The organism is Streptomyces noursei ATCC 11455, assembly GCF_001704275.1.
GTDB classification, from domain to species: Bacteria; Actinomycetota; Actinomycetes; order Streptomycetales; family Streptomycetaceae; genus Streptomyces; species Streptomyces noursei.
Genome location: NZ_CP011533.1, coordinates 57275 through 114945, shown reverse-complemented (window position 1 = coordinate 114945; position 57671 = coordinate 57275). Strand labels below are relative to the sequence as shown.

The window sequence follows — 57671 nt, the reverse complement described above, 5'->3', positions numbered from 1 at the left end:
ATCAACAAGTCCCGCACCCCACCAGGCCCAGGCACACACTCCGACACAGCTAGCATGATTCTCTCCAGGGTAGAACAGAGCTTCCATGCATCAGATATCCGCGACGACGAGGAAGTACGAGCTGAAGCCCATCGGGCCGATGACCGACATCTCGGTCTCGAACCGCTGCAGGACGTGCGCGGGGATCGGGTCTCCGTAGCGTGCTGTCAGCCCTTTGAAGACCACCTTGCGCAGCCAGGACTCCTGTGTCTCACCCTCTGGGACATTTGGGTACTGCGGCATCTCGTCGACGTAGTCGAAGACGTCGCCGTACGGCTCGACCCGCTCGGCGATCAACAGCGTGTTGTCACACGCCTGCGGCAGCTCGGCGAAGAGGGCGCGCATCTGCGCGGGCGACTTGAGGTAGTAGCCGGAGCCGTTGAAGCGGAAGCGGCCCGGGGCGTCCTTGTTCTTGCCGACGCCGATGCACAGCAGGTTGTCGTGGGCGTCGGCCTGGTCCTCGGTGACGTAGTGCGCGTCGTTGGTGGCCAGCAGCGGGATGTCCAACTCCCGGGCCAGGCGCAGCAGTCCGTCGCGGACGTCCCGCTCGATGGCCAGGCCGTGGTCCATCAGTTCCAGGAAGTAGTTCTCCCGGCCGAAGATGTCCTGGTAGGCCGCGGCGGCGGACCTGGCCTCGGCGTACTGCTCCAGCCGCAGCCGGGTCTGGATCTCCCCGGAGGGGCAGCCGGTCGTGGCGATGATGCCCTCCGGCCGCTCGGCGATCAGCTCACGGTCCATCCGCGGCTTGCCCGCCGGGAACTGCCCTTGATAACTGGCCTGCGTGCCGAGCCAGAACAGGTTCCGCAGGCCCCGCGCGGTCCGCGCCCACATGGTCATGTGCGTGAAACGTCCGCCGCCGGAGACGTCCTTGGAGCCCTCGCCGTCGTCGCCCACGGCGCGGCGTCCGCCCGGGCCCCAGAACTCCCGTTTGCGGGCGAACCGGGAGGAGGGCGCCACGTACGCCTCGATCCCGATGATCGGCCTGATGCCGTCGAAGTCCTTCGCGACCTGTGCGAACTCATAGGCCCCGAACATGTTCCCGTGGTCGCTCATGGCGATCGCGGGCATCCCCTGTCGCGCCACTTCACCGAACATCGGCCGCAGCTTCTGGGCGCCGTCCAGCATCGAGTACTCGGTGTGGTTGTGCAGGTGGACGAAAGAAGCGTGGGCACGTGCAGACACCAGGAGAGACCTCCGGGGCGTGAAGGAGGGCTCACCATATCCCCGGAGTCACTCGGGGAAATCCGTTCCCGCGCGACCCGGCCGTGATCGACATGGAGGGGTGCCGCTGGCCTTGCGGTTTGGCATGAAGATTTTGCCAACACGCAGGATCTGGAGGTGTCGCCGATTCGCGTGAGTCGGAACTGAGTTCAACGGGGTTGGTGGCTGCTGGTGGGGGAGTACGGCCCGGGCCGGATGCCGGGAGGGGGATCGCGGCATCCGGCCCGGGCCGGATGGGCACCGTCGTGCCCGGGGGAGCGGAGCCCGGCCCCCACGACCGGCTCGGCTCGTACGACGCGCTGCTCGGGAAGCACGGCGTCGGGAACACTGGAGCCGATGGTGTGCTGTCATGGCAAGTGATGGCCTTCGCGGAGGCAAGCATCGCGTCGCCAGGCGAAATGCCATCGGTAGATGGCATCGTCAGGTGAAACACCCACCTGCGCGGTCGGCATTTGGCGTGGCCTTACCAGTGCTAACAGTCGACTGTATGGACGAGGGTGACCTCTTGAACTCCTGGCCGGACAAGGCGGATAAGGAGTTTGCGATTCAGGTCAGGGAACGTGTACCCGGGAGCCTTCTGATAGGCGGGGCCACTGATGGGATCGGCGCGGATGGTGGCGTGGAGCTGCTGGAGTTCTGGGCTCTCTTCCCAGTGGAGAGCCACTGCCTCAATGAGCTCGGCGAGCAGCATCTCGTGCCATGCTTCCCAATCTGGCCACCGTTCGCGGGTGACCTCTTCCAGGAGCACGAGCTCCATCAAGTTGGCCCGTGACAGGCGCCGCTTGCCCACCCGAAGGAGGTTGGCGAACGGCTCGTTGTACTCCAGGAGGGCGAAGTTCGTGTCGACCAGACAGGTCGGTCGACTGAGGTGCCCTCTTGCCCACTCGGAGGCGTCGATGGCGTTGGCGTCTGTCAGACAGGAAGGATGAGGTTCCGCCTGGAGGGAGCGCCGGTAGAGGGCGACCCGGGCCCGCCATGTCATCCTCAAGAGGTCCGCGACCTGCTGAAGTTCCGCCGTTGCGAAGGGCGGGCGTCCCGACATGCGCCGCGCGTACCATGCAGGCGATTTGCCCATTTTAGCCGCAAAGTGCTTCTCGTTGACACGCTTTCCGGACTTTCTCCCCGCAGTCTCGCTCTGGCGCTTGTTCTCTCTCCAGCCGAACTCTTTCGGATCCGCCAGCACCCGATGCGCCGTCAGAAGCTCTCTGAGCAGGTAAGACAGCTGTGGCTGGCCGGGCTCTCCGGCCGAGTCGTCGCGTTCGGTAACCGTAGGCATGGCAATTAATCTATCGTTTCCCGACCCCGTAATTAGGTGCGGGAAAATTCCTTGCCTGGTCAACGCATTCTCGGCACGTCAGAATCGGCAGCCCGGATGCGGAGCGTGTGGGGGCGCCCCATCCGCAGTCCGTGACGTGAGGGGGATTTCACGTGCTCAATGTTGTGCCCGACAAGCAGTCACCCAAGGGCAACATCGCTGTGCTGCGCACCGTTGCGGTACTGCGAGCCCTTCAGGGGCTCCAGAAACCCCACAGCCGCGAGGCATACCTCCGCGAGATCGCTGCTGCGACCGGCCTACCGAGCGCGACCGCCTACCGGTATCTCCAGGCGCTGCGCCAGGCAGGGGTCGTCTCACAGCCGAAGAACTATGCCTCCCGCGACGCCTCCCGCGGCCGCTACCGGCTGCAATGGCACATGGCGACAGAAGAACCACCGCGCGGCAGTCCCTCGCAAGGCACACGCGGCCTGCTGGTTCAACTGGCCACCCAGACAGGTCAGATCGCGATGCTCTACGCGCCTTACTCCTTCGCCGAGCAACCGATGCGTGAGTGCACCGCCCAGGTGTGGGGACCGCACGAGCCAGTCAGGCAAGAAGACGTGGAGTTCGCGCCACTTGGAGCCGACGCCGCGGGTATGGCAATCGCCGCGGCCATGGGCATCACCTCGCCTCGCAAAGAGCAGGCCGCAGAACTGAGGCGGATCCGCCAGGTCGGCTTCGCCGTCGGCCCCGCCCTTCTCGAAGGCGGTCACCACGACATCATCGCTGCTCCCATCTGGCGCGGCTCCTCCGTAGCAGGCGCCGTCGCCCTGATGCCCCTGCGCGTCCAGATGCGCTCCCAGAAACGACGGACGGACCTGATCAGCGCCGTCCTGGACATCGGCAGCACCATGAGCAATCACCTCACGCGCCAGCCCCTGCTGCGCTCGGCTGCCTGAGAACCCACTGCCCCACGCCAGCACGGAGCTCCACCTATGCCCGTTCCCGAAGTCCAACAGCCCGCCCTCATCACAGGAGGTATAACCACCATCAATCTGGCCACGACCGACCCACCCCTGACGCACGGTCAGCACATCGTCGTTGTTCTCGACAGTAGGACCAGCCGGCGAAGTGACGTTTCTCCGACGCCCGACACCAAAGTCCCAACGGGCCGGCTCGGTAGTTGCTGGCAAAGACAGGCCGCGAGTAGCGGTAGCACGCCCTCGCCTACGCACATCGTTGACGTGGCCACGACATGGTTCGATGTTGGTGCATGCCCCGCCAGATCAGGGAGGCGTCCCATGCCACCTGACGAGTAGCAACAGGACGCGTGGAAAGCCGACACCGAGTGCCCCGCCCTCACAGCACAGTCCCCCCGGAGCGTTGGCTAACCAGCAGCCCGCACGACTTAGAGGTCCTAACAAAGGCGTCGGACATGTCTGTAGGTGATGAGACATGTGGCGAGCCCGAGGAAGGCTTCATGGATGTCGTCCCGTCGCTCCCACCGGATGCGCAGGCGACGGAAGCCGTGCAGCCAGGCGATCGTTCGTTCGACGACATACCGGAAGATGCCCAGGCCGGAGCCGTGTGGCTCGCCTCGTCTCGCGATCACGGGACGGATTCCGCGCTGCCACAGCAGGCGCCGGTACTTGTCGTGGTCGTAGCCGCGGTCGGCGAACAGCGCGTCGGGCCGGTGCCGGGGCCGGCCGACAACCCCGGCGACGGCGGGGATCTTGTCGAGCAGGGGCAGGAGCTGGGTGACGTCGTTGCGGTTGCCGCCAGTCAGCGACACCGCGAGCGGGATGCCCTGGGCATCGGTGACGACGTGGTGCTTACTGCCCGGCCGTGCGCGATCGACCGGGCTGGGACCGCTTTTGGGCCCCTGCGGGCCGCCCGCACATGGGAGGAGTCGATCACCGCCCGCGACCAGTCCAGCTTCTTCGCCGACCGCAGCTTCTTCAACAGCAGCACATGCAGCTGATCCCACACCCCGGCCTCGTTCCACGCGGCCAGCCGCCGCCAGCAGGTCATACCCGAACCGAAGCCCAGCTCCTGCGGCAGGAACTCCCACTGGATGCCGGTGTGCAGCACGAAAAGGATCCCGCACAACGCCTGCCGGTCCGGCACCCTCGGCCGCCCCTCGACCAGCTTCGGCCCCGGCTTGGGCAGCAACGGCTCGATCAGGGCCCACAGTTCATCCGACACGATCCACGGCCGCGACTGACGTTTCCCCACGACCAGACCAACGACCGGATAGACCAACAGTCACATGATCAACCACTTCTGTTAGGACCTCTTACGCCACCGCTGCTACCAACTCCCCGCGCCGGCCGCAGAACGGACCTCGCGCGAGCCCGACAGACCGGCGCTTCGACCGCAACCGCCGCGCAGGGGTTGCTTAACACCCACCGAGGAGGCGCAGATGCGTTCTACCGTGACACCCCTCAGTCCCCTCGACCACGATGCAGGTCCAGCAGACCTCTTCACAGTGCTCGCCACGATGGTGGACCTGGGAAGAGGACCACATCCGCTGCAGCGGATAGTGGAGGAGTCCGGAGTACCCAGAAGGGCCGCCCGCGCGGCCCTCGACCAACTGGCCGAGGCCCGCCTTTGCAAGCCCACCGCTGGCATGCCAGGTCACTTCGAAGCATGTGTGCAGCCAGTGGAACCCAGTTCCAGGCGGCGCATGCAGGCCCTGCCCGGCGTGCACTCGGACTACCGCGACGACCTCCGCACGCTCCAACAACGCACCGGACACGTCGCTGTGCTCCACGGCTACCTGGCGCTGCCCGCGCTGAGGATCTGCACGGACCTCTGCATCGGAGACAGAAGCGACTTCGAGCAGCAGATCAAGGCAGATCCTGCCGCCGCAGAGAACCTGAGCAGGGCGCCCCTCACTGTCGACGCGGCAGGCAAGGTCATCGGCGCCCACCTGGAGTCCTCTCCACAGAGCATCGAACTGCAACGCATCCGCTCCCACGGTTACGCCCTCACCCCGGCACCGCTCGCAGGCTGGCACCTCCTGTCCGTCCCCGTGTACGTCCCCCACGGCGACCGGCCCACCATTCTCTCAAGCGGCCATGCGGTAGCCGGAGCGGTCAGCCTGCTCGTCTCGGGCCCGATCGACCCCCACGGCGGGGTTCCCGCGCCCTGGCTCGACGAGCTGTGGCACGCCGCGGAGCAGCTCGCCCACTCGACAGCCGGCCTCCGTCCGTCGCACCGCGCACACGTCTTGCACACGGTCTAGGAATGAGCACCGGCCGGCGGCACCGGGCATCGACCCTCCATAAATACCCTGAACGGGCCGAGCAGACGCACATGGCCGTGCAGATGGCTCAGCCCCCCGCACTTCGCACACGGGAGGCGGCCATGAGTTAGCCAACGGCGGCAGCCGAGCGACCAACTCGCCTGCCCCCGCATGCCGTTCGGGTACCAACCGAGCAGCTGCGGCCACGCGCTACCCCGCAGATCGGGTTGCCCCCCGGTCTGCAGGCCCGGACACCAGCCCGGGACAACAGGTTCCATTCGAACCAACCCCCGCCAAAGCGGGGTGTCGCACGCCCTCATCCCAGGACGCACGCCCTATGATGCAGCATGTCTGTCTGCGTTGCCAGAGCCATCTGACAGCAACGCACACCCAGACCAGCACTACACGTATCGAGGCCCTGGTCACCGAGCCCGCCGAGCAAGAGATAGAGAGCACGTGCTCTCGGCGCCTACGCCGCGAAGCGGACTTCCTGCAGGCCGTCGACTGGGCACTGAGCGGTGGCCTCCATCCGCAAGCCACCGACACCACACGCCGCATAGCCCGCGACATGGCATCACGCATGCACAAGAGCAAGCACGGCCATGTCGCGTACGGGCTGGCCGGCATGCAGCAGCGCCTCGGGTTGACCCGCAGCACCATCACCAAACACGTCCGCATCCTCCGAGAACTGGGCCTGCTGGCCTGGGTTGAGCACGGATCCAGCACCAACGTCCTGCGCACACGCCTAGGCAACCGGTTCACCACCGGCACCGGATACCGCGGCACTGCCACGATCTACGCCCCATGCGCCCCACCTGCCTTCGACCGCGACCGTGGCCAACTCCGCGGCGGCCGGCACGGCTACCACGCACGCATCCAAGCCGTTACCAAGACCGGCCATCACCAGGCGGCGGCAGCCGCACGCCGCCAGCGCGGGACCTCACGGACCCCTTCTTGCGACGTACCCCCCGTAGTACCTGCACCTACAGATAGCGGGGGGAAAAACTACAGCGAGCCGTGCCGTCGCGCTTCCAGACCTCACCAGCGAGCAGCTGGCGCAACAAGCGTCACTCCTCATGAAGCTGCGGCCGGCATCACCTACGCACAGCAGGTGCGCTGCTTGGTGGGGTGGACACAAGGCGGCTGCCTGCGCCAGCTCGCCTATGCCCTCCGCCCATTGATCACCGCGGGGCTCACATCCCAGGAAGCCGCTCGTGAACTCTCCCGTTGGCAACCCCATGGCCGTCCCACCAACGTGGTGGGGTACATCCGAGCCGAACTCCACCGCCGTGGCGTCAGAGGCGTACTCCACCTGCCTGATGCCTACCTCCAGCCCCTTCACGACACCCAGGCCGACGAAGAGGGGCAGCGTCACGCCCAAATGGTCCGCGACCGTTGGGCACGCTGCGCCCCGGCCTACTTCCGCTACCTCCAGACCCTGGCTGGACCCTTGAGGGCAACCCTGAAGCGGATCCGCGCCGAACTCCGGCAGCCGTCCAAACCAACGACCACCTGGAAGCCACTGCTGCGTGAGCGCGAGAAGGACTTCTTCGCCACGCTGCCACCCTCCGGCACCCCCGCGGACATCTACGCCGCCAGAGCCCGCGGACAGCAGCCCATCCACCAGCCAGAAGAACCCACGGCAGCCGCGCTCACTGAATGGGAGCGCCGCGCCGACGAGGCAGCAGCAAAGGCAGCGTTTCAGCGCCTTCGAGCTGAACTTGCCGCAAATGCAGAAGCATCGAGCCGGCGACACCAATCCGATGGTTGACGACCTCGCACAAGGTGCTGTCCGGGGTTACCGAACAACCCCGCGGACGCCGGAGTCCTACGACCGCGGCACGCCCGCGGAGCGGCGTCAAGGGACTGAGAGCAATCGGGGCGTTGGCGTTCGGCGGCACCGTAGCCCTCACGGAGGCTCCCTCCCGCCCTTGGCTCAGGCGCTGTCCTGCTGGTCGGACGAACCAGCCGGCACCATTAGCCAGGACCTCGGGGGATGTCCTGGCTAATGGTGCACAGTCAACCTTGGGACGCGACCTGGAGACTCGGAGCATTCGCACAGTCGTGCCAGTCGGAATGCTCCGGACGGTTGCATCCTCGACCGGCGTCCTCGGCCCTACTCACCCAGCGCGGTCGCCACCCGCTGGCGAACGACGTGCCATCAGTTCCATGTCCCCAGGCACCACGGCATGATCACACCAGGTCCCAGCGTCATCAGCGCACCCTGCTGGCCGGGCTTCGGAGGGTTGTCGTACATCGACCATGTCGCGTCGAGCACGCCCACACCACCTTTATTGCCCGTCAGCAGGCTCTCCCGGGAGGGCCGCGTCACGCCCTTGGGGTCTGGATCCAGCTCCAGGCCCATCGCCATGTAGTCGAGGATCTTGTTGCTCCCGGGGTGCAGAAGGGTCCACTCCGGGGTGCCACGGCCATACTTGTGAAGTTGCTTGCGCAGTTCCGGCATGACCTCCCGCGCCACCAGGAGGGCTTTCTTGTCCGAGGCGAAGCGGTACCCCTCGCTGCCAAGCCGCATGAAATAGCGGTCCTCGCTGTTCTCCAGCCGGTATTGCCCGGCATGCTCGATGATGAGCCCCGGACGTTGGGCGGAGGTCATGATACAGGCGCCGGCAGAGTCGGCGAACAGGCCGCCGTAGACCTTCTCCATGGGGTCCTTGGTCGGCTCCTTGCGGATGTTCGTGGTGAGCCTCTCGGTGACAAGCACCATCACTGTCTCGTGAGGGAAGCCTTGGAGTCGGTCGAAGGCGTAGGCCAGGCCGAGCCCGCCGCCGGCACATGCCGCAGTGCTCACGTTCATGAGCGTCACATCCGGTCGCAGCCCTAAGGCCCTACACAGGGCAACCCCGATGCCAGGAAGGCGGTGTGACATGGTGTGGCTGACGTAGACGGTATCGACCTCGTGCGGCTCCAGACCCTCAGCCTCCAGGGCCTGCTGCCCTGCTTTGACGCCCATCATGAACGCGTCCTCATAGGCCGCATCGTTGCGTTCCTCGACCTGCGCGGTGCCAGCGATGGTCGGATCGTGCAGTTCTCGGGCGAAGGAGAGCGATTCAACGCCGAGGTTCTGCAACATGATCGAAACCGTCCGAGCGGTCTCCGTCAACCGCCCGTCAGAGGCAAGAGGGTAGTGGGATACGAGCTCCTTACATATCTCGGCGAAGGGCACAGTGACCTTCCCGCGGACGATCTGCGGGCGTCCAACATGAGCTGTGACCATGCGATGTCCTCCTGTGAGCATGTTCGGCACCATGCACAGAGCATGGTTGCGAGCGCAGCGTACGGACCCAACTGCGCCGTGACTACCAGGGAATTGGGAATTGATCAAAGTTCGCATACGGGAAGCTGACCGGTGGGGGGGAGGGTCAGGCCCGTCTCGGGCCGACCAAGGACGCCCGTAACAGTTCGACGGACGGCACCTGTGGCCGGCCCGCGATGACTCCACGCGGCATCGCGCATCGGACATCGCCGTGTCGTGGGGCAGCGGCACGGGCGACCCACACGCCGGCTCAGGTGATTTCCTCCAGCACCTCTCCCGCCGATGTCAGCAAGACCTGGTGTGATGGGCGGGTCTTCGTGAACTTCAAACGCATGATGGTCGCCGTCGAGCCGACCACCTCGACAGGGAAGAGCCGCACGAAACCCGCTCCCTGCTTGGAGTGAAAGAAAGGCCGGAATGCGCCATCAGAATGGATTTGCGTGCCAGCGTAGCTCGAATAGGCGTGCACTGCCCGCGGGTCGGCCCTCATCTCCTTGAGCAGTCCATTCAATTCGAGGTTTCTTCCTCCCGACATGGAAATCACTCGCTCCAGGCGGGTCACGAAGTAGGGGGCCCACTGCGATTCCCAATTCATGAGAACGGGATTCTTCACCTCAGGACCACCTCGCGCTCGATCGTCGAGCATCATCCAGCGAAGCATGTTTGTCGGAGGTTCGCCTTCGAAGTTCTCTGCCCACAGCGGGTTACAGGCCAGGACATTGTAGGCTCCATCGGCAAGGTAAGCCATGCACTCCGTGTCCTGGAGTACCAAGTCCCTGTAGTGACTGTCCACGCGCATTCCTGCAAGGGGGTCTACATTACCGGGAGGGGCGTGACCGCGTGCCAGCCACCATATTTCGTGGAGCTCTTCCCCGTCATCGATTCCATAAATGTCGATTAATTCGACCAAGAACGCAATTGAGGGTCGATCCTTACCTTTCTCTACCCGCTGCAAGTATGAATCATGGCAATTTTTTAAATAGGCGGCTTTGGATTGAGTTAGACCTGCCCTCTTCCGTGCAGCTTTCAGTAATTCGTTGAGCCTTTCGGCGCGGTTTGGTGAGCCCCAGTCGTAATATCTCATGCGCCTTCATTGTCTTTCGTGAGCGAGAGTCGCGGTCATTGCTGGGCGGGCGGCGTCATTGGTATGGATGCCGCACACAAAGAAAGTCGCGAAGAATTCGTCCCGGCATTCGACCGTTCTTTAGCCGCATTGCGCTGATTGACTGGCCATACCGAGGCCCGCCAGGGGAAGCCCCGGAGCCTGGCACCCGCAGGCGCCTCGCCTTCCCAGGGCCAGCTCGATTCGCTTGCCGGCATGCCGGGGCCACTGCTCGGCGAGAACGGTCATCCGCATCCTCCGCAGACGCTGACGTAGTCGGGGCGCCGAAGCGACGAGCCTCGAACGCATGTCCCCCAAGTTTTCCCAGGAAAGAGGGCATAAACTACCGACCGGTCAAAAAATCTCGCGGCACCCGTGAGTATGTGGATCAATCACGCCTGTGCGCAGACCTGCGGTGGCCCGCGGCCGGCGAGCCGGGACTGGTGAGCCGAGCCACGCTCGGGTGTCAGCAGTGCTGGAGGAATCCCAAACCAACGACGGCGCGGCCGCGGGGTCCTGCACTCCCAAGAGGCCGGGCCAGCACCTCGGGTGAGGGCTGAAAGTTCCCTTTAGTCTTGTTCTCTATAAATAATGGCAAATAAAACGAGTGCCCGGAATTGATTCGAAAAGCCCGTGAAGGCGCCATGGCGATCTGCTGAAACGGCATGTCGATGCGCGCACCATCTATGTCGGCGTACTACCCTCCTCGCCTGCGTTATCGCTGCTCAGGGACGGATCACGTCAATTCGGCGCGGTCGCAGCGAGGGGTTTCGGGAGAGTCGACCGATCGGGGGCGAAGTGAAGGACCGAGGCGAGAGTTTCCCCTTGGGGAATGTGGCGCCGGGGGAACCGCTAACGGCTGGCGAGATCGTTCGCTCAAGGCGTTTGGCGCTGGGGTACAGCCAAGAAGAAGCCGCCCTGCGCTTCGGGGCCTCTCCGAGGTGGTGGAGCGGCATCGAGAACGGAGCCCACATCACGGCAGGCGCCGCGGTTGCACTCCAGCACTTCCTTAAAATGCCCCGGGAGGACGCCGACCAGTTCTTCGGGCTGGTGAACGGCAGTGTGCGGTTCTTTAAAGGTATCCGGGACGTGGGACTAGACAGCGTGACGCGAAGCTGGGTATCGGCGCATGTAGCCCCTCTCCGGGAGCCAACGGTCTTGCTGGACGGGGGGTGGAACCTCCTCCACTGCAATGCGGCCTGGGCAGCACTGTTTGGCGACTTCCCGCCACACCCGACAGATCACCCGCTCGACAACCCTGTGCGCTTCATGCTCTTCCACCCGCGTGCACAGGAAGTCTTTCTGAATTGGGAACAAGGGTGGGTCTTTACCATCCTGTGTCAGTTCGCTCACCACTATCATCTCAATCACGACAATCCGGAGCTCCGGCACATGCGCCAGAGAATCAGCGAGAGTGATGTTCTAGAGAGACTCTTTACCGTGGACGTGCGAAAGGAGCTCACCACTCATGGGCTCGACCGGATATACGCATCAGATGGAGAAGTGCGGGAAATCTACGTACCGGGGAAGGGAGAAATGCAGTGCCGCTTGACGACCTGCATTCCATGGCACGGACGTTGGGTTGGATACCAGGCATGCAAGCTCAGTAGTGTCATCAAGGGGCAACCTCTAGTGGATTTGCCACCCAGTATCTACGAGAGTGATGCCACCGTGCCCAATGGCCTGAAGATCGCGTCGGAAGCTGTCGATAGTGCCTCCGGCAATCACCCGCCGCAAGCGCGCGCTGGATACCAAAAGGATCGAGACCGTGCAATAGCTGTTCGGCTAACACAAGGTCTTCGATATCCAGACGTGGCCGTCACTGTAGGTCAGATTCTGCGCTACTACCGCGAGCTACCCCCGAAAATCCCGCAAAACAGGATCCGCCACGTAACGCCGCTCAAGATTTCTGATCGAAAGTACCGGGACCTGGAGTCTGACACTGCGCTTCCCCAGCTCGACATGTTGCCCACGATTAAAGAGGCTTTGAAGATCCCTACATCTGTAACCCGTCTCTTGCATCGGATGATCAGCGGTGGGCATCCACCCACGATCGGAGTCCGTGGAGGCGCAGAGTTCGAGAGCCAGGCCCGGGTCTGGGCGCGAGAATTTATAGATGACGCCGTCCAGCCGATCCCGTCTTCCCTCGAAGACGGACAGTGGAACGTTATTGCGCATAACGCGGCCTATGCAGCCCTCTTTAGTCATGCTGCAGACAACGAGAACCACCCCACGAAAAGTTCGTTCCGCTACGTCATGTTCCATGAAGATGCACGGCACACTCTTGCGAATTGGCACGAGGAATGGCTTGTGCCATCGCTCATCGAGTTCGGCGCAAAGCTCATATCTCACGGGGATGACTGGCACCCCGAACTTGCACAGATGTACGAAGAGGTGCGCCAAGACCCTCTCCTGTGGGACACATTCAATGGGCGAGTGAGGGCAGAGCTGCGTAACGGTGGAATGGATTCCGGATTTCTAATCGACGGTGGGATTCGAGGCTTCAACCTACCCACGGCCGAATATGACCCAAGTAAGCCAGCGGAAAACCGGAAGCGCTACCCGGTTCTCATCACCTCTTCCTCGCCACTGCATATGTTCGTGAACTACGGCGGACAGGCGTTCAGCGCGCAAGTGCTCGAAGAATCAGGGCCCTTCGGAGAATTGGCGCCAGTACGGCAACTTCCCATAGTTCCAGGTTTCACGGCCCGCCCCGGAGGTCTGCTTGCAACCGCAGGATGACCAGTCAAACGGGCACCCTCATCCATAGAACATCGCATTCCCTTGCCCAAGAGCCGGGCAGTCCTGACACAGGGCTGCACACGTGAGAGCCGAGCAGAGGTTGAGGACCGCTGAGCTCCACGTCGCTGACCGATCATCATCGGATGCCGCGGCCGCCGTGGGCCATCGACCAACCGATCAGCGTGCTGGCCGATGCGGGTGCCCCTGCCCCCGGGGGCAAATCGAAGACTGCTGCCCGCCAACTCGGCGCTCGCGGCCTGCCCGCCTGCGGTGGCTCGGGTGTGCTGCTCGATGCGCGGGCGTTGCTGCCGTTCGTCCTCGTACCGTCTCGGGCCACCTCGATTGAGCAGGTGGGATGGTCGCGCCGGCTCAGGACGGGACGAGCTCTGCTGGCCCGTGGTCGAGCGAGTGCGCGCCGTCGAGGAGCGGGCCGAGGTCTGCACCGGCCCGGCCATCACACTCCACGAGACTCGTCGGGCTGAACCGCCAAGCTGGAAGCGGTGGGCGCGGTCCGCCCTCTCAGAGCCACATGGCCATAGCTGTCTCGTAGAAGGCCGGATCTTCGGCGACTTGGGTAATTGAGGTGGTCGCGGTCGGACTGTGCCGGGGGATGGCTATGCGCTGTATCGACTGTACCGAGCCCGCGGCCCCTCGGGGCCGCTGCAAGAGCTAATCGCCGGACGACACCAGCATCAACCTCCTGTTCTCATACTCAATCACAAGCATTTCGACTGGCGAAATTTCATGCAGCGGAGCGCATTCGGCGTCAAATTTCTCCAGGCGAAGAACCATCCTCATTTCCCGGCTGCAGCGTTGTGCAACCTCCGCATCGCTGGTCGACTCAGTGGCGTCACGGTCCGCGTAGCCCTCGGCAGCGTGGATATGTCAATTCTGAAGCTCGCAGGGTACGGAACGCTCGGGAACCTGTTTCACATTCTCGTCCGGACGGCGCAGTCGCTTCTTTGAAGTGAGGAAAGCGGCCAGTTCTGGGATCGACAGGGGGCCGATTGCGCAAGTTCCCTCTACCGCGAGTGCGATCAGCTCTTTGCGTCATCGTGCTACACAGCCGCTGACGCGGACACGGAGGTCCCATGAATTCCCGATGGCTCCGCAACGCAGCCACAGCCGCGGTCACTGCTGGCCTCATGACCGCCGGCACTGTGGTCGTGGCCACCCCCGCCACCGCCGCGAACGGGTCGATATGCGGCGGCTTCATAGAAGCCGTCAAGGACCATGGAAACATTCAGGGCGCCACGATGGGGAGGGTGACCACTAGCGCGCTGAACTTGCGTACGCGTCCATACGACTGGGCCAGCTCCAAAGGAATTCTGTACAAAAAGCCGAGCTTTTGGGCGTACTGCTCCACGGGCCATTGGCGTTGGGTCAAGATCGAGGTGCTCAACGGCCCATTGAAGGGCCAATATGGGTGGGTTGATCGCTGGTACACCTCGCTGTACTGAGCCATTCTGCACCACACCGTCTCTGTTCCGCACGCACTCGAAGGCCGGGGACGGCCGAGGAATTCCTCATGGTTCCCCGGCCAACTCCGCCCAGCTCGAATGCAGCCGTAGTACAAGCACCGCCACCGAGGTGAACGGTGGCGCGAGGTGGCTGGAGGCAGAGGACCGCGACCGAGCACGAGAGGTCGTCGGACGAACTGCCGGCACCTACATGCCTTGTGCCGCCAGCGCCACTGACACGAGACGGAAACACCGCGCCACCCCCCCATCCCGTGGACCACGGCACTTGAGCCGCCCTGTCCTCCACAACAACCCCACACTGGAGAGATCCATGAGTACGACAGCATCGCGTGCCGCCACGACCGGTCGCCGATCCCGCCTCCGGCGGCCGATCCTGACGGCAACGGCGGTCGCGCTGGGGACCGGCCTGATGTTCGCACCGTCGGCGCACGCCCTCGACAAGTGGGGACCGGGGTACACCGTCCCCAACGGGCAAGGAGGAGTCAGTCACTTCGGGGCCCTGGGCAAGCCGGGCAGCCTGTACCCGCACGCCGTCGCGCACGCCTACTGCGCCGATCCGTTCCTGGCCGGCCCGCGCAAGGGTGTTCACTACGGCCCGTTCACCCCGTTCAAGACCTGGACGTCCAAGGCGACAGGGGCCCAGGTCAGCCAGTCCGACCTCATGCGCGCCGCCTTCATTCTCAGCGACACCCACACGCCCTACGACGATCAGGCGGCAGCGGCGGACACTGCCATCACCACCTACCTCAACCGCGGCACAACCTACGCTTTCCCCGGCGGCCAGCGGGCCACCGAGCGCCTGAACTACCCCAACGTGCCGGCGTCCGTGAAGACTCTGGCCACCAGGTACATGAACCTGGCCGAGAGGTACGCCGGGCCCTACCGGGTCAACATCCACACCCTCAGCGGCACCGTCACGCCCGGCAAGCAGGTGCCGATCAGTGTGGACGTCACCTCCGCAACCGGTCACCGTCTGCCCCACGTAACGCTGAACTTGAAGGCCAGCGGCGCCTCGACCGCAGCTACCCGCGTCACCACCGACGACGCAGGAACTGCCCGAACCACCCTGATAGCCAGCAAGGCCGGCGCGATCGACCTGACTGCCCGCGCCGGAGTGCTGCCCAGCACCACGCTGTACGCGCAGCTCCCCGACACCCCCGACGCCCAGCGCCTGGTCGTCACCGGTGGCCGCTCCTCGGCCACGGCGACCGCGCATCTGAAGGCCACCGCCACCGGGGGCACACTGCAGGTCGTCAAGATCGCGGCCGACTCCCACACGGTGATGGGCGACGTCAACTTCGCGCTCAAGGACAGCCGCGGCGCCACCGTCGCGCAGGGCATGACCGACTCCCACGGCATCTGGAAGGCAGATGGGATCCCGGCCGGCCGCTACACCCTTCACGAGGTCAAGGCGGCCCCCGGCTACCAGCTCGCCCCGGACCGCGCGGTGACCATCGGTGACCTGGTGCCCGGCCAAGTCACCATCACCGACACCAAGATCGCGGAGCAGCCCGCGCCGCGGCCGCGCCCGATCGTGATCCACGAGCTGCCGCAGACCGGCGCCTGACCTAACAGGTACTCCCCAAGTCCGCAGCGGCGGGCGAGCACGCCCCCAGCACGCCCGCCCGCCGCTGCACTGCCTGCCGACCCTGGCCCACACACGCTGGACGGACAGCATGCCCGAACAACCCCACGTTCCGCCGGACGCATCCCCTGCCGGCGACACACCGTCACCCCGTAGCCGCAGGCGCCGCAACACAGCGATCACCGTGGCCATCACCGCGGCCGCCGCAGTGGCCCTGGGCGCGGCGCTCGCAGTGCCACACGCCAACGGCCAGTCGACGGCCGCCCCGTCAACTGCCACGCAGCACTCTGCCGCGTCCCGGCCCTCGACCTCTGCTACCAGCACCCCGGCCTCCGCCTCGTCGACTGACCGAACCAACACATCAGCCGACGAGGCGCACCGCATCCTGCGCAACTGGGGCGCGGCAAATCCCGCCGGTGCCGGTCGACATGCCGTCGGCACCGAGCCGGCCGCCGGGGTTGCAGGCCACATCCAGGAGATTCTGCGCATCCCCGCACTCGGGAATGCATGGGCGCAGCCGATCTACGAAGGAACCGGATCAGCGCAACTCCACTCAGGTGTAGGGCACTTTGAAGGGACGGAGGAGCCCGGCCAGATCGGCAATTTTGCCGTAGCCGGACACCGCAGCGGGGTGAGCGCCCCGCCCTTCAGAGACGTTGACCGCATCACGGTGGGCTCGCATATCAACGTCACGACCGCCCACCGCGTCACCTACATCTACACAGTCACGAAGGTCGTCACCGTTCCGCCCAGCGCGGTCGGCTACCTCGGGCAGGTGCCTGGCCACCCTGACGCCACACCCACCCAGCCGGAGATGACGATCGTCACCTGCTGGCCGGCCCTGGGACATTCAAAACGCACCATCATCGTCGCCGCCCTCACCGCCAAGGGCGGCGGTCTATGATCCCCAACTCCTCGATCACAGCTGGCCAACCGGCCCTCGACGGGCACTGCTCGACGCCGTGCACGTCCGAAAGCAGCCCCCGAGCAGAGCGCGCGAACTCCCCGGCCTCCTCATGAGCCCACCGCGCCCTGCCCGCACCACCCTCCCCGCGATCACCCGCCATCGGCAACAAGGCGCCGCGCTCCACCAGATGAAGCGCCTCGGCGACCTTCTTCGCTCAGCGAAACAGCAGCCCAGCCTCCTTGGAGACACCGTTGTGATGTTGCCGCGAGCCCTGGTCCACTCTCCGACAGCACCAGCTGGCAGCAGACCCGCCCACGCATAGCCATAGGGCACTGCCCCGTGGCGTTGATGCGGACTGCACTGGTCTGGCCGAGATCGACTGCCCTCCCCCAAGGTGACCTCGGCTACAAGGGTGCCGCCGCCGCGTGTGGGAGGCGACGGCACCCCCTTCCCGCAGTTCCCACAACCAGCCAGGTCCGGGTGTGGCCGGCACGTCGACCTCGCCCTGACGACAGGCCAGCACCGCGGAGGAGACGAGATGCGCCGAGTCATCGCCGCTCTGCGAACCACCGACGCACTGGCCACCGCCATCGCCACCTACGGCATACCGCTGCTGGTGCTGACCACCACCGGTTCATCGACCCTGACCGGACTGGCCTTCGTCGTTGAATGGGGCCCACGTCTGACCGCCTACGCGATAGGCGGCTCCGCCCTCGATGCCTTCCGCACCATCACCCTGCTGCGCCTGACCTCCGTCACGCGCGCCGCCCTATTGACGGCCGCCGCGGCGACGCTGAGCGCCCTCGCCCCCGCCGGACCGGCAGCCACCGCCGTGGTGCTGGCAACCGGAGCGACCAGCGGGATCCTGGGCCAGATCTCCTTCATGGGCACCGAGACCCTCGGCGCCCATCTCACCCGCCAAGCCGCCCACGACGGGCACCGCATCCAAGCCTGCCAGGTCGCCATCGACCAGGCCGCTCTGCTGGCCGCACCCCTCCTGGGCAGCCTGCTGCTCCTTGCCAGTCCCCAAGCCCTCCTGGTCGCGGTAGCCCTTCTGTCTGCCCTCGCAGCCCTCACCACGACCCTTGTTCAGGACACCACCGCCGACGCGCCACCCCCGAAGCGCACAAGCGTGGTCGCAGGACTGGTCACCGGATACCGGACGGTGCGCGCCATCCCCGCGCTGACATGGCTCGTCATCGGGTTGATGGCCAGCAACTTCGCCGTCGGCGCCTTCCAGGCCAGCTCACCGATCACCTTGCTCGACACCTTCGGCCGCTCCTCCCTCCAGACCGGAGCTGTATGGAGCGCCGCCGGAGTGGCCTCGCTGGTGACCTTGAGCCTGTGCGGCCGCGCAGTCGACCGGTGGGGGCTCTGGCCTGTCGGCGCGGCCGCCGCCGCAGCGGCCTGCCTGGCGTGTCTGACCGCCGCAGTAGCCGGAACGTTCGCCCTCTATGCGGTAAGCGTCGCGGTGCTCATGGGCGCCGAAGGCGCCACCACCGTGGTGCTGCGGACACTACGCGCCCGGCTGATCCCACAAGACCTCTTCGGGGTGACGTTCGCCGCCACCGCTGTCCTGGTTGTCGTGCCGATGCCCGTAGCCGGCCTGATGGTCGCCGCGGTGCCTGCCCCCAGTTTGCCCGCGCTGCTGCTGGCCGCCGCCGCCCTCCAAGCCTTCGCCATGACCGCGGCGCTGATCGGCCTGTGGCGCCACCGCGACTCCTACACGCCACCAGCCCCCGCCTCGGCTTCTACCACCGGCAGACAGCGGCGGCTGTTCCCCCGGTGCCACACCCAGCACTCCACACCTTCAACAAATACCCGCCACCTGGAAGGAACTCCCTGATGCGCGCCATCACCTCTTCTTCGCGTCCGGTGCTCGTCGTCCTGGGCGCCGGCGATGCCGACATGCGCGCCTTCACCCTGGAGCAGATCGCCGCTACCCACCCCGTGCTGCTCATGGACACAGACCCGCCGGCCTGGGCCTGGCCCCACACCGCCGCCATGTGGGACATCGACCTGCGCGACCACGACGCCGTGGCGGCCGCGATCACGCAGCTGCACACGGACCGCGGAGTAGCCGGCGTGACGACCTACATGGAGCACCACGTCGAGCTCGCCGCGCGCTTGGCCGAGGACCTCGGCCTGCCCGGCGCGAACACGGCCGCGATGCACGCCTGCCGCGACAAAGCCCTCGCCCGCACCGTGTTCGCCGAACACGCCGTGCCCTCCGCGGCGTTCGCCGAGGTGCAGAACGAACAGGAGGCCGTCCGGCAGGCCAAGAAGGTGGGATACCCGGTCGTCGTCAAGCCCCGGGGAATGGCCGGGAGCATCGGAGTACTGCGAGCCGACACCCCTGACGAAGTCCGCCGCGCATTCGAGACCGCCTCTGAAGCGACCGTACTGGGACTGCACGACTACGCCGTGCGAGGCACCCTCGTGGAGGAGTACTTGCCCGGCCCGGAGATCAGTGTCGAATGCATCGTCCTAGGCGAGACCGACATACGAATCATCGCCGTCACCCGCAAGAGCCTAGGACCCGAACCACGGTTCGTGGAGGTCGGCCACCTGGTCGACGCCCATGACCCGCTCCGCAACGACCACACCATCGCCGAGGTGACCACGGCGGCCATCCGTTCCCTGGGCATACAACTGGGCGCAGTTCATGTGGAGTTGCGCCTGACCAAAGCCGGCCCCCGCGTGGTGGAGGTCAACGGCCGCCAAGCCGGCGACCTTATCCCGCTCCTGGTCCAGCTCGCCACCGGCATCAGCCTGCCCCGCGCGTCAGCAGAACTGGCACTGGGCCGCACCCCCGACCTCACCCCCACGCGCCAGGACGCCGCCGCCATCCGCTTCCTCTACTCCTCCACCGTCGGCCAGATCGAGCACCAGCGTCTCGACGACTCCCACACGCCCGAAGACGAGAACCCAGGCACCACCGACCAAAGCACGCTCCGGCAGACCAACATCTCCAGCTGGCTGGAGCGCATCGTGTGGACACGACAGGTCGGCGCCATCGTCGAAGACGGCCTGACCATAGAGGACCGCCTGGCCCACTGGGTCGTCACCGGCCCCAACATCGCCGCATGCGAGAACCGCCTGGCGGAGATGGACAAGCGCGTCACCTGCACCATCACCCCCCTCGCACCCTTCGCCAGCACGTGCGTGCGCTGACCGCCCGCCCGGAGCACAACACCATGAACGCGTCCAGCAACATCACCCCCGCACACCGCGCCCCGACCCCAAGCGCCATTGTCATCGTGGCGCCCACCAGCGCGGAACTCCCCACCTGCGCACGCCAGCACAACACCGCCATCGCCGTCCATCTCCCACCGCACGGGCTTCCGCTCACCCATGCCACCGAGCTCCCCCATGGCTGCCCCTACGCCGCGATCGTCCAGCACGTGAGCCTGCGGCGCACCTTCAAGGAACTCAACGCCCACCACGTCACCGCCGTCCTGGCCGGCAGCGCCCACGGCATCAATCTCGCCGAGCAGATCGCCGCAGCCCTTGGCCTGCCAACAAACGGCTCTAGCACCGCACACGCCCGCCAAGACCGGCACGAACAGGCCCAAGCCCTCCGACAGGCCGCCCTGCCGGCGCCGTGCGGCATGCGCACCACCAGCCTGACCACGGCCACCCGCTGGATGCGGTTCCTCCGCGCGACCGAGTACGTCCTGACACCGGCCAACACCTCCGTCGCGGGAGCCCGCATCTGCCGTAGCCCCGCCGACGTCCGCGTGGTCTGGCCGAGCCTGCAACGCACCGCTCGAAACCGCGGGGGAGGCAGCGACCTGGTCCTCCAAGAGCGCCTCGCCGGCCCACAATACGTGCTCCACACCCACACGCACCGCGACCTCGAAGGCGCCCCCACCCACACCGTCACCAGCCTGTGGGCCTCCACCCGCACCGCCAGCCTGCTGCCCGACCGCGACGACCAACTCGACCCCACCAACGCACTGGCGCGCTCCCTGACCCGCTACCTTCAACCCGTCCTGGACCGCCTCGGCGTCCGTACAGGACCCGCCCGGACCCGCATCGTCCTCACGCCCGACCGCGGCCCCATCCTGCTCTCCCTCCAAACCACCGCGGAGCCCCCGCCCACCGAGCACCGCGCCGGCCACCACACAACCCGCATCACTCTGATCGCCCCCGAGGACGCCGTCATCGACGGCCCCACCCTGCGAACACTGACCTGCCTGCCCACGGTCAGCGGCTTCACCCCCACCCTCACCCCCGGCGCACCCGTGACCCGCACCATCGACGCCGACACATCCCCCGGGGCCCTCACCCTGACCTCCGCCCACCCTCAGGCGATCACAGATGACCACCACACCATCCGCCGCGCCGAAGCCCGCGGCCTGTACCACCTCGCCCGGAGGCCCCGGTGAAACTCCTCGACGCCTGCCGCACCCGCCACAACCAACCCCCCCATCACATCCCCCTGCGCGTCCTGGAAGGCCAGCCCGCCCAGGACTTCCTCACCCATCGCTGGCCAGCGATGTACACACATGATCCCGACGCCACGCCGTATCAATCACCTCGATTCCTGCGCGCCTGGGCCTCCCTGCTGCCAGCCAATTCGGTTCCGCTCATCCTCGTCGCTGAGGGCCCCGCCCCCGCTGCCCTGGCCCTGACGCTGTCGCGCACCAGCGAGCGAGGGCAGCCCACCCGCATCCAACCGCTCGGCTCACCGCACGCGGAACAGGTGCGCCCCGTCGGGCCCGGTGCACACCACCCGGCCGTCGCCCACGCCCTGGCCCGCTACCTCGGAGCCGCCGCGAGCAGCGAGACCCACGTCGTCGTCCCCGACCTGCCCACCCACACCCACCTGGGCCACATCCTGCAGGCGCAGCCCGCCTGGCAGCACCGCACCGTCGACTACGCGACCGTCCCGCTCCCCGTCCAGTACGCCAACATGAGCCCCTCCACGCGGCGTGAGCACGCACGCCGGGAACGCACCTGGGCGCAACTGGCTGCCGACGGCAGGGTGCTCTACTCCCGGACTCGGACCCAGACTGAACTCGCCGCGGCCACCGCCATCGCCGAGCAACTGCACCAGCGCCGCTGGGCCGGACACCCCGTCCTCCACGATGCGGACCCCGGGGCTCTGCTTGAGGTGGTCCGCCGGATCGGCCCGCAGGAGGCACTCGTCGCCAGCCTCCGTCTGGATAACACTCCCGTGGCAGCCGCGGTCTGCCTTTATCGCGGCGACACCTGCTACTCGGTGCTACCCGCCATGGCACCCGACCATCCCGAGCTGGCATTCGGCCACGCGTTGACGCGCCTTCTCACCAATGATCTTGCCCGCAGCGGCTACCGCCGACTCGACCTCGGCCGCACCCTGCCCGACCCAGGGCAGCACCGCTACAAGACCGCATATTTGTGCGAGTGGACCACGACGCTGACAGCCGAGGCCGGAACATGGTGACCTCCGCTGCGCTCCACCCACGATGCCTGGCGTCGGCGGCGCTGAAACCTGCATCCCCGTGGGGCGCCCCGGCCCGGCCGACACCCGCATCGAGACAGATGCCCTCAACAACCACCCTCGTCGGCTCCGACTTATGCACCGCACGCAATTCCCCGGCAGGCCGACCACGGCCTGAACCCCGCACCCACCCGGCGGACGGCACGTCCGCACACATCTCAAGCGAGGCCCCCGTGCACTACACCACCACTGGTCCTCAGATGGACCACACCACCGCCGACGCCCTGACACAAGCTCTCTTCGAGCCCGATGACTTCGAGACCGTCCACGAACCCTGGCGCGGCCTGATCGGCAACCCCGGCTTCCGCCACGACGACGCCCTGCCCGACCACGAGCGCATCGCCCAGTCCTACCGCCGACTCCACGCCATCAGCGATCTCCTCGCCCACCCCTTCGCTCTGGCCGAGGACCCCATCCGCCTGGCCGGCCTGCACGAATGGATAGCCATCGCCGATCCGGCCACCGCCTCACTCGCCTCAATCCATCACAACCTGTATCTCGGCAGCATGGCCGAAGCCAACCAACACTTCACTGTCGACCTCACCCACACCGGCGTCTTCCTCGTCACGGAGATCGGCGCTGGCTGCAATGCAGCCGAACTGCGAACCACTGCCACCTGGGACCCAGCAACACGCACCTTCGACCTCCACACACCGGATGCCGGCGCAAGGAAGTTCATGCCCAATACCGGGCCCATCGGCGGTGCGAAGGACGGTGTTGTCGCCGCTCGCCTGCAGGTCAACGGAAACGACCACGGCGTCTTCCTCTTCCACGTATCCATCACCGACCCCACCGGGCACCCACACCCCGGCATCGACGTGGACACCCTGCCGAGCCGATCCGGCAACAACCCACTGGACCACAGCATCACCACTTTCCACCACGTCAGACTGTCGCGCTTTGCGCTGCTGGAAGGCGACCACGGAAACCTGTCCGCGAACGGCTCCTTCATCAGCGCGGTGGAAAAGCCCCGTGCCCGTTTCCTCCGCAGCATCCGCCGCGTCACTGCCGGCAAATTGGCAATGTCCGCAGGGTGCCTGGGCGTAGCCCGCGCCGCGATGGACATCGCCACACGCTACGCCCACAACCGCTACATTCCCGGCAGGTCCGAGCCCGTTCCCATCGTCAGCCACCGAACCCACGCCGAGCGGCTGACCACGCGCGTCAGCACTCTCTACGCGCTGACGTGTCTCCACCGGCACACCCTCCATGCCTGGGCCGCTCACGACCAGACCAACCAGGAAGACCTCGAACGCGACATCGCCCTGGCCAAGGCCACGATCACCTGGGCATGTCTCGACATCGTCACCGAGGCCAGGGAACGATGCGGCGCCCACGGGATCCTCCTCGTCAACGCCTTGGGAGGGATGGCCGACGCAATCTCCGGGGCCATCACTGCCGAGGGCGACAACCTTGCGATCACAGTCAAAGCCGCCGGCGAGCTCCTTTCCGCAGACGCACTGCTCGACGCCACCGCCGACCATCAGGGCCTCATCGTCACATCCCTCGATGAACAGACCCCCCTGGAAGATCTGTGCCACCTGCTCGCCTGCGCCCGGGACCTGTTGGCCATCACCGCCTGCTCACGCTTCATGACCTCCGACACCAAAGGATTGGGCCGCTGGAACGGCAGCAGCCGTCCCGCCGTTGACGCCGCCACCCTTCACACCGCCGTCCAAACCGGCAACGCCTTCCGCCAAGCCATCGACGGCTGCCGCCATCCGCAAGCCAAAAAACTGCTCCGCGACATGTGCCGCCTGGTCCTGCTACGGCAGCTGGCACCCCACATCACCACACTCGTCAGTCGCGGAAACCTCACCGAAGACGCCGCCCTCACGCTCCCCGAACACATCGACAACACCGTCGACCGCCTGACCCCCCACCTCCTCACCCTCACCGACGCCTTCGCGCTCCCAACCGAATACCTAGATGAATGAGTCCGATGTTTGTGCTGGCCGCGACCATGGCGAAGGGCGCCCGTTGGCTCGTGTGTGACGACAAACCTGGACGCCCTTCTGGCGGCACTGTACGTGTTCATCGACGACCATGTGGCCCCGCGTCGCCGGATCGGGCGACCCCCGAAACTGACAGACGCCGAACTGCTGTGCCTGGCCGTCGCCCAGGTCCTGCTGGGCTTTCCCTCAGCCAGGCACTGGATCCGCTTCGTACACGCCCGCCTGGGACACCTCTTTCGCTATCTACCCCAACAGTCCGCCTACAACAAGCGCCTCAACGCAGCCGGCCCGCTGATCAGCCGCGTGATCGAGACCTTGGCCAGGCAGGTTCCCACGTGGAACGACAACCTGCGGTTGATCGATTCCACACCTGTGCCCTGCGCGGCCTCCCGCGAGACAGTCAAACGCTCCGACCTGGCCGGGCACGCCGGATACGGCTACTGCCCAAGCCATTCCCGCTTCTTCTGGGGATTCCGGCTCTACCTGCTGACCACCGCCGAGGGCATGCCGGTGTCCTGGTGCCTGGCCAACCCCAAACTCGGTGAACGTCAGGTGATGACCGCGCTGCTGGAACGCGACCACCACCTCATCCGCTCCGGTCAAGTGATCCTCGCGGACAAGGGCTTCGCCGGGCGGGAGTTCGAGGCGTTCCTCGAAGAGTGCCTGGGCGTCCATCTGGTGCGGCCGGACATGAAGAACGAGCCTGTCCGACATGGACGCCTGGCCCACGTCCGCCAGTGGATCGAGGCGGTATTCGACACCCTCAAAGGCCAGCTCAGCCTGGAACAACACGGAGGCCGAACACTCGCCGGTGTCTTCGCCCGCACCGGTCAACGACTCCTCGCCCTGGCCACGGTGATCTGGCACAACTGGACCACCAACGCCCCAGCCAAACGATCACTGATCGCGTATGACCACTGAAGACATCGGACTCATTCATCTAGCCACCATCCCCATCGCCAACGCCAACTACCAAGACCACTACGGCGCCACGCCCGGCACCACCACCCGCGACGAAGCCGACCAGCCGCACCATCACCAAAGCGTCCAGAACTGGCCCCGATGACAAACCCCATCACCCCTCTGCCATGCACCGTCGTCGCAGCCGCGTTAGTGCCGATGCACCGGCCAAGACCAGCACACCCCGCGCGCAGCCCCGATACCGGCAACCGCGACACCACCACGACGTGCCTTCGGTGGCGCCCCCGCACCACAGGACTGCGGAGTGCTCGCAAGCGGCATCGGCACCGCCGCACATGACCGGCATACGCCCGCACATGCGAGTCCTGCGCACACCCAACGGGACCGGTCGCATGCGCCCTTCGAGAACCGCGCCCCGCAGCCCGAGCCCGAGGCCGTCTACGCCACCGGCTGCTCTCACGCCGCGCTTCTCGCACGCCGACCCGCCACCAGACCCCATCCGCCAGGGAGCAAGGCCGAGCACGACTCCCTTCACCGAACCTTCAGCCAGCCAACCCACCAGCAAACGCAACTCACCGGCGCGACCGGAGAGGACCGGAAGCTGGCTGAACAACCCCTTCCAGCCCCCGATATCCCCAACCCGCACCGAACCCGGCCCGATCCGAGCCCACGAGACAACGTCCTTCAGGAGACATGCCGATGACCACACCACCGGCACACCCCAATCCCAACGACCCTATGCACAATGCCCCGACCAGGATGCAGCCGCACGCACCAACTGAGCCTGCCCCTGCCTGGTGGTCCGTCGCCCCGCACTGTCGCGTCTGCGGAGCACAGCCCGCCGCCCACGTATCCGTGCGCGCACACCAAGGCGTGATCATGCTCATGCGATTTCACACCCAAAATGGCCTGTACTGCAGAACCTGCGGCACAGCCGTCATACGGGTGCTGACGACCCTGACCCTTTACCAGGGCTGGTGGTCGCCCCTTTCCCTGGTCGCCTTCACCCCCGCGACCCTGATCGCGAACGTCTTCGCTCACCGTAAGATTGCCGCCCTGCCGCCCCCTGGGCCCACGGCACCCGGAGCCACTCCCATGCAACAGGGAAAGCCCATCCACAGACGCCCGCTGGCGTACATCGCTGTCGTGCCTCTGGCATGGGCTGCCTGGTTCATCCCCAACATCATTGCCCACCTTTGAACGGAGCACACTCAGGCGGCGGGCTGGCCTCGATCGCTGGAGCGACGTCGCTGCTTCATGGCTCGACGGTAGCGTGCGGACTGGGCAGTAGGGGCACTGGTCTCGGTTGACTCCATGATGCCGCAGCTTGAAAACGTCTCAATGACCTGGCCATTTCAGGTATGACGGGCAATGATGAGTGCCACAACATCGTACGAGAAGAGGGGAGATGGTGACTGATGGCTCTGCCCACGCTAAGCCCGGCTCAGCGGTCCGAGGCGTTGAAGAAGGCCGCGGCTGTCCGCAAGGAGCGCGGCGAGATCCTGGCCCAGCTCAAGGACCACAAAGTGACATTGGAGGAGGTGTTGAAGCGCGAAGACACGGTGGTTGGGAAGACCTACGTAAAGCGATTGCTGGAAGCGCTGCCAGGAATCGGCAAGGTGCGCGCCAGTCAACTGCTGGACGAACTCGGGATCTCCGAGACCCGACGAGTGCAGGGCCTCGGCGCCCGTCAGAAGGAACGACTTCTCAGTCTCTACCCGCCCCGCGCGTGACCGGTGGCCGCCCGTGCGCCCCTCTGAGGGCCGAGAGCCTGTGCCGCCCTCATCACGCTCGTCCGAGGGGCCATCCCGGCGCCTGGCTATGTTCGCTGCGAGCATGTACCCAGGCGTGGCCGTGTGAGGGAAGCTCGTGCACGCTTCCGAGACGGGGAACGCCGACCAGCCCCACTGACGGTTGTCGTCCAAGTCGGGCAACAGTCCTCGTTATTCCGTGCACGCTGGCGAGCTTCGCCGAGTTTGGCCAGCAACGCCAGGTTGAAGCCCTCGGGCAAAGTCCTTCTTCCGACAGTGTGCCGAGCTTTCCCAGGCGGTAGTCTGCCCCGTCTCACGTCGGCACTTGCATGCCTGACGGCAGGCGGGCTTGCACCCGGCCGTCACGGATGGTTCCACCTCAGGGCGCGCAGGGTTGATGATCAGTTCACTTGGTCAAGGACTGGCCAATCCATTGCACGGTTGTCGCGAGTCTGCGCACGGTGGCCTGGGAACGAAATGAATGCCGGGCAAAGCTCTCGGCACCACTTTGACTTGCGAGCGCCACGCTCGTAAGTTGGTGTCACCTCAGGCCAGTCGCGAAGGAGCTGTCATGGTCGACAAACCTCACGCCAGGGCGTTCGACCTGCCGGGTTGGCCCTGTCCGCCGCGTGTTCGGGACATCCCGCACCATGAGAACAGCTGGGGATGGATCGCCGTCGGATCGCACCTTGCGAAAAATTCTCCCGTCGCACAAGACGAGCTCGGCTACTTGTGGGTGAATGGCGATTTCGTTCCGAAGTTTCAGGTCCCGGAAGAGAATCACAATCCCGGGGCAGTAGTGTTCTTCGACGACGGAATGATCGGGCTGTGGATCCATCCCAAATCGCTGCGGTACCTTCCGTCGATCAGTCGACTCGACATGGGGCACGACGAGTGGGTCCCCGTCAACGTTGTAGCCGCTGAACTGCCGGAGCACATCAGGGAAATGTCGTGAAAGACAGCGCGCTGGTTCTCCTGGTCAGACCTGACTCAGTGGACGCCTTGCCACCTGATCGGGTCCATGCAGCACTCAGCGCGGACCTCGGGCAACGCGGCTTCACCTACGAGAACGGGAGCGAGACAAAGTTCAAGCAGGGGGCTGGAGGCACCCTCGAATTGCCTGTGGCCGGTACTTCTGCCGTTCAGAACGCCCAAAGGATCCTCCGTCGTTGTGGCTGGCAAATCGTTCGCACGATACTGCAGAGCGATTGGGAGAACCGACTGTGGACGGCAGAGCAAGCCGCCTCGTATTGGGGAGTGAGCGCGTCACGCGCCCGCGCTATCCTGGCCGACCGTAATATCAAGCGCGTCTCGGGTTACTCGGCCGAGCAGATCAAACAAGTCGAGTTGCGCCAAGGTGCACGCACCGACCTGCAACATTGAGGAACTCCGGCCGACACGATGAGCCCCTCACGCCCCGGCCCTGAGAGTTCAGTCCGGCCACAGCTCCGAGACGGAGAACACCGACCACGCCCACTGACGATTGTCATCCAGGTCGGGAAGCAGGATGAGATGCTCCTCGCTGGTCTTGGCGCGCTGGACAGCTTCGGCATGTTTGGCCAACAGGGCCAGGTCGAAGTCCTCGGGCAGGTCGTTTGGAGCCGGTACGCCCAGCATCTCGCTGTCCCTGTGGGCGAGCGTAACGACATCGCCGGAGCCGAGCCGCGACGCAGTCAGCTTCTTTGCTGAGGCCCTGAGATGGGTAATGGCGTCGGCTCGAACCAACTGGCGCGGGGAATCAGGTTGCAGGGAGGTGCAAAGCACCCAGATGTCGACCATGCGGTTCTTCTCCTGACGTTTGATTGTGATTTCGTGGCCGGCGTGATCGCTGATCACACAGACTGCGTCTTCGGCGTGGCCCCGCCCGAGCTCGGAGGCTCACGCGGGACAAGGACTGGGGGGAGTTACCTCTACATCACCTCGGCATGTGCAGGGCTGGCAAGCAGTTTCTCGATGAGGGCCTCGGACGCCGGCAGCATGCCGACATCGAGTCGACGGTTGACGGTTTGGAGGGCCTCGACGGCTTTGTAGATCCCGGCGCGGTTGCCTGCGGCGTGCTCGATTTTCATCCAGCCTTGGTAGAGGAGTTCCGCGCTGTCATCGACTTCAAGTCCGATGGTGATGGAGCGTCGCGCGGCATCCAGATCCTTGCTCGGGCCGGTGAGCCGCCATGTGGCGATGGTGTGCGCGACGTCCGTGATCCGGGCCAGCATTTCTTGGAGCAGGGGCGCTGCCCAGGCGTGGTCGCCACCTTCGAAGGGACGCCCTCGCACCAGCTCCAGGGCTTCTTCCAGTTGTGCAAGGCCGACGTCCGGGCCGAGGGCAAGACCCTGTTCGGCCAGGTGTTGGAAGCGGACCCAGTCGCAGCGCACGGCGGGCGAGAGGCGGTATCCGGCGTTGAGATGCCGCGGAAGGTACAGCTCGCCATCAGTGTCGGAGCCGAGGCGGCTGCGCAGCTCCGACATGCGCGATTGCAGGGTGGCCCGTGACCAAGGCGAGGCGGGATCCATGGCCTCGCACAGCGCCTCGGCACCACGGCCGGGTTTGAAGAAGAGCAATGCCGCCAGCGAGGCGAGCTTCCCGCCGTGTCCCGATGCCTGGATCCCAGTCACTGCGACCGGCCCGAGGACCTGGATCTGCGGTGCATCGGGATTCTCAGACCCTGTGCCTGCGGGGTTGACCTGCTCAGCGTGCTCGTCCGCGGTGCCCTTGTGCAGCGTCACTACCGCAGCCGGCGCGCGGCCTTCTTCATCGACAACACCCTCCGCATCTCCTTCCGCTGGTTCCCCGGTGGGAGGCTGCATCGGGAACCGGTGAATGGTGGCAGGACCGGCGGCCGCCGCGAGCGCCGCAAACGGCGTCCCCTCCTCGATGTGCCCATCCGTCTCGGGGATTTGGGTGGGATCAGGGACGTTCCGCCACGGGCCCTCGGCTGGCCGGGCGGGTTCCTCGGCAGTGCGCAAGTCGGCGATGAACTGGGCGTAGTCCTGGTCGGTGACGTGCTGGATGACCACACGGCTGGACAGCGCACTGCAGGTCTGCTCGTCGCCATCGGCACGCAGGATCTCCGCTTCGGGAAAGCAGGCGGCGGTGCGGGCAGCGGGGAGCACCAGCGCGACGGGCAGGTCCCGGGCGGCGGCGACGGCATCGGCCAGGTCCCACGCGTCCTGCTCCTCGGCGTCGGCAGCGCAGATCAGCAGCCACGGCAGTGGTTTGGTCTCGGCGTCGACAGATTGATGCTGCTCCAGTAGGAGTTCGCCCAGGTCCCGGGTGGCGGCCCGCAGGTGGGGCACCGCCCGGACACGACCCTGGGGGAGAAGGGTGGACAACTCCTCTCCCAGTCCCACGGTGAGGATCTCGGTGCGGTCGCTCCAACTGCATGTCGCGGCCTCCATCGCGATGGCCCGTACCACCGTGCGCACCTCCGCCTCGTTGCCCTCGATCAAAAGGGTGCGGGTGTGGGGGAGGTTGACCAGCAGCAGATCGCCATCGGGGTTGCTGCCGATGGTCACCAGGCCCGGCCACGGCGCGGGCACCTTCCGCGCCTGGTCGGCGTCGAGCAACTGAGCCTTCTCGGGCAGGGTCCACCACCCGTCCGCCCCCGCGGTGAACGGCGGGATCGGTGCCGTGGCGGGGGCGTCGGGCCGAAGTTCCACGGTTCGGCCGGTGACTCGGGCGCCGTGCAGCGCCGGCAGTTTTTCGCCCTGGTCGAGCAGGTGGTGGTGCAGGGTGCGCGCGGCGGTGTCCAGAAGCTGGACGCTGCCGGGTTCGGCGGCCGCGGCCAGGGACTGCTCCAGTGCGCTGGCTTCGTCGGGCATGGCGATCGTCTCGCCCGCCTTGCGTCGTCGCTGTTGGAGGATGCGTTTCAGCGCCAGCCCGCCGGTCAGCGCCGCAGCCAGTAGTGCCCCGATTCCGGCGAGTTGCTGGGTCCCGATGCCGGTGTCGGACTGGTGGCTGACGTTCCTCGCGTCCGGTGCCGCAGGGCCCGCCGAGGTAGGAGAGGGATGAGCGGTGCTGGGTTCAGAAGTGGGGGTCGGCGTGGGGGAGGGGTGCGCCGCCGGGGGAGCGGCGGCCGCCGTGTGCGTCGGGTCGGCTGAGGACGGACCGGCGGGTTGCTCCGGTTGCTTGGGACGGGGCGAGGCATGGTTGTTCTGGTGGGGCAGGGCTTGGGTATCTCGATCACGCTGGGCGCCCGGTGAGCCCTGGCTCGGGGCGGGGCGGTGCAACGTGTCGGGAGGCGGGGCGGATTTTGAGGATTTCGTGCCGTCGCTGGTCGGTGAGGGCACCGTCAGGTGCTGCCCGGGGTAGATGAGGCCGGGGTCGGTGAACCGCGCGTTGCGGTTGGCTTCGAAGATCCGCGGATACTGGGAGGCGTCGCCGAGTTGCTGCCGGGCGATGTCGGAGAGTGTCTGGCCCTCCTTGACCACCACGGTCCGCGCCTTGGCATCGTGGGGTTGTCCGGCGTGCTGCCCAGTATCTGGTAGCCGCAGTACCCACCCCGGCTGTATGAACCCCTCAGCGTGGAAGATCGCGCCGTCTGGCATGGTGCGGCCCTCGTTGAGGTCGGCGATAGCCGTCCACAACTCCCCGTTACCCAACTCCTTCTCGGCAATGCCCCACAGACTCTCCGCCGGCCTGACCTCCCGCACGGTGTAGGTGCGCTGCGTCTGCGTCTGAGCCGCCTGGACCATAGGACCGTCCATCTGCGCTGTCCTCGCGGCCGGCGTCGCGTCGCCAAGCGAGGACGGGCCACGAGCCGGCCCAGCACTTGGATGAGCGCTGATGGCATGAGCAGAGACGGGAGCCGCCAGCGCGGTGCCGGTCGGCAGGAGCACCACGATGCTGCTGATGAGCGTCGCCGCGGCACGCTGGCTGACCGCCAGGGACCACCTCGGGCGGATGACGCGGCCACGGACCTGCGCGACGATCTCGACCAACACGCTCAGCGTGAACTGCGCCCAGGCCAGCCAGGCGACGGCCAGCACGACCACCAGGGCCGCAGCACCGGTATCGGGACGGCTGAGCAGGTGGAACAGAGCATCGCCACCGCTGGCCCACACCAGGGGCGACGCCATCGCAAGACCGACCGGAGCCCCGATCATCGCAGCGGCCAGCACCACCACGCTGACGACCGCGCGCACCACCGCACCCGGCTTCCGGAGAACACCCCGGTGGTGAGAAACAGTAGGCATCAGGATCCCTCCTCGACTGCCACGCCACGGACGAGGCTGGCGTGCCCGTGGCCGGACACCGCCAGCTCCAGGGGCAGGAACTTCGCGGCGTAGGCGGTGTGCACGCTGACGCTCAGCTGACGGCCGCCGCTGGAGACCGTCACGGTCGCAGACGCACCGTGCGCCCGCAGATATGCCTGCGCGGCCGCCCGGGCGGCCTGCGGATCAACCACCACCTGCCGACCGGGCACAGCCTGGGCCGGATCGACGGCCTGACTCCCGGCCCGCGCCGCCTCCGTCGCCAACGCATCGGCCTGCTCCACCGCCCGCACCCGCCCGTACCCGTCGACGAGCAGTCCGATCAGCGCCAGTAGCGCCACGGCGCAGATCGCCGTGTACACCGAGATCGATCCACGATCCCCTCGCCACCCTCCCCACCGGTGCGTCATGAGCCCGCCACTCGCTCTCGGTAGGTGTCCACCACGGAGGTGAACGTCCCCGTCAGTGTGTGCGCCCCCGGCAGGGGCAGCAGCAGATCCGTCAGTTTCACGCTGCACCGCACCGTGGCCGTCACCGCGGCGGGCTGACCGACGGGGGCATTGAGACCGCTGGTGTCGACCGACACGCTGGTACTCGCACACGACACCCCCTGGCGGCCGAGCGTGTCGCGAGCTGCGGCAAGGGCGCCAGTCTGCGCGGCCTCGACGCTGCGAGCCAAAGATGCTTCGCGGGCCGCATCGGCAGCCGCCGCATCCACATGGGAGCCGGACAGCACCAGGCGGCCGGCGGCGATGGCCAGGCACACCAGCATCACCAGCAACGGCGTCACGATGGCTGCCTCGACCGCCTGACTGCCCCGGTCATCGCCAAACCGCCAGCGCACACGCATCTCAGCCTCCGGGCGAGGTGTAGCGCTCGATAGGGCCCGTCGCGACCTGAGTGATCTGCAGCCCGGGAACGCCCGGCAGCAGCGACAAGGCACGCCCCGTGACCTCGATACGGACACGCTCCCCGGTGCCGGCCGCCTGAACCGTGGCGCCGGTGAGCAGATCCCCGGCGGTCCGGTCCAGCACCGAGCGGGCACGCTCCTGCCCCTGGCCGAGCGTGGCGTGGTAACTCCGTGCGGCGGCAGCGCCTTCACGTGCAGCGGTCAGCGCGATGCCGCGCGCCAGGAACCACAGCCCCGCCTGCACCACGGCGAGGGTCAGCACGATGATGGCCGGCAGCACGATCGCCATCTGCACCGATGCCTCCCCCTGATCCCGCCGCCACCACCTTCCTCGGCCATCGCTGTTTCCCCCGCTGCCGGGCATGGTTCACACGCCCCCCAGCTTGCCGTCGTACTTCTTGACCACCGCGGCGATGGTGCCAGCGATCACGATCGCTCCACCAATGGCGGCAGCCCAGATGATGACGGTGGTGATGCTGATGTCCCCGCGATCGGGCTGTGCCAGCGACTTGGCCATCCGCTCGCGGTAGTCGGCAGCCCACACAGAGGCGCGCGCCACCAGTTTGGTCAACATGACGTTCTCCCTTCGACGAGTCAGGTAGCGACGATGCGGATGACGGCCGGGAAGGCGAGAAGCAGCATGACCAGCACAGCGAGCAGGGCACCGGGAGCGGTCATCTTCTCGCTGTCGGCATTGGCCTCGGCCGCCTGCGCCTCCAACAGTTCGGTACGCAACGCCCGGGCTCGACCGCGCAGCGTGGAGTAGACGGCCGCACCGTCGTCGCTGGACTGCCGCATGATGTCGGCGACGTCGCTCAGCACGGGCAGACCCAACTCCTCGGTCATGTCGGCCAACGCCTGCCATGGCGCGATCTTGTCGATCCGGGCGCGCGCCAGCGCCTGCCCGATCCGCTGGAACGCCCATCCCTCACCGACACCCGCGGCCTGTTCCAGGGCCTCGGTCGGCCCGGCGTCCCCGGCCCGCTTGAGCGCAACCAGGTCCAGGTAGGCCGCCATAGCATGGGCGAACTCCTCCCGAGCCCGCTTCGCCTGGTCCCGCACCGACAGGTCGGGAACGAACCACAACACCGCTGCCGCAGCCAGCCCCGCCGCGGTCGGCACGACAAAGGGGACGCCGCCGCCAAGAAACATCCACGGCAACAGCGCCACCGACGGCAGCAGCAGTCCCAGTACCGCCATGCCCACCTTCAGCACCACGAACCGCTCGGGGGCCTGCTGCAACAGCAACAGGTTCCGGGTAGGGATGCTCACCCCCGGCACGTGACGCAGACGCTGCAGCACCCACCGCCCGACCGCTTCATCCCGACTGGCCGCAGCCGCAACCGCGACACCCCCTGACGCACGGCGCAACGACTGTTCCAAGGACGGCTGCACCCTGCCCAGTTCACCGACCAGCAGCGCGAGACCACCACCCGCGGCAACGCCCGCTATGACGCCAGGCACCACGCTCATCGCACCCTCGCCCCCACCGCGTCCACAGCCCCTGTGGTCGACATCTGACGGACACGACTGCGCGGATCAGCAACCAGGAAACGCGGCACGGGCCGGTGATCGGCCAACGACCGCATCCACACCAACACCGCGACGAACCCGCCGCCCAATCCCGCCAACACCAACTGGCCCAGCACGCTCCCGTACGGGGCCGTGTAGTCGGGCACCAGGAACCCGGCGGCGACTATGCCGAGCGTCATGATCGTCATCCACCGGACCGTGGTCCGCGGCTTGGCCCTGTCCGCCTCGATCGTCCGACGGCGTGCGACTTCTTCTCGCACCGACTCGGCCATGTCCTCCAACGACCGGGCCAGCCCCGGTCCCCGACTGGCTGCCGACAGCAGCAGTGCGGCCGCCACCTTGTCGGCCGTGACGTCGTTCACCTCGGCGGCGAACTGCCGCAGGGCCTCCTGCGGGCGCCACCCCACCTGCAGCCGGTCAGCCAGATCCGTGATCTGATCCTCCAGGCCCTTCGGGGGGTTCTTCCTTGTGGAGGCCAGGGCCTGCTCCAACCCCATGCCCAACTGCAGTGCGTTCGCGCACCGTTGGCACCACTCGCCCAGCCCTTCGAGCTGCTTGATCCGGGTGCCCGCGTACCTCGTCGGCGACAGCAGCCAGGGCACCCCGACCACCGCCACCGCCAACAACGCCGCCACCGCGAACACACCACTGACCAGCCACACCGCCACCCCCAAGACCGCGGCCGCGATCCACCGGGAACGGCGCTTGCGCTGCTCGCCCGCCGGCAGGGAAGCCACTCGATCAGCACGCCAGCGCCGCCACCACCCCACCGAAGGGGGCTGCTGTGTCCCCACGAGGCCGGCCACCACACCCACCAGCCCCGCGGGCACCGCCATCGCGCACACCATCACCCACACCAGCGTCACCGCGACCCCACCTTCAGCTCCAGCGGTCGCTCCCATGTGCCATACCGGTCACTCAGATGAAGCGAGGAGAACCCCACGCGGCGCAGATCATCGATACACGCCGGATATCGCTGCGGCACGGCACGGAGCTCACCCATCTCCACATCAGGCCCGAAGATCACGTTCGTGGCCGGCCGGCCACTCTCACCCAGACCCGCTACCTCCAGCACGTGACTGACGTACCGGTGCCGACGCCCACCGATCTTCGTCTCGTCCGTCATCGACACGAACACGACGAAGTCCAATCCGTTGGCCGCCTGCCGGTAGGCCAACGCCTCCGAACGGTTGCTTCCTGCCTCCAGATACAGCTCGGCGATCCGATCGAACACCAACTGCGGGCTGGTGGCATGCAGCGTGCACAGGTTGCCGCCCTGACCATTGGTCATCGCCTGCATCATCGCGGTGACCTCTGGACCACGAACCTCACCGACCACGATCCGCGACAGCGACATCCGCAACGCCCAGTACATGAGGTCCAACATGGTGATCTCACCCACCGGCCGGCCATCGGGTCCCCGCTCGCCGTTGGATTCCCGGGCCTCCAGCGGCACGACCTGCCGGAAGTAGTCATTGGTGTGTGCCCACAGCTCGAATTCACTCTCGATCGTGGCGAACCGCTCATCGCGATCAAACTGCCGCAGCATCGCCCGCATAAGCGACGTTTTCCCCGCCCGCTGAGGCCCCACGATCATCACGTTCTTCGACGCGTCCACACACGCCGCCAAAAAGGCCCGCAGCGGCTCGCTGATCATCCCCAGCCGCACCATGTCCACCAAGTCAGCGTCCTCGACACCATGGCGCCGGATCGTCACGTACGTCCGCTCACCGCTCACCCCGGTCACCGCCTGCAGACGCGACCCGTCCGCCAACCGCAACGCCAGCGACGGACTGGCGGTGGAGATTGACCGCTCCCCGTGTCCGCCCTCGGTGTTACGCGCCAGATCCCGCAGCAGCTCCAGAAGTTCTTCCTCCGAGTCGGCCACCGGCGCCGCCTGCACCAGCGGCCCCTCCCCGCGGTCCAGCCACACCTGGTCGTGCCCGTTGATGAGGATGTCTTCGACGTCCCGACGCTCCAAGTACCGTTGTAGACGTCCGGCCCGGTGCAGCGCGTCGAACACGGCCTGGGCCATCGCCGCGTCCTCAGCCGGCGAGGGACCCACCCCGTGGCGGGCCGCCACGCCATCCGACCACAACGCCACCGCCTCATTGATCCACCCCCGGCTACGCTGCTCCAGCGACGCACGGCTCACCGGCCCGGAAGCCGACTGGCGCCACCGATGGATCTGCTTGGCGACCTGGCGCTTGATCTCCCCAACCACTTGGTAGTCGAGGTGAACCTGCGGAACCTCCCCCAACACCGCACCCACAGCGTCGCCAGGTGCTGCGCCGATACGCGTCGGCGTTCCACCGGCCAGCGGGCCGGGACCCTCCACCGGCGTCACCGACGCCGGCCTCACGTCGCCAACACCTCCGTGGTGCGGGTGCAAAGGCTTACCCAGCACGGCCCTCCCCCTCCCGCACCGCTGCCGGCGCAAGCCGCGAGCGGCGCAGCATCGCCCGCTGCAGCAGCGGGGTGGACGCCCCGTTCGCCGCCCGCATCAGCGCACTGCGCGCAAAGGTCCGCGGGGCCGGTGCACCATCGGACAGCACCCGGGCCAACTCCGGCTGGTACGGCAATCTGGCCACCACCGGCGTGCGCAACGCCCGCTCCACCTCGCGTGTCCCATAGGGGCCGGAGCCCACCAGCAGTACACCCAGCTCGCCAAACTGCTCGCGCAGTGCCTCCAGCCGGGACCGGGCAGCCTGCACGCCCCGCAGCGTCGAGCGTGCGACGACCACCAACAGGTCAGCCTGCTGGGCCAGCACACCGCTCGGCCCGAACGCCCCCCGCCGGCCCAGGTCGACCAGCACATCGTGCTGCGCTTCCTGCTCGATGCGGCCGAACAATGCCGCCAGCCGCGCCCAGGCAGGAGCCATGGCCGCCGCCTGCGCGGGATCGGTCAGCCCGGGCAGGATGAGCCGGTCCTGGCTGACCTCATCCATGACGATCAACTGACGCCAGAACGTGTCCTCGATGTCCCCGCGCCGCGCGGCCACCGACAGATGCCGCATCCCGTACTCATCACCCAGCGAGCCCTGCAACATCCCATAGAGCACCGACCCACCGTCGGGGTCGCACTCGGCCAGCACCATCCGCCGGCCCTGCATCAGCGGCCAGGACAGCAAAAGCGCTAGGGACGACGTCGTCACCCCGGGGGAACCGCTACAGCCGGCCAACGCGATCACAGGCATCGTCAGGCCCCATCGCCTGGAGCATTGACCAAAATCCGCGCGTTTCCCGAGGAAACCCACCCCGCCAGTCGGGGCCCGTCCACCGACGCGACGGCGACATCGACCACCACCGCACCCGTACCGGGAGCCGGAGCGCCCACCTGTACCACTCGCGCGGAGATGGGCTGACCATCCGCTTGAGCTCCTGGCGTTTTGGCCGGCTGGTTCTCACCGGGCACTTGCACGATCTGCACCTGTGCACCGGGGAATAGGAAGGTGCCCGAGCTGGCCGGGACCTGCTCAGGCTTGAGGCCGACCGGCACCAGTTGCTCTCCCGACTTCAGCAACGTCGCGGTCGTCACCTGCGAAGAGGAAAGCAAGCTGCCCGGCGTCAAAGCCGCGGCGGCGCGTTTGCCGACCACGGAGCCCCGGTCACGGGAGGGGACGGCTCTGATCGATGGATCGAGTGCCACCGATGCCTCACCCAGGTCAGCATCGGTGATGGTCGCGCCCACCGGGATGTGTCGCACGACGGTCAACACCGGTGTGCGCTGCCCGTTGTGCAGGTACAGCATCGACCCGCCCACGCCGCCGCCGGCGATCAGCACCACACCCAACGCGATCACGCCGGGCCGACGACGGCGCGGGCCCACGCGAGGCGGCGCCACCGGTCGCGCACGCTCAAGGCCAGAGACGTCCCCGTCAGACGCCGCCTCGTTCTTGCTCACCCGCACCTCCTCTATCCGAGTGCCTGGAGTTCGCCGACCGATATGTGCACCTGCGAGCTTCGCTCCACGGTGAATTGGCCCTGCTGACCGGCGCCGGTCCAATCGACCTCCCACTGCGAGGTCGCGGAGACCGCGTACGTCGACCCGCTGTGGTCCGCCGATGTGCGGCTGTAGACGTGGCCGCAGTCCGGTGAGGTCTTCCTCCCGTGACTCGGCTCGTAGACGGCACCCGGACCCGGGCACGAGACAGTCGTGCCATCTCCCATCGCCCAACGGACGCTGGTGACGCGGGCGGTAGCTTTCACCGTCACAGCGCCGGCCGTCGCACTGGCCGAGTTCGGACCGAACGTGGTCGGTGAGACGCCTACGTGCATCCACATCGGCATCCCGACCAGGTACCTCCGGTCCGCTGCTGGACTTTGGATGTCTGGACCGGTCAGCCTCATCCGGTCAACGGCCTGGCGCGCCAAGACCTCGGGATCCACGGCGCGGGCAGGCGGCGGCGTAGCTGCCCAGAATGTAGGGCCCGGAGCGAACACACCAGGGGCCAGGTAGGCCGCGCCCGAGGTGTGCGGGCACACCCGCATGTACACCGCCCCGTCTCCTGGCCGGTGACCTTCCCACAGGGGGCTCCACACCGGGGGCTGCGGAGACAGCCGCTGGTTCCAGCACACCTCAGGAGGCGCAACAGCTCCCTTCGCAGAGCGCGCCGTGGCCGACGGGCCACCGTCGGTGCCTCCGCTCCCAGGGTTTCCCGGCGAGGCAGCCCTGAGACAGACCCATTGGGCCCCACACAGCCCGGCAGCACCATCATCGGCAGCCGCAACCGCCGGGATCGACGCTCCGATCATGCCGGCAGCGAGCACCGCGCCCAGGCGCCGCCACATCAGCACGGCTTCCTCTGTGGATCAGGAGCCAGCTGGGTCACCATCCACCGCTGCCCCCACTTCTGCACCGTAGCTGTCGCGATGTAGCGCTTGAGAACGCCCTTGGATATGGGCACCGGCTTGCCGTCATCTGTCATCAGCTTCCACCCTGAGACGTCCAAGCAATCCGTGACCTTCGCGTCCGGGATCTTCTGGTTGACATTGATCGACGTGACCGTGGGATTGTGCGTCGGCTCGCCCTGCACTACCTGGTGCCTGGCCTTGAGGCGTTGGAGGTCGCCCATCGCCTGTGCAAGGGCGCCTGCTGTCGCGTACTTCTGGAGATCCGTACCCGCATCGCTGGCCCTGGCATACGCCTTGACCTGCGCGTTCCACAACGCCCGGTACGACGCCAGCACGGCCGCCCGCGCAATCTCCTGCTCCTGCAGATCGGTTTGCCCCGCCGTCGGTGCCGCGCTGATCGCGTGCGACGGCGTTGAGGTGGCGCGGCTGTGGGACGGATCGCTCGTGCCGCCGCATGCGGCCAATGCCACCGCGGCACAGCCTACGAAGAATGCGGCCGACACCCGCCCAGGTATCCGTGACATCCCGTTCCGCGGAGTATTTCCGGCCATCTGGTTCCCTCCCATGGCCCCACCGTCCCCGGCGAAGCCAGCACGATCGACGGTCGATAAGGCGGAAGGCGGTGACGCCATCCGACGATTTTCCTTCACGGTAGCTGCGAAAATGTTCGGCGGCCAACTCGCATTTCGTTAGGTGAAAATGAGGCACGGCAGGCACCCCGGATGATGGCATGAGACCGGGCGCGCGGATTCTCATGCATCCTTGAATATTTCCCATCTCGGTGCTGTGGGGCCTGTATGCTCAGGTGCCCGGCGGGGAGTGTGACGGCTCCACGCCGGGCCATCCTGTTCGTCTTCCGGCTGCCTCAACGAGGCCAGTCGTCAGGATTTTCCTTAGCCCGCTGGCGCTTCTGTCTCGGCATCATGCGAAGGCTTGCGCAACTCGCCCAAATTTGGACCCTCTTGATCACCTCGTGATCTGAAGTCTGGCCCGCCGACGCGTCGGAATCTCAGCGAGGCCAATACCTCCTGCCGGACGCTGTGCTGACACCTGCTAGGCATCGGTGTGCGAGGTTGGCAGTTCGTCATCGATCGGATCGGATCCACCGGCGTGCGTCGCCCCATGAGCCTTGCTCAACGACACTTTCTGTGTGTGCCTGTTCGCCTTCACTCCCTTCAGGAATTCCTCAACGAAGGCTTCGTGCTGTTGCACTTCTTCGCACAACTCGGCTTGTGGACGGGACCGTAGGTTGGCGTCTATGGCTGCCCGCAATGCTCGCAGCTGCCCGGGGCGAGCGAGATCATCGAAGAGTTCGCTGAGCTGCGGCCCACGAATGAGGAGGGGGCCGACCCGACGGCCATCCACCGTGAGAGTGACGTAGTGGTGATAGCGAGGGAGATCGGCAATCTCGACGAGGTCGACGGAGCCCCACTCCCTGGCCACGATGCCGACTGCCTCAACTGATCCAGCGGTTGAGGAGATCACCGAGGCATTCTGCATCAGGCTCTCTCGCGTGGCGGCAGAGACCCGTTGAAGCAGCTGTGTCATGGCATGCAGTCGGATGCCGAACTTCCGCAACTCCTCGCTGACCTGCGCAATGACGCTGGAGGAAGCCGCGTCGATGCTGATCAGCTCGTCCACGAAGGCATGGAACGGACGACGTTCACGCTCGGGCAGATCGCGACGCGAGAGTCCGGCCCGGAAGAAGTCAGCGAACATCAGCGAGAGCAACAGTCGGTCCGTCGGGCCACTTGCCGAGGGGCAAACCCAAACAAGTTTTCCGCTGTCCATCGCCTCACGGAAGTCAAAGGTACTCGTTGGGCTGCCCAGGAAAGCTCGCGTAACGGGATTGGCATACAGTCGCTCCAATGGGTTGACCACTGGTGCGGGGGAGTCAGGGGGATACGTCGGGAAAACGACACGCCACCATTCGCCGACTTTTCTGTCCACGGCCCGCAGCACCTGTTCGCGCCACGAAGGATTGGTCAAAAGAGTCCGGATCTGAAAGAGCGTTGCCTGCCGTGACGGCGCGTTCTCCTCAAGAGCCCTGACGTTGAACGCTACAAGCAACTCCACTGATTTGGTCAGCAATGTCAACGCTCGCGGGTGCGTTGCATCATTCCACCCCAGAGTCCCAGCGACGGCATCAGTGACAGTGCGCACCACCTCGTCTGGTCTTTGCCCCCGCTCCAGACTCAAGATGTTCCACGTCCCCATCGGCGTACGCCCCCCGAGCCGACCCGTCAAGTCCAGGCACACCAGCCGCTTCATGATCGGATCGTGCGCAAGATAGGGGGCGGCACTGCGCAGAGAGTCACCGTGGGGGTCGATGAACATCCCTGCTTCGCCGGCGTGCGCAAGGCCGACAAACTGGCACAGTGCTTGCTCCGTCTTGCCGTAGGTGCTCTTGCCGACACGCAAGCTGAAGAGCGTCTCGCTCAGCCGCGTGCCGAGCAAGCGGTCCCTCCCATCTGGGCCCGGGTACCAACCGTGCACCATCAGCTCCTGCGCCGAAGAGCTTCCCGGCACGTACGTAGGCACCTCGCCAGGCAGAACGGGGAGCACGCAGTGCATCGTCGGTGGCTTGAGAAGCCCAGCGATCTCGGTCACGCGCACCCACGACGAATGGCCCCTGATCTGGGCTGTCGCCCATCGCTTGTCAAAGCCCTTACGAAGCAACCGGTGGTCGGGGCCGAACCGAATCGGCCCCAGCCGCTGACCTGTGTGGATCAAACGATTGGTGCCCGCAAACACGTCCAGGGCAGCAGCGATCTGCCCGATCCGTTGCTGAGCCCGCCCGTCTTGGTTGGACAGGGCTCGCACCAGGATCTGCACGCGCACCAGGCCAGCCGGATCCTGCAATTTGCCCAGCACCTTGCCGCGGTCCACCGGCCGTGGTCGGTGAGGCACCGAAAGTCGCGTTCGCGACTCCTCGTGGCCAAAGGAAACCAGGTTCGCAAGCGCCGTACGCCAACCTTCCTCGACCCGCATGGAGGCGTTCTGCTCCTGTTGCGCCGCGCGGATCGCCTTCTGGCGAGCTTCGGCCAACAACGTCCAACGACGTAGCTGCAATTGCCAGACGGGGATGCGCTGGATGTCGAGGCAGATTTCAACTCGGTCACCGAGGTCCGAGCGAACGGTTGCCAGCGCATCGACGAGTGGCTGCAGTGGGTCTGGTTGGAGCGGCACCTCGCGCAGGTACGCAGCCGGTGATCCACGGACTATGAACTCTGCACGGGCAGTGTGCTTGGCTTTCTTGCCCCGCGGGGCAGGCGTAGCCCGGACGGCCTGGACGCCGCGGTACGGAGTGGTGACCAGCAGGTGGCGGGCAGCCGCAGGGCCCTCCACCCTGAAGTCCAGCGGGCGGCTGCCATCGGCCGTCATGCGGAGCCGAGCCGTTTTCGCCCTGCGGGGAACCCACCACGGACCACTCATGGCCACGCGAGCAAGCAACGTGGCATAGCGCCAGATTTCCTCGTCATTGGTCTGAAAAGTCTTGCCCGGTATGAGGCGGACAGCCGCCCGCCGGCGAGACGCCTTGTCCGCCAAACGCGTCCGCACCGCCTCGAAGGCGATCCAGACAACTGCTCCCACGCAGCAGAGCAGGATCAGATGGCTGCTGGCCCACGTGACAGTGGCGACGACAGCACCGACAAGGCCCGTCCCCGCGGTCCATAGAGAAGAGGCATAGCTGATCATGAAACGGGCTCCCAACGATTCGGATGGCCAGGAACTGGACGGAACGACAACTGGGCCAGGCGTCCGTCGCGTCGATCACCAGACGGGTCCGTGGCGGCCCAAACCAACCGGACATCGACCAGCCCACTGCCGGCTCTTCGAGCGATGCCGGCCTGGATTCGCACATCGCGGTACACGGAACGACCGCCCCCTGCCGCAGGTCCACTGGAGCCGAAATACTTCGGCCACCGCTCACGCCCACGGCCAGTAACGTCGGCTTCCCACACCTGCATGCCAAGCTGAACGAGCCGGGCCTCCAAGGATCGGGGCAGGTCGGGGGGCGAGCTGCGATCGAGCAGGCGTTGGACGGCGGCGTCGCCGGCCGGCCCATCTCCTGGGACCGGAATCCCGCCAGTGACACGGTTGGGGGGCACTGTCTGGTGAGGCGAGGACGGGCTCGGCCTCTTCGACTCAGTGCTCCAAGGAACCGCAGTCGCAGCCCCGCCAGCCGCTAGAGGCTGGGCGGGGGCGCGGACCAGAAGGGTCAGGCCGAGGACCGCGAACCCGGAAGCCAGCGCTATCGGCCCCCAAGGCCAGCGGCGTTGCAACGCTGCGGTGGAGGATCCCGCCCCTCGAACTCGATTGGACGGTGAACTGCGCACTCGCGGCGTCTTTTCCACGCTGTGGCCGAGCCAAGGCCGCCCAGCCACATCCGGCGCGTCACCAGGACGGGACCGAGATGGCCGGGAGGATGCCCCCGACCGCGTAGCCTGCACGCGGACACCCGGTCGCACACGACGATCGACGTGACGATACGGACCAGCCGGATCAACGGAGTACCTGGGCCTGGTGTGTTCCATCAGATCACCCGAGCCCCGCCGGCGAACCCGTCCTGCCAGACAGCCTCGCGGCGGACCATACTTCCAGGACGGGGAGAGTCGAGCATCTGTCCGGACCCCAGATAGATGGCGACGTGATAGATCGACGAGTCCGTCCCGTACCCGAAGAACACCAGATCACCGGGGTGCAAGGCAGCTAGCCCCTGACTGGCGGGTATCCGTCGGCCGACCTGGGCCTGGGCAGCTGCCGTGCGAGGGAGCTGAACGCCGACCTGCGCGAATGCGAACTGAGTCAACCCCGAACAGTCGAACCCCTTGATGGAGGCTCCAGACTTTCCCCCCGGTGAGCAGCAGATACCTGTAGTTGCTCCGCTGGCGTTGCCGCCACCCCATGAGTACGGCATGCCGAGCTGGGACAGCGCTGCCTCGATGACGTTCTTCGCCGAGCCGGTCGCCGACATTGGCGACGTGGACTTCGAATCGAGCTGGGCATACCGGCTGATCCAACCGGTGACCTCCGAGACGTACGCCTCCGAGTGGTTGTAGGAGTACACCGCATCGTGGAGCTGGCGTGCGTCGGCCAAGTTCCGGCCTTGCCCGCACAGGTAGACAGCGGCGCTCAGCGCCGCATCATCAGCGTTCTGAGGATCCTTTCGACCATCCGCATTGCCGTCCTGGCCACTGCTCGACCAGGTCGAGGGCATGAACTGAAACGGCCCGACAGCACGCTCTGCGGTGGGGTCACCGTCGTACTTTCCGCCGTCGGTATCGGCGAAGTACTGCGTGTTTCCTCCCACCCCACTTCCCGTCAACCGAGGCCCGTAGATGGGCGGACTGATGGTCCCGTCATCAGCGATGGTGTGGCCAGCGGCATGATTGGACTCCACCTTGGCGATGCCGGCCACCACGGCCCATGTCATCCCTTGGCACTTCGGGACAACGGAGGCGACCTTCGCTGACGCATTCCGGTACGCCTGCAACATGCGCGCAGGAATGTCGGGGGCCGCCGCGGCTGCCGCAGACATCGTCGTATCCTGCCGCGGCTTGTTGCTGGCCACCACGATCAGGCCCAGTGGTATCCCGAACAGCAACAGTCCGAACAGCACGACCAGGCATCCAAGCTTCTTCACGGCAGCCTCCTCCCGCGCCAGAGGTGGTTACGAAGAGAGGCACCGCGCGACCTGACCCAGTTCTGTACCCGATCGCTTCGACCGCGGGTGATGCGCCGCATCCCGTTACGGGACAGCGAGCCCCAGTTCTCCCGAGCCTTGGTGTAGTGGTCCAGCTGTCGATACATCTCCCTGGTGAAGTCGCTCCTGCGGCGATGCAGCCGTTCCCACCCAGCGGGCAAGCCGACCGTGGTGTGCCATGCCACGCGCGCCGCGCCCAGCAGCACCCGGCCGCCGCGTGTGCGCGAGACACGCTCTCGCAGGCGTTGACCGACGGGTCGAACCTCATTGGGCCGCTCGGAGAGGATCTCGCCCGTCCGCGGGTCGAAGGCCAGCTGACCACCCCGCGTCCTTCCGGGTGCATTGGTGCCATCGCGACCGCGGGGCCCATTGCCCGCCGCACCGTCTCGCCAGTTTGGCTCGCGCGGTGGGCCAACCCAGGCCAGTTGGGCTGCTCGCAGCGGCACTGACAACGGAGCCGCTGCGCGGCGGACCTCCGCACGTGCTTCGCCCAGAGCCGACATTGGATTTCCGGGCAGACCCGCTGTGTCTGACAGAGCTGCGATGCCCGAGGCGAGCTTTGCCCGCCGCATGGCCAGCGCTGCATGGGCAGGAGAGGCACCACTGCGAGCCAAAGAGACCGAGGCGCTGGGGGGGATGCCTCCGGATCCGCGCCCGCCGGCACCGGCAGCTGCCAGAGCCATTCCCATCCCCGCAGCTTCGTCGCCCATCATGTGAGTACCGCCGACCTTGGCGAAGCGCATCCAGGACGCGAAGGCATGGCCGAGGTTGCTGCCCCTAGCCACCATCCGGCGATGCAGCACGACGGCGGTCACTGCCAACGCATCGAGCAGCACGAGGCGTTCGATCAAGGCGGTGTCCTCCGACTCCAGCAACGTCCGGGCGGCTACGCCGAAGAGCGGGATGAACACAGAGACGCAGAACAGCACGACCGTGGAAGAGGCGAAGACGCCGACCCATCGCCAGAGCATCATCCTGTTCGGCCCCGGCAACAGTGCCACCACGAACACCACATAGGTGGCGCAAGCCGCGAGCACGCAGGCGAACTGTGCGGCAACCATCGCAAATGCCATCGCGGTTACGACTGCAGCCATCACCAACGCTGCTACAAGCACACACAATGCGCCCAGAACCCGCTCCCACGTCATCGACGACATGTAAGCGGCGGCTGCCTCTCCCTCCGGCCCGTCCTTTTTCAACAGCTCCTCTTGCACCTTTCCATTGCCGCCGCCGGCGCCGTTGTCTTCCCGACACATCTCCATGCTCGGCTTCGGCAGGTCATCGCATTGCTCACTAAGGTTCTTGCTGCGTTGGCGGCACAGGGCAGCTACCTTTCCGTCCAACATGTCGCATGGATGCGCCGTCGGGTCCGCATCTCCAGTGACCAGGGCTGCTTGGTAGTCCTTGTACAAGGGACTGTCCTTGTCGATGCTCTGCCCGTACTGCAGGAGCTGGTAGGGCTGCACGATCAACACGTCAGTCAGGGTCTTAGTGATCGGACGGGATACATCCTCTGAAACCGGTTCCGTCCTGCCGTTGATACACAGATCGCGCGCAGGGCCGATCATGTACTTGCACGACTCCGCGCGCTTCTTCTCCTTCTTCTCCGCTTCTTTCTTTTCCTTTTCCGGAATGCCGCTTCGTTCGCAGATGTCCTTCGCTGGGCCCATCAGGTTGCACGGATCATTGGGATCATCCTTGGGCTCCGAGGTCGCCTTCGTCGTGATTGCAGCGGCTTCCAATGCGGCGCGCTGAGCCTGATGCAACGGCCCATTCTGTCCGAGCATCACATCGGGTCGCACCAGCGATGTAGCTCCGATGGCAGCGATCAACAGTGTCACCAGGATCTCTCCGAGACCACGCCCTGCACGGCCACGCGCCACCATGAACAGACCAAAAGCAAAAGCCCATGCAGTGAAGAGACCTGCCAAACCCAGAGGAGTGACGATATTTTGCGCATAGGCGTCAGCAACCCGCTGGGATGTCGATGCAAGCCGATCGGTGATCGGAAACTTGTAGACCCAGTCGACGATCCAGCATGCGTACCCGGTGACCAGGCGAGCCAGAGCGAACATGCCGCTGGCCATAAACCGCATCACGGTATCCGAGATGCCATTGCCCCCACCGGTCAGTTCGTAGAACGACGACGGAATGCCCTCGGGCGTCTTGATGTTGCTGAACGGGCCGAGCAGGCCCCCGTCATCGGCTGCCAACGACTGTGGGCCCGTACCGTCAGCCGCCACCGCAGAGCTGGCCGCAGCGACCAGCAGGCCCCCTGTCACCCCGGCCAGGACCGCGCCGCGGCCAAACCACCGCCTCACCGCCGCCGCCGCGTCACGACGAGCGCGCCAGCCCCCGCCGTCAGGGCACCCAGGCCCAAGACCACGGTGGCCAGCCGCGCTTCCGCCGAGTCCCGGCTCGGAGCAGACGTTCGATGCCGGGTCGCGCGCAGGTGGCAGTACTCGCTCGCCGGCCCCACGAGAAGGTCACACGGGTCACCGTCGAGCCGCGGGAGACGGGGCTGGCCGGACACCGGAGCAGCAGGCGAAAAAGCACGTCCTGTCTGAGGAAGCGCCAGAGACGACCACCCGGTGGTCCACGCAACTGCCGCCAGCGCCAAGCCCAACAAAACCACCGCCAGCAACACCAGCCCCCGCCCACCCCCATGGGTGCCCTGCTGAGGGCGAAGGCCAGGGCGACAGCGCAAGAAGGAACGTCGTGGAGCCCGGTGTCGACCACGCCTGCCCGAGGCTGTCCGCACGCCGGGAGCATCCGGTAGGCGCAGTCGAACACCGGGCGTCGCCGGCGTGCCGGCAGGGAAACGCTGACGCAGTCGACGAAACAGGGCGGGCATCGGCACTCCTGAGAACAGAGTTCGGGGATGCCCCAACGCTCGCCAGGTCGCTTACCACCCTGCTCACCAGCGAGTTCCTCACCCGTCACAAGGCCATCACGTCTGGCTGGTAAGAGGGAGGCCCGGCTGCTCACCAGGCGCCCTTCCGCGACTTACCACGCCCAGCTCAGCTGCCGCCCGCCAACGACGTACGCGTTCGGACCAACAGCCGAGCAAGCTTGCCTCGCCGGGCATCAAGACGCGGCTCGGCGGCTCGCCGGCTCGGCAACAACAACTCCATACGAGACCCGTCGGCTTGAGATTTATGTGCTGCCCGCAGTCCGACTGGTCTGGGCCTTCGAATTCGACGAGGCTCTGGCTGAGCTGCTCCACCACGCTGCTCAGGCACTGCGCCAGGGGGCGCGCGGACATTGAACTTCGTGTCCGCGCGCGGCATGGCTGGAGGATGCCGAAGCCAGGGATGACGAGGGTGTGATCAGCCATATGCGGTGGGCCTTCGACCTGAATCCTGAACAGTTCGGCGGTGTTTGGTGCCCTTCTTATGGGGGACGAGTTCGCGCCCGAAGACGCCGCAGTCGAAGTCCATCTTGTCGGTGTCCACAGACCGTACGAACTGCACCGGCCTCTCATCGACGTCTCGGGCGCACAGGTCCTTACATGTAGCGGGTCTTCGGCGCTCTCCGCGGCTACCCGCGAGTCCCCTCCACATCGGTCCGGATCCCGACGGCGGCGCATCGGTAAGACGGGCACCGCCGGGCCGCTCTCTCCGATCCCGTGCTCACAGGTGAGCGAATGGATCAGTCCCTGTCCTCCTGCAACTTCAACATCTCAAAAAAGCCGCCGGCCTGGTCGATCAGCTCGTCATACGTACCCGTTTCGGAGATGCGGCCCTGGACGAGGACGATGATCCGGTCAGCGAGGCGGGTGTTGGCCAGGCGATGGGTGATGAACACGGTCGCCCGCCCGGCGGCCAGATGCTTGAGCCGCATGTAAATCCGGTGCTCCGCGCGGGCATCGAGCGCGGCCGTAGGCTCGTCCATCACCAGCACGGGGGCGTCGCGGTGGAAAGCGCGAGCAACGGCGACGCGCTGCCACTGCCCGCCGGACAGGTCGTGTCCTCCCCACCAGGAGCGGGCCAGCGAGGTGTCCAGCCCGTGGGGCAGGTCGGCGATGACACTGTCGGCGCCGGCGGCCTCGGCGGCGGCGTGCACGGCAACGTCGCCTTCGGGCCGGGGCTGGCCGAGGGTGATGTTCTCGCGGGCGGCCAGTGGCCAGCGCGTGTAGTCCTGCGGCACAAGCGCCACCTTCGACAGCACTGCGCCCGGGTCGGCGTCCGCCAGGTCCACGCCGTCCCACCGCACCGAGCCCTTCGTGGGCAGGAACAGCCCGGTCAGCACGCGGGCGAGGGTGGACTTGCCGGCGCCGTTCTCGCCGACCAGCGCGATGACCTCGCCGCGCTTGAGGTCCAGGTCGATGCCGTCCAACGCGGGCCGGTCGGCCCCGGGGTAGGTGAAGGAGACGTCCGTAGCGCTGATCACCTGGGGCCCGTCCTCGGCAACCTGAGCTGAACCGCGGCGGGTCATCCATGGCTTGGCCACGGCCAGGAACCGGGCCCAGTCGTCCAAAGACAGAGAGGTGCGGAACAGCCGGGCCCCGGCCCGTACCGTCGTGGCCAGCGCGGCCCCGGAGGTCCGCACCGCCAGCGCGGCAGTTCCCGCCGCGGCGAGCTCCATCCGGCCGGTGGCCACCAGGAGCACGAGCACGCCCCAGGTCGCGGCGGTGCCGACCGCCGTAAGGGCATCGCCGATCCCTTGCACCACCAGGGCCTGCCGGGTGGCCTTGAGCTGCTCGGCGTCCAGGCGGCCGGAGACGATGCGGTACTGCCGGATCAGGAAGCCGGCCATGGTGCCTGCGCGGACCTCATCGGCTGTGGCCCGCTCCGTGGTGTACGCGCGGAAGACGTTGCGCAGACGGGAGTCGGCGAGGTTGCGGTGGTGGGCGCCGTGCTCGATCCGCGCCCCCCGTACGGCACCCCATGCACAAGGGATGACGGAGGCGAGAAGCAGCGGCAGCATCAACGCGTGCAGCACAGTGACGACCGTCGCGGCGGCGGCCATCTGGGCCGCGGCGGAGGTCAGCAGCTGGGCGTCGAGGATGAGGTCGCCGGTCTTCTCCGCCCCGTCGGAGGCAGCGGCGTGGGCGTCCTCGAAGTCCGGGTCCTCGTAGGCGACGAGCTCGGCGGCGGTGGCCGCGGTGATGACCTCCAAGTCGGCCTCGCGGACGGCCTTCGGTGCGAGGCGCGCGGCGGACGCGCGGGCGGCGGCATCGAGTAGGTAGCGGCCGGATGCGGCGAGGGCGAGCACGACCACGGCGGCCAGGTTCTCGCCTAGGCCGGTGGAGATGTCGGGGCTGGTGAACACAGCGGCCAGAACGCGAGTGGTGGCCGCGAGCGCGGTGGCGGTGAGGGCGGCGGCGCCGATCTGGCAGGTGAGCAGGGTCAGGACGGCACGGTGGTCGGTGCGCCAGCCGAGCCGGGCTGCTTGGGCGAGAGTGTGCGGGAGTCGGCGGGCTATGGCCCACGTGGACAGGTTGACGCTCGCCTCGAAGTGCCGGTCGGAGGCAAGGTGCATGACCGGTGGCTGGCCCGCTGCGGCGACAGGCGGGGAGGATACGGAAGAACTCACGCGCCCCATGAGGGAGCCGAACCAGGGGGCCGAGCAACGGGATTGTTCCCCCAGGTCCGGGATCGCCCCTGGTCACCCCGACCGCCCCCGTCAGCATTTCATTCGAACGAGTGATGCCGTGGTCCAGGGCCGGGGAGGCTCGTGTTGGCCCCGGACCACGGTGGCGCGGGAGTTGCTACGGCTCGGCCAGGACCGGCATCCACGGCCGGTCGACGGCGTCGCCGATGTCCCGGCCGACCGTGCCTTCGGGCACCTCGGCCCAGGCGTGTGCGGCGTGGGGCATGAAGCGGGCGCCGTGCACCCAGCGGGCCTTGCGGCCGGTCAGGGCGGTCGCGATGACAGTGGCGAGGCTCAGTTCCGCACACGCAATCCGGCCCGGCCACCACGAGGGAATCACCGCCAGCACCGCCGTATACAGAGCCTCCAGCCGGGCGAGGCGCGCGTAAGGCAGGCCGTGCAGCAGTCGCACGGCGGCGAGCTTCCAGCGCAGCGGTAGCGGGCTCGCGGCTAGGGAGTCCGCACCTGCGACCGCGGCCACGGACACCGCCCCCTCCCCATCGACCGGCATGTGTCCCCAAGTCTTCCCCACGCGCCCGTCGTTCAACTGTCTGCGTTCGGGAACGCCAAATGCCGAGCGCGTCAGGAGCTAGACCCATTGGCGTCGTCCGGCCGACAAGAGGTTGCCGCCGGCAGGGAAACTATCGCGCCTCGGGGCGGCGGGGTACCGGTCCGCGCCGAGGATATCGCCGACCCGCGGCGCGGGCGTTGGCTGCCCTCTGCAGAGCCCTGAAGGACTTGTCGCCCTGCTTCCGCTTCTGCCCCGGCAAGTTATTTGCTGCGAGACCCAGCTTCTCCGGCCCATAGGCGGCGAGCAGATCCGATGGGGTCTGCGAGACGTAGCCGGCTGCGGCCAGCGACTCCTCGTCGGGAAACACGTCAGCATGAAGGTCATGGGGTTCGATCAGTTCGTCCTGGAGGCCCCCGTAGGAGTACCGCCACGTGAAATTCGGGGGTGGATCCGGTTGGGCAATGCGCTTTAGTCGATCAACTTCCTTGGAGTAGTTGTAAAACGCGACGTCAGGTGCGCTTCGCATAACCTCAAGCCATCGCGACAAGTATTCGTCGGAAAACCAATCTCCGCTGTCATGTACACGTACGTGTGCAGGTGTGTCGCCGACAGGCCGAAACCGGGGGAGCTGCAACTCTTCGATCATCTGAGCTTGCCATGCGTCCGGTTCATCCATGACGTACTGAAGGTTCCGCTGGTGAGCCCGCAGAACGCTGGGCATCATGAACATCCCGGCGCGGGCATAACACATCTTTCGGCATTCTCCAGCCGAAGGGCAGGAATTGTATGGGCGCCCGTCGGGAAGTTTTCCCGACCACGCCGGCAAAGTCCATTTCCAGATCCTCTCCGCCCGTTCACCAGCGCAAGAAGAACGCATACGGCGCAACAGAACACGAGGACGCTCCCACGTCGGCGCCTCTGAACCCTCTTCCACCGAGGCGCTATCCGATATACGGGGATCACTCACGAGACTCTCCTCCTTCAGTCTTGCGTCGCTTCCTTCACGGGGCTCACCACCCGCTCCCTCAGCAGCTCCCCACCACGCAATCAGGACTACGATGACCGCGCGTCAGCCGCTGACAGGGCCCCAGCTGCCGCGGTCGCGCCCCCTGGTACGGGTGTTTTGCCGGGGGTGGTGAAGATGCTGGCCTGGATGCGATGCACCTCCGGGACCAACACCTGAAAGTGCCCAATGCGCTGACGGGCATCGCGCCCGAGCATCTCGCCGGCACGCTCCCGATTGCCCATCGGCGACAACGTCATGACCTTCTCCAGCAACTGCTCGTCGTCGCCCGGCAGCCCCAAGGCAGTCAAAGCGTGCCCGGCTAGGGTCCGGTCGGTGGTGCGGGAGATGACCAAGTAGGCCAGTAGCCCACGGATCATTTCGCCACCCAGCTCGCGTACGTCATGGGCCCCCATCGCGATGCCGGCGTAGTGCTTCCGCCCATCCGAGACGACCTCGTGCACCAGCGCAGAGCCTTCCGCGGACATCGTCAGCCAGTAGCACTCATCGACAATGACCTGGCAGAACCGATCGATGGCAAACGCCGTCTCCCGCGCCAGTGCAGCCACCAGATACAGCACGGCCCGACCGATCAGCGCCTCGGTCGGCTGGATACGCAGCAGATCCGGGTTCAACACCGCTTCGCGCGGCGGCAATGTCAGACCCGCGGTGGTCACCACCACCGCGTCGCAGCTGCCCTCATCCATCGTGAGGACCGGCAGATTGGGGTCGAACACCGCGGCGGCGAGCGGCTCGTCGCGCACCACCTGCAACAGCGCGGCCAAGGTCGCCGCATCACGCGCCATCGCCCCGTCCCCGTGCGTCATGGAATCCAGTTCCACCACGACCCGAGCCATGCACGGCTGCTGCGAGTCGGCGGCCGCCACCACGGCCTTCTTCAAGAGCGCCCCCTGCGTGGTCATCGGGCCGATTCCCAACTGCAGACTCAGATACGACCGGGCGTACCGGATCCCCGTATCCCGGTCGAACAGGCGCAACGGGTCCAGTGACACCTCCGCGCGAGCGATGTCCACGACCTGGCACCTGCCGGGAGCAGCTCGTTTCGCGAAGTGAGCCCATTCCCGCACCGGCGTGCGGTCGATGACGATGACTCGCCCGCCCCGGTCGACGACACCGGACGCGATGACCTTGAGCAGGACGCTTTTGCCGCCACCCAAATCACCCGCCACACCCAACGAAGCAGAGGCGTCCTGACGCGGTGCATCAGCCACATCCCACAGCACCGGCCGCACCGTGCCGGCATCCAGCGAAATGCCGACCATTTGCCCACCGCGGTCACCGAACACGTCCACCGACAATGCCCCGTTGAGCGCGAAGTCACCCGAAAGCTGGTACTGGGTGAACTCCCTCAACTTCGAAGGACTGCCACCAGCCGGCAAGCCCATCGTGAAGAGATCCACCTGCGCCCCCAGTGGAGCCACCACTCGATAGCTGGCGCCACCCAGCCGCTTCTGCAGCGACTGAGCCCGCTCCATACACACACTCGGCGTCGGGCCCCACACCGTCAGCACGGTGACGAACCGGACCTCCACCTCCAACTGACTGGCAGCAGCCTGCGCGGCCTCGTCGTCCAGGTCCTCGATCGCATCATGCATCTCATCAGGCAGACCAATGGCACGCTGCGCCGTGCGCTGCTCAATCTGATCCAACAACTCCATCCGCCGCTTGGCGACTTCGACACTCACCTTCTCCGCCGGCACCAGCGACATGTCGACCGTGACATCCACCGGCCATGGCAGCGCCTCCAACTGAGCCAGAATGTCGGCATCCGCCTCGTCCACAGCACGCGGCATCTCCTCAAGGGCAAGATGAGCCTGATACCCCGTACCGCTGGCCGACTCCACCTCAAGCCACGCCCGCTTCAACAGCGACGCTTTCCCCTCGGCACGGCGCGAACGAGGGCGATGCTTGTGCTCACCGTGCCCGCCTTCCAGCAGGCGTACCTGACCGAGATCGGCATAGGACGGTGAGCGCAACACACCACGAGCGATCTCGCCCCCAAACCCCTGGTGCCGGGACGCTTCCAACAACAAAGGCTCCTGCTGACCACGGTGGACAGCGTGCTGATGCATCCACACGATCTCCGCCGGACGAGCCGGGCGGAGCTCCACAAACGCCTCGAACTCGTTCGCCAGCCGCCGAGCCTGCTGCACGTAGCCGATGACCTCTTCCTCCGACACCGCAGCCGGACGCATCCCCAGCACCGCACCGACCTCCGCCCACGCGGCACCGAACGTCGCCCGCACCTCGGCCCGCCACCCCGTCGCCGACAGCGGGGCCGCCAGCCACAAGGTCCGCTCGTGCATCTCGACCCCGTCCAGCAGATCCAGCCGCGCCCGGGTCACCTCCGCCCAATGCGGGCAGTCCTCCAACGACACGTCAGCGATCATCCGCGCGGCGATCTCCCCCGGATCGGTCTGCGCACACAGGCTGTACAACCGTGCCGCCGTCGGCAACGCGCGCAGCAGCGAAGCCAGTCGGCCGGAGCTCTGCGCCCGCTCCCGGGCACTGGCGTACTGCCCGCCCTGCGGGTCCAGCCGCCATACCGCCCACACTTCACCGGTCGCCGACCACACCACGTTGCCGGCGATATGCCGCATCGCGAGCCTCATGCGCCCATGCCTCCATCCCCGCCCCGTGCGTCCCGCCGCTGCAAGATCTGCTGCATAGCCGTCGGCACCGGCCGCGGCTGCGGCGGAGGCAGCGGCTTACGACGACCTTCACGCGGAAGACGTCCTTCTACCCCTCGCAACAGCGCACCCAGACCGCGCTTCCCACCGACCGCAGCGCGATCGGCGACGTCGTCCGCCACCCCCACAGAGACCTCCTCGATCACGCACCCGCCGTACACGACCTGCGGCCTCGGCGGGCGCATTGCCCGGCCGTCGACCCGCCCGCCGCGCGGCTGGAAGATCCGGGCCGCCACCCCCACAGCAAGGTTGAAGGGCGTCCGGCCACCGATCCTCGCGCGCCGCACCGCCCACACCGCCACGACCAGCACCACCACCGGCACAGGCCCCAGCACACGCCACCAGGAGAAGGTCTTGATCAGCACGAACCCGCCGACGAACGCCACCCCGATCTGCGCCGCGGTATAGGGGCCGAACGGCAGCACCCAGTCGCCGACCTTCCCAAATACCCACGGCAACCGCCGCGCCCGCGTATACGAGCGACCAACCCGGATCCCGACATCGACGCCGCTCACGCGTGATCACCCCCAGAACTCCGCCCCTGCGCACCCGCCGGCCCGAGCGGCTCAGGCCCGCGGTTGTCAACGCGCACCACCCCAGCCGGCGCGGATCCCGCATGGGTGATCTCGTCCTTGAACGCATCCGCCAGCTGGGTCTGAGAGTTGTAGATCGCCAGGATGATCACGTAGCCGAGGATCGCCCCGATACCAGCCTTCACACTGAACCGCTGAATGATCTTCGCGACGATCAATATGAGCAGCGCCAGCTTCAGCGCGCCCTCAGCCCAACTCGTCCCCAACTGGAACAGGTGATTGCCGATGTCGGCGAACGCACCCGCCAACTGCACCGTCTGACCGGTATGCATCACGCACCACCTCCCCTACCCGACACACCCTCGCCCTCCAGACCGCTCTCCACGGCCAGGACCTCCCACCGGCCCTCGCGCGCCGACAGCCGCAGCGCGTAACTCAGCGGCCACTGCGTCCCCTGAGCATCGCGCGCCACGACCCGCGCAAGAACACGTACCTGCTGCCCGTCCCGCCCTACCTCGCCAGCGCTCTGTGTCGAACTGACCCTCTCGGTACGCACCCCGCCGTAGGACACACCCAAAGCAGGAAGCCGCACACGTGCGGCCAGGTACCGCTCGGCGCCACCGGACCCACCCAGGTACGCCGCCAAGAACTGCCCTACCGTCGATGCAAGCGCCGATCCGGGTGACACTTCCACCGTGTACGGAGACGACCCGGCCCTACCAGCAACGGGGCCGGGCACAGCAGAGGGCGCCGCGGTCACCACAAAGCTCTGCCCCCCGCCCGCACCCGCCCCATTTCGCCAGAGCACCGGGAAGCGGAAGTAGCGCACCGCAGGCCCCGTCCCAGGGGACTGCAGCACCACCCCTACCGTCACCGACCACGCCCCCGGCCGCACGGCCTCACAACGCACGGTCCGAACCACTGTCACTGCCGGGGGACGCCCGTGGAACTCCGGAAGGGCTACCTCCGGAGCCAACGATCGCGCAGTCTTCTGCGCATCGGACGCCTGCCCGTCCCCAGGATCGCCGGCCAGCCACATCCTCACGAACAACTCGGCGAAGCCCCCCGGCCCCTCTGCCCCTCCGGACTTCCCGGTCGCTTGCTGCACGGCACCGTGGGCCGGGCCAACCGCCGGCACTGAGGGAAACCACGACGTCGCCAGCGCAAGCGGACCGCACGCCAGCGCAACCAGAGCTGCGGCACGAACCAAAGAAACCCTGCGATGACGCAGCGACTGTCCAGCAGAATCCGACGGTGATGAGGCGGAGGCCCGGCGATGGTTGCCGGAGGCGGGCAAGGGCGGCACGACGACTCCTCGGGAGTTGGATATCCCGACTCTCCGCAGGCCGCTTACCACGACGCTTACCAGCGCTCCGCTCACCCGTCACAGGCCCATCACGACTCTGCGGTAAGCACCCCCAGCAACGATGGCCAGGGCACGGAGGCATAGTCCCCGTTGTCAGACCCGCCCCCGACTTGCATCGCGATACGCGGTTCGGGAGGCTGCCGCATGTGACGACAACTCACCTGCGTGCGTGCGATGTTCCAGAGGTCCGCCAGGACCTGCTCCTGTGGGTCAAATTCAAATCGGGCGCGGTGCAGGTCAACGGCTTCACCGATCCACTCCTGATGCAGTCGGCAGTACGAGGCGCGGAACAGTTCTTCGTCAACGACCGTATGACGTGGCTGGCGCGCACGACGGGCGAGGAACTGCCGGTGTGCGCGTTCGACGCGGACGACTTGCCGGATCCGATCGGGTTTCTGATCTGGTCCGACGACCCAAGCGCCCACACCAAGACTCTCGGGCGGCCTCGGGCCGTGTTGTGGTGCCGGACCGGGATGTCGCTGCGTGTCCTGGTCCTGGACGACGCCGGCCCCTACCGGCGCGCTCTGGAAGACGCGGGCAACCGGGCTGATCCGAGCTGGGCGAGACAGGTCCACAGTTCGCTCGCCGGTGACCTGGCCATCGGCTTCGGCGCGACGATCCCGCTGAACACCGAGACCCCATGGGACGAGATGAAGCAGACCTGGGCCATAGACAAGCACGGTCGCCCGGCGAAGGACCGGTACAGCGTGGGCGCCGACCGCCTCAACGACATCAACGAGGACCAGTTGCGGATCCTACGGACCTTGCTG

43 protein-coding genes and 1 pseudogene (1 of these 44 cut by a window edge) are annotated in these 57671 nt (G+C 66.6%); 18 read left to right on the top strand and 26 right to left on the bottom strand.

Annotation, left to right across the window (positions count from 1 at the left end):
* Positions 1-93 precede the first annotated feature (93 nt).
* Together SNOUR_RS00455 and SNOUR_RS00445 are read right to left on the bottom strand one after the other, a co-directional pair.
* Positions 94-1221: pseudogene (locus SNOUR_RS00455) on the bottom strand (PHP domain-containing protein); the annotation flags it as partial.
* Positions 1222-1732: 511 nt separating this feature from the next.
* Positions 1733-2536: an MmyB family transcriptional regulator gene (locus SNOUR_RS00445; protein WP_159425724.1), complete on the bottom strand. Its 804-nt coding sequence runs from the start codon at positions 2534-2536 to the stop codon at positions 1733-1735.
* Positions 2537-2688: 152 nt separating this feature from the next.
* Here SNOUR_RS00445 and SNOUR_RS00440 point away from each other — a divergent pair, with 152 nt between their 5' ends.
* Entirely contained in the window at positions 2689-3474 is a 786-nt protein-coding gene (locus tag SNOUR_RS00440) for a helix-turn-helix domain-containing protein (protein WP_067342931.1), read from the top strand.
* 458 nt (positions 3475-3932) lie between these two features.
* On the opposite strand, the gene SNOUR_RS42010 is transcribed toward SNOUR_RS00440, so the two are convergent.
* A protein-coding gene (locus SNOUR_RS42010) for an IS5 family transposase (RefSeq protein WP_162494992.1) occupies positions 3933-4750 on the bottom strand; the annotation gives its coding sequence in 2 pieces (ribosomal slippage) (positions 3933-4399 and positions 4399-4750; 819 coding nt in all).
* Positions 4751-5201: 451 nt separating this feature from the next.
* On the opposite strand from SNOUR_RS42010, the gene SNOUR_RS00425 reads away from it, so the two are divergent.
* Positions 5202-5762, top strand: coding sequence for a hypothetical protein (locus SNOUR_RS00425; protein WP_067342927.1), 561 nt, complete (start codon positions 5202-5204; stop codon positions 5760-5762).
* 337 nt (positions 5763-6099) lie between these two features.
* Positions 6100-7533, top strand: coding sequence for a helix-turn-helix domain-containing protein (locus tag SNOUR_RS45810; protein ID WP_159425723.1), 1434 nt, complete (start codon positions 6100-6102; stop codon positions 7531-7533).
* A 390-nt stretch (positions 7534-7923) separates the two neighbouring features.
* On the opposite strand, the gene SNOUR_RS00420 is transcribed toward SNOUR_RS45810, so the two are convergent.
* The gene (locus SNOUR_RS00420) at positions 7924-8853 is read right to left on the bottom strand and encodes a beta-ketoacyl-[acyl-carrier-protein] synthase family protein (RefSeq protein WP_159425722.1); all 930 of its coding nucleotides are present in this window, start codon (positions 8851-8853) and stop codon (positions 7924-7926) included.
* Between the two features lie 433 nt (positions 8854-9286).
* Positions 9287-10120: a helix-turn-helix domain-containing protein gene (locus SNOUR_RS00415; RefSeq protein WP_079141913.1), complete on the bottom strand. Its 834-nt coding sequence runs from the start codon at positions 10118-10120 to the stop codon at positions 9287-9289.
* Positions 10121-10972: 852 nt separating this feature from the next.
* On the opposite strand from SNOUR_RS00415, the gene SNOUR_RS45070 reads away from it, so the two are divergent.
* From SNOUR_RS45070 to SNOUR_RS47655, 14 genes are all read left to right on the top strand, one after another.
* Positions 10973-12880: a helix-turn-helix domain-containing protein gene (locus SNOUR_RS45070; RefSeq protein ID WP_312635760.1), complete on the top strand. Its 1908-nt coding sequence runs from the start codon at positions 10973-10975 to the stop codon at positions 12878-12880.
* A 1145-nt stretch (positions 12881-14025) separates the two neighbouring features.
* Positions 14026-14340 (top strand): hypothetical protein, encoded by a 315-nt coding sequence (locus SNOUR_RS45805; RefSeq protein ID WP_159425720.1) that lies wholly within the window; start codon positions 14026-14028, stop codon positions 14338-14340.
* Between the two features lie 331 nt (positions 14341-14671).
* A complete protein-coding gene (locus tag SNOUR_RS00405; RefSeq protein ID WP_159425719.1) occupies positions 14672-15928 on the top strand; it encodes an MSCRAMM family protein in 1257 nt (418 codons plus the stop codon).
* Positions 15929-16130: 202 nt separating this feature from the next.
* The gene (locus tag SNOUR_RS42005) at positions 16131-16850 is read left to right on the top strand and encodes a sortase (RefSeq protein WP_159425718.1); all 720 of its coding nucleotides are present in this window, start codon (positions 16131-16133) and stop codon (positions 16848-16850) included.
* A gap of 541 nt (positions 16851-17391) precedes the next feature.
* Positions 17392-18699: an MFS transporter gene (locus SNOUR_RS00395; RefSeq protein WP_067342917.1), complete on the top strand. Its 1308-nt coding sequence runs from the start codon at positions 17392-17394 to the stop codon at positions 18697-18699.
* Positions 18699-20027: an ATP-grasp domain-containing protein gene (locus SNOUR_RS00390; RefSeq protein WP_067342915.1), complete on the top strand. Its 1329-nt coding sequence runs from the start codon at positions 18699-18701 to the stop codon at positions 20025-20027. The genes SNOUR_RS00395 and SNOUR_RS00390 overlap by 1 nt, the downstream gene beginning before the upstream one ends.
* A complete protein-coding gene (locus SNOUR_RS00385; protein WP_159425717.1) occupies positions 20015-21244 on the top strand; it encodes a hypothetical protein in 1230 nt (409 codons plus the stop codon). Before SNOUR_RS00390 ends, SNOUR_RS00385 begins: the two co-directional genes overlap by 13 nt.
* Positions 21241-22284 carry a GNAT family N-acetyltransferase gene (locus SNOUR_RS00380; protein ID WP_067342912.1) on the top strand — a complete coding sequence of 348 codons (1044 nt, stop codon included), beginning with the start codon at positions 21241-21243 and terminating at the stop codon, positions 22282-22284. The genes SNOUR_RS00385 and SNOUR_RS00380 overlap by 4 nt, the downstream gene beginning before the upstream one ends.
* A gap of 257 nt (positions 22285-22541) precedes the next feature.
* Positions 22542-24278 carry an acyl-CoA dehydrogenase family protein gene (locus tag SNOUR_RS00375; RefSeq protein ID WP_099055615.1) on the top strand — a complete coding sequence of 579 codons (1737 nt, stop codon included), beginning with the start codon at positions 22542-22544 and terminating at the stop codon, positions 24276-24278.
* A 54-nt stretch (positions 24279-24332) separates the two neighbouring features.
* Positions 24333-25217 carry an IS982 family transposase gene (locus tag SNOUR_RS00370; protein WP_067342910.1) on the top strand — a complete coding sequence of 295 codons (885 nt, stop codon included), beginning with the start codon at positions 24333-24335 and terminating at the stop codon, positions 25215-25217.
* The gene (locus SNOUR_RS45800; protein ID WP_159425716.1) at positions 25207-25362 is read left to right on the top strand and encodes a hypothetical protein; all 156 of its coding nucleotides are present in this window, start codon (positions 25207-25209) and stop codon (positions 25360-25362) included. Before SNOUR_RS00370 ends, SNOUR_RS45800 begins: the two co-directional genes overlap by 11 nt.
* A 1273-nt stretch (positions 25363-26635) precedes the next feature.
* Complete coding sequence (gene mihF / locus SNOUR_RS00360; RefSeq protein ID WP_067342908.1) at positions 26636-26950, top strand: integration host factor, actinobacterial type; 315 nt, start codon at positions 26636-26638, stop codon at positions 26948-26950.
* 589 nt (positions 26951-27539) lie between these two features.
* Positions 27540-27923 (top strand): hypothetical protein, encoded by a 384-nt coding sequence (locus tag SNOUR_RS45795; RefSeq protein WP_159425715.1) that lies wholly within the window; start codon positions 27540-27542, stop codon positions 27921-27923.
* A complete protein-coding gene (locus SNOUR_RS47655) occupies positions 27920-28351 on the top strand; it encodes a hypothetical protein (protein ID WP_312631452.1) in 432 nt (143 codons plus the stop codon). Before SNOUR_RS45795 ends, SNOUR_RS47655 begins: the two co-directional genes overlap by 4 nt.
* A gap of 48 nt (positions 28352-28399) precedes the next feature.
* Here SNOUR_RS47655 and SNOUR_RS00355 read toward each other — a convergent pair whose 3' ends face one another.
* The 21 genes from SNOUR_RS00355 to SNOUR_RS00250 form a co-directional block, all read right to left on the bottom strand.
* On the bottom strand, positions 28400-28804 hold the full coding sequence (locus SNOUR_RS00355; protein ID WP_159425714.1) for a hypothetical protein: 405 nt from the start codon (positions 28802-28804) through the stop codon (positions 28400-28402).
* Between the two features lie 74 nt (positions 28805-28878).
* Positions 28879-32160, bottom strand: coding sequence for an AfsR/SARP family transcriptional regulator (locus tag SNOUR_RS00350; RefSeq protein ID WP_067342905.1), 3282 nt, complete (start codon positions 32158-32160; stop codon positions 28879-28881).
* Complete coding sequence (locus SNOUR_RS00345; protein ID WP_312631451.1) at positions 32160-32540, bottom strand: hypothetical protein; 381 nt, start codon at positions 32538-32540, stop codon at positions 32160-32162. The genes SNOUR_RS00350 and SNOUR_RS00345 overlap by 1 nt, the downstream gene beginning before the upstream one ends.
* Before the next feature lie 44 nt (positions 32541-32584).
* Positions 32585-33028 (bottom strand): TadE family protein, encoded by a 444-nt coding sequence (locus tag SNOUR_RS00340; RefSeq protein WP_067342901.1) that lies wholly within the window; start codon positions 33026-33028, stop codon positions 32585-32587.
* A gap of 1 nt (position 33029) precedes the next feature.
* Positions 33030-33377 carry a TadE/TadG family type IV pilus assembly protein gene (locus tag SNOUR_RS00335; RefSeq protein ID WP_067357451.1) on the bottom strand — a complete coding sequence of 116 codons (348 nt, stop codon included), beginning with the start codon at positions 33375-33377 and terminating at the stop codon, positions 33030-33032.
* Between the two features lie 78 nt (positions 33378-33455).
* Positions 33456-33662 (bottom strand): hypothetical protein, encoded by a 207-nt coding sequence (locus SNOUR_RS00330; RefSeq protein ID WP_067342900.1) that lies wholly within the window; start codon positions 33660-33662, stop codon positions 33456-33458.
* A gap of 20 nt (positions 33663-33682) precedes the next feature.
* Entirely contained in the window at positions 33683-34561 is an 879-nt protein-coding gene (locus SNOUR_RS00325; protein ID WP_067342898.1) for a type II secretion system F family protein, read from the bottom strand.
* A complete protein-coding gene (locus SNOUR_RS00320) occupies positions 34558-35487 on the bottom strand; it encodes a type II secretion system F family protein (RefSeq protein WP_312631450.1) in 930 nt (309 codons plus the stop codon). Before SNOUR_RS00320 ends, SNOUR_RS00325 begins: the two co-directional genes overlap by 4 nt.
* Entirely contained in the window at positions 35484-36968 is a 1485-nt protein-coding gene (locus SNOUR_RS00315) for a TadA family conjugal transfer-associated ATPase (protein ID WP_312631448.1), read from the bottom strand. The genes SNOUR_RS00320 and SNOUR_RS00315 overlap by 4 nt, the downstream gene beginning before the upstream one ends.
* Positions 36969-37017: 49 nt before the next feature.
* The gene (locus SNOUR_RS00310) at positions 37018-37818 is read right to left on the bottom strand and encodes a MinD/ParA family ATP-binding protein (protein WP_067342893.1); all 801 of its coding nucleotides are present in this window, start codon (positions 37816-37818) and stop codon (positions 37018-37020) included.
* Between the two features lie 2 nt (positions 37819-37820).
* Positions 37821-38525, bottom strand: coding sequence for an SAF domain-containing protein (locus tag SNOUR_RS00305; RefSeq protein WP_067342892.1), 705 nt, complete (start codon positions 38523-38525; stop codon positions 37821-37823).
* Positions 38526-39411: 886 nt separating this feature from the next.
* Positions 39412-39945, bottom strand: a complete 534-nt coding sequence (locus SNOUR_RS00295) for a hypothetical protein (RefSeq protein ID WP_159425713.1) — start codon at positions 39943-39945, stop codon at positions 39412-39414.
* A 583-nt stretch (positions 39946-40528) separates the two neighbouring features.
* Positions 40529-43174, bottom strand: coding sequence for a type IV secretory system conjugative DNA transfer family protein (locus SNOUR_RS00290; RefSeq protein WP_067342888.1), 2646 nt, complete (start codon positions 43172-43174; stop codon positions 40529-40531).
* An 838-nt stretch (positions 43175-44012) separates the two neighbouring features.
* Positions 44013-45122 (bottom strand): C40 family peptidase, encoded by a 1110-nt coding sequence (locus SNOUR_RS00285; protein WP_067342887.1) that lies wholly within the window; start codon positions 45120-45122, stop codon positions 44013-44015.
* Positions 45119-47395: a hypothetical protein gene (locus tag SNOUR_RS00280; RefSeq protein ID WP_159425712.1), complete on the bottom strand. Its 2277-nt coding sequence runs from the start codon at positions 47393-47395 to the stop codon at positions 45119-45121. Before SNOUR_RS00280 ends, SNOUR_RS00285 begins: the two co-directional genes overlap by 4 nt.
* A 1438-nt stretch (positions 47396-48833) precedes the next feature.
* Positions 48834-50666 carry an ATP-binding cassette domain-containing protein gene (locus SNOUR_RS00270; RefSeq protein ID WP_312631443.1) on the bottom strand — a complete coding sequence of 611 codons (1833 nt, stop codon included), beginning with the start codon at positions 50664-50666 and terminating at the stop codon, positions 48834-48836.
* A 229-nt stretch (positions 50667-50895) separates the two neighbouring features.
* The gene (locus tag SNOUR_RS00265; protein ID WP_312631442.1) at positions 50896-51258 is read right to left on the bottom strand and encodes a lasso peptide biosynthesis B2 protein; all 363 of its coding nucleotides are present in this window, start codon (positions 51256-51258) and stop codon (positions 50896-50898) included.
* Positions 51259-51418: 160 nt separating this feature from the next.
* Positions 51419-52255, bottom strand: a complete 837-nt coding sequence (locus SNOUR_RS45790; RefSeq protein ID WP_159425711.1) for a GP88 family protein — start codon at positions 52253-52255, stop codon at positions 51419-51421.
* 86 nt (positions 52256-52341) lie between these two features.
* The gene (locus SNOUR_RS00260; RefSeq protein WP_067342879.1) at positions 52342-54924 is read right to left on the bottom strand and encodes an ATP-binding protein; all 2583 of its coding nucleotides are present in this window, start codon (positions 54922-54924) and stop codon (positions 52342-52344) included.
* Positions 54921-55517 (bottom strand): hypothetical protein, encoded by a 597-nt coding sequence (locus SNOUR_RS00255; RefSeq protein WP_067342877.1) that lies wholly within the window; start codon positions 55515-55517, stop codon positions 54921-54923. Before SNOUR_RS00255 ends, SNOUR_RS00260 begins: the two co-directional genes overlap by 4 nt.
* A complete protein-coding gene (locus SNOUR_RS00250) occupies positions 55514-55867 on the bottom strand; it encodes a hypothetical protein (protein WP_067342876.1) in 354 nt (117 codons plus the stop codon). The genes SNOUR_RS00255 and SNOUR_RS00250 overlap by 4 nt, the downstream gene beginning before the upstream one ends.
* 1180 nt (positions 55868-57047) lie before the next feature.
* Here SNOUR_RS00250 and SNOUR_RS00240 point away from each other — a divergent pair.
* Positions 57048-57671, top strand: the 5' portion of a protein-coding gene (locus tag SNOUR_RS00240; RefSeq protein ID WP_159425710.1) for a hypothetical protein. Its footprint extends 378 nt past the window's final position; only the first 624 of its 1002 coding nucleotides appear in the window; its start codon is at positions 57048-57050; its stop codon lies off the right edge, out of view.

Excerpts from the sequence above, each read along its gene's own strand:
- SNOUR_RS00445 (WP_159425724.1), bottom strand. The coding sequence starts at position 2,536 with ATGCCTACGGTTACCGAACGCGACGACTCGGCCGGAGAGCCCGGCCAG.
- SNOUR_RS00425 (WP_067342927.1), top strand. The coding sequence starts at position 5,202 with ATGCAGGCCCTGCCCGGCGTGCACTCGGACTACCGCGACGACCTCCGC.
- SNOUR_RS00375 (WP_099055615.1), top strand. The coding sequence starts at position 22,542 with ATGGACCACACCACCGCCGACGCCCTGACACAAGCTCTCTTCGAGCCC.
- SNOUR_RS00350 (WP_067342905.1), bottom strand. The coding sequence starts at position 32,160 with ATGCCTACTGTTTCTCACCACCGGGGTGTTCTCCGGAAGCCGGGTGCG.
- SNOUR_RS45795 (WP_159425715.1), top strand. The coding sequence starts at position 27,540 with ATGGTCGACAAACCTCACGCCAGGGCGTTCGACCTGCCGGGTTGGCCC.
- SNOUR_RS00335 (WP_067357451.1), bottom strand. The coding sequence starts at position 33,377 with ATGGCGATCGTGCTGCCGGCCATCATCGTGCTGACCCTCGCCGTGGTG.
- SNOUR_RS00340 (WP_067342901.1), bottom strand. The coding sequence starts at position 33,028 with ATGCGTGTGCGCTGGCGGTTTGGCGATGACCGGGGCAGTCAGGCGGTC.
- SNOUR_RS00290 (WP_067342888.1), bottom strand. The coding sequence starts at position 43,174 with ATGATCAGCTATGCCTCTTCTCTATGGACCGCGGGGACGGGCCTTGTC.
- SNOUR_RS00310 (WP_067342893.1), bottom strand. The coding sequence starts at position 37,818 with ATGCCTGTGATCGCGTTGGCCGGCTGTAGCGGTTCCCCCGGGGTGACG.
- SNOUR_RS00395 (WP_067342917.1), top strand. The coding sequence starts at position 17,392 with ATGCGCCGAGTCATCGCCGCTCTGCGAACCACCGACGCACTGGCCACC.
- SNOUR_RS00325 (WP_067342898.1), bottom strand. The coding sequence starts at position 34,561 with ATGAGCGTGGTGCCTGGCGTCATAGCGGGCGTTGCCGCGGGTGGTGGT.
- mihF (WP_067342908.1), top strand. The coding sequence starts at position 26,636 with ATGGCTCTGCCCACGCTAAGCCCGGCTCAGCGGTCCGAGGCGTTGAAG.
- SNOUR_RS00390 (WP_067342915.1), top strand. The coding sequence starts at position 18,699 with ATGCGCGCCATCACCTCTTCTTCGCGTCCGGTGCTCGTCGTCCTGGGC.
- SNOUR_RS45810 (WP_159425723.1), top strand. The coding sequence starts at position 6,100 with ATGATGCAGCATGTCTGTCTGCGTTGCCAGAGCCATCTGACAGCAACG.
- SNOUR_RS45805 (WP_159425720.1), top strand. The coding sequence starts at position 14,026 with ATGACCGCCGGCACTGTGGTCGTGGCCACCCCCGCCACCGCCGCGAAC.
- SNOUR_RS00415 (WP_079141913.1), bottom strand. The coding sequence starts at position 10,120 with ATGAGATATTACGACTGGGGCTCACCAAACCGCGCCGAAAGGCTCAAC.
- SNOUR_RS00330 (WP_067342900.1), bottom strand. The coding sequence starts at position 33,662 with ATGTTGACCAAACTGGTGGCGCGCGCCTCTGTGTGGGCTGCCGACTAC.
- SNOUR_RS00250 (WP_067342876.1), bottom strand. The coding sequence starts at position 55,867 with ATGCATACCGGTCAGACGGTGCAGTTGGCGGGTGCGTTCGCCGACATC.
- SNOUR_RS00420 (WP_159425722.1), bottom strand. The coding sequence starts at position 8,853 with ATGTTGCAGAACCTCGGCGTTGAATCGCTCTCCTTCGCCCGAGAACTG.
- SNOUR_RS00405 (WP_159425719.1), top strand. The coding sequence starts at position 14,672 with ATGAGTACGACAGCATCGCGTGCCGCCACGACCGGTCGCCGATCCCGC.
- SNOUR_RS00270 (WP_312631443.1), bottom strand. The coding sequence starts at position 50,666 with ATGCACCTTGCCTCCGACCGGCACTTCGAGGCGAGCGTCAACCTGTCC.
- SNOUR_RS00260 (WP_067342879.1), bottom strand. The coding sequence starts at position 54,924 with ATGAGGCTCGCGATGCGGCATATCGCCGGCAACGTGGTGTGGTCGGCG.
- SNOUR_RS45800 (WP_159425716.1), top strand. The coding sequence starts at position 25,207 with ATGACCACTGAAGACATCGGACTCATTCATCTAGCCACCATCCCCATC.